Origin of the sequence: Embleya sp. NPDC020630, from assembly GCF_044334985.1 — a bacterium.
GTDB lineage: Bacteria > Actinomycetota > Actinomycetes > Streptomycetales > Streptomycetaceae > Embleya.
The window spans coordinates 1-57,671 of the sequence record NZ_JBIRUB010000024.1; the positions used below are offsets into that span (position 1 = coordinate 1).

Consider the following 57,671-nt stretch of genomic DNA (forward strand, 5'->3'; position numbering starts at 1 on the left):
CATCCTCACCGACCTCGCCCCCATCACCCCCCAACCCACCACCATCCCCCTCTACTCCACCGTCACGGCGGCACCGCTCGACGGCACCGCCTGCAACCCCGAACACTGGTACACCAACCTCCGCACCACCGTCCGCTTCCAAGAAACCATCGAAGCCCAACTACGCGACGGGTACACGCACTTCATCGAGACCAGCCCGCATTCGGTGCTGACCGCGGCCATCCTCGAGATCATCGACGAGAACACCGACGAGGACACGAACAGTGCGAACGGCGGTCCGATACCCGCCACCGTGCTGGGCACCCTGACCCGCGACGACGACACCCCCGCACGGGTGCACACCGCACTCGCCCGCGCGTTCGCCACCGGACTGCTCCCCGAGTGGCCGCCATCGGCCGCGACGCTCGCGGCGGACGTGCCGACCTATCCCTTCCGGCCCGAGACCTATTGGGTCGAAGCCGGCCACACCCGGGCCGATGCCGGCGGTATGGGACAACTCGCTTCGCCACACCCGCTGCTGGGCGCCGCCGTGGACCTGGCGGACGGGGACGGACTGGTCCTGACCGGCCGGCTGTCCCTGGCCACCCAACCCTGGCTCGCCGATCACGCCGTACACGACACCGTCCTGCTCCCCGGAGCCGCCTTCCTCGACCTCGCCCTGCACACGATCGGGCTGCTCGACGGCCGGCACGATCTGGAGGACCTGGTCCTGCACGCTCCGTTGGCGCTCTTCGAGCAGCAGGCGATACACCTGCAACTGTCCGTCGGCGCCCCGGACGAGTCCGGGCACCGCACACTGGCCATCCACTCGCGACCCGAGTCGGCAGACCCCGACACCGCGCCCGGCGCCTGGACCCGGCACGCCGGTGCCACCGTCGCCCCGGCCGGCGGCCGGGCCACGGCGGACCGGACGATGGGCGGGGCGTGGCCCCCGGTCGGGGCGAAGCCCGTGGATCTGCTCGACCGGTACGCGGACTTCGCCCGCCAGGGCTACCGGTACGGGCCGCTCTTCCAGGGACTGACCGCCCTGTGGCGCGACGGCGATGACCTCTACGCCGAGATCCGCCTGCCGGACGACGCCGACCCGACCGGCCACACCATCCACCCCGCCCTCCTCGACGCCGCGTTCCAGCCGTTGGCGGCCGTCTTCGCCGATGGCCGCGACCTGCATCTGCCGTTCGCGTTCGGCGGCGTGCGCCACACGCCGGGGGCGGGCACTGTCGTGCGGGCACGACTGAGCCGCACCGGATCGAACACGTTCAACGTGGCCGTGACCGACCCCGACGGCGCGCATTTCCTCGACGTCGAGACGCTGACGACCCGGGTGATCGGCCCGGAACAACTCGCCGCGCTCGACCATCGCCCCGCGAAGGGCCTGCACGCGGTGCGGTGGGAACTGTACGACGCCGGCAACTCCACGGCGGAGCCCACGAATCCGGTTGTACTCGCGGAACCCGGTCACTGGCTCGCGACGGCCCTGGCCGCCGCCGGACACGACGTCGTCACCCATCCACACCTCGATGCGCTGAACGCGGCGATCCGCGCCGGCGCTCCGGTGCCGACCGTCGTCCTGGTGCCGGCGGACGGGCCGGCGGTCGACCCGACCGCCGAGGAGGCGTCGGGCATGGACGTACCGCAGGCAGCGCGGTATGCCGTGGAGCGGGCACTCGCGTTGACGCGGGAGTGGCCGGCCCAGCCCGCGTACGAGCGCTCGCGCCTGGTGTTCGTCACCCGCGATGCCGTGGCCACCGGGCCGGGCGAGCGGCTGGACAACCTGGCGCACGCACCGCTGTGGGGCCTGCTCCGCTCGGCGCACAGCGAACACCCGGGCAGCTTCGGGATGGTGGACGTCGACGGCGACGGCGGCCCGCGCGCGCCGCAGGCCCTGGCGTCCGCCGTCACGGCGGCGCAACCCGAACTGGCCGTCCGGGCGGACCGCCTGCTCGCGCCGACGTTGACCGCCTACGCCCCGGCCGGCGCCGAGGAAGAGGAAAACTCGTCCCTCACGATCGACCCCGACGGGACCGTCCTGATCACCGGTGGCACCGGCACCCTCGGGTCGCTGACGGCACGTCACCTGATCACCCGCCACGGCGCCAGGCACCTGGTGCTGACCAGCCGCACCGGTGGCACCCCCGAAACCGACACGATCGTCGCCGAACTCGGGAAGCTGGGTGCCGAGGTCGCCGTAGTACGAGCGGACGCGAGCGACCCCTCGCGGATGGCGGAGCTGTTCGACGGCATCGACCCGGCCCACCCGCTCACCGCGATCTTCCACGCCGCCGGCACCCTCGCCGACGCCGCGCTCACCAACCAGACGTCGGAACACCTCGACATCGTGCTGCCCCCGAAGATCGACGCCGCCTGGCACCTGCACACCCTCGGCGCGCGGCTCACCCCCGCCCCCGCCCTGATCCTGTACTCCTCGGCGGCGGCCACGTTCGGCAGTCCCGGGCAGGCCAACTACGCGGCGGCCAACACCTTCCTGGACGCCCTCGCCCACCATCGCCACGCACGGGGCCTGCCCGGCACCAGCCTCGCGTGGGGTCCCTGGCAGCAGACCAGCAACCTCACCGCCACACTCACCGCCGTCGACCACGAACGCCACCGAGACCAGGGCGTCGTCCCCTTGGCGACGCCACACGCGCTCACCCTCCTGAGTTCCGCGCTGGCCGCACCGCGGCCCGCCCTCACCGTGATCGACCTGCGCCGACGCACCGTCGCGCAGCCCGCGCCGAGGCGCCGCGCCTATGCCGAACTCCCGGCCGAGGAACGCCGGAAGGCGCTGCTCGACCTGGTCCGGGACACGGTCGCGAGCGTGTCGGGTCGCGGGGGCGGCGGGCACGAGGAGATCGACGAGCGTCAGTTCAAGGACCTGGGATTCGATTCGATGACGGCGGTGGAGCTGCGCAACCGGCTCGGCGCCGCCACCGGGCTGCGCCTGCCGGCCACGCTCGTCTTCGACCACGCGACCCCGTTCGCGGTGGCCCGTTTCCTGGACGAGCGTCTGGCCGAGGGCCTGGACGACGACGGCGCCTCGGCCACGTCGGCACTCCTCGCCGACCTCGACCGGTTCCACGCGGCGGTGGCCGGGTTGACCGCCGAGGACCGTACGCGCGGCGAGGCCGTCGTCCGGCTGCGGGAGATTCTCCGCAGCCTGGACGACGCGCACGACGTCACCGACCCGCAGGCGCCGGACCTCGACACCGAGATCGAGACGGCGTCCGCCGAGGGCATCCTCGATCTCATCGACCGCCAGTTCGGTGCGCTGTGAAGCGCCACCCCCGCGAGCCCACGAGCCGCACGCCCGCCACCGCAGCCGCCCATCCATCGCCCGCCGGAAGGCGTCCCGTATGAACGACATCGACGAGCTGAAGCAATTCGTGGAGATCCACGCCAGGTCCCAGAACATCCCGACCGCGCGCTATCGCGAGATCGTCGCGAACGTGACCCACGACCGCGGCGACACCGAGGGCTCGTGGGTCCGGGCATGGAGCGACGCGGCGCGGGAGTTGGAGGCGCAGGGCCGTCCGCTCGACGCCTGTCGGCACTACAACATGGCCCGCTTCCCGTTCGTGGACGGGCCGGCCCGGCAGCACGCCCTCGATCGTTGTGTGGCCGCGTTCGATCTGTGGCGCCGGACCCAGGGCGACATCGAGCCGTTGCTCGTGGAATCGCCGGACGGGCCGTTGCGCTGCTGGACGGCCAATCTGTCGTCGACCGGGGCTCGTCCGATCCTGTTGGTGACGGGCGGGATCGTCAGCGTCAAGGAGCAGTGGGCCCCGGTTCTGGCCCAGGCGAAGCGGCTCGGGATGGCCGGTGTGGTCACCGAGATGCCCGGCGTGGGCGAGAACGGGCTGCGCTACGACGCGGACAGTTGGCGGATGTTCCCCGCGGTGCTGGACGCGGTGGCCCGGCACGCGCCGGTGGAGTCGGTGTACACGGTGGCGTTGAGCTTCAGCGGGCATCTCGCGTTGCGTGCCGCGACGCACGACGACCGGATCAAGGGCGTGATCACCGCCGGGGCGCCGATCGAGCACTTCTTCTCCGACGCGGAATGGCGACGACAGGTGCCCCGGGTGACCCGGGACACCCTGGCCCACCTGGCGCGGGTCGCGCCCGACGAGGTCGGTGCGCACATGAGCGAATGGGGCCTGGGCAAGGACGAGTTGGCGGCCCTGGACATTCCGGTCGCCTACATGACCAGTCTGCGTGACGAGATCATCCCGCCCGGCGACGCGGAGGCGATCCGCGAGCACGTCCGGCGGCTCACGCTGATCGGCAACGACGACGTGCACGGCTCGCCGGACCACGTGGTCGAGACGCGGTTGTGGATCCTGCTGAATCTGCTCCGGATGAGCGGTCGGCGAGGACCGCAGCGCGCCGTGCTCGGCACGCTGTGGCGCGTGGCGCGCACACGCAACCGCTTCAAGAAGCAGGGCAGGGTCGCGGAAAGGGTGAACGGCTGATGGTGGCGAACACACCGGACGAGACCAGGCTCGTCGAGTATCTCAAGCGGGTGACCGCCAAGTTGGGTCGCGCGCAGCAGCGGCTGCGCAATCTGGAGGCCCGGGCCGAGGAGCCGATCGCGATCGTGGCGATGGGCTGCCGCTACCCGGGAGGCGTGCGCGATCCGGAGGACCTGTGGCGACTGGTCGCCGACGGGCGGGACGCGATCGGGTGGTTCCCCGACAACCGGGGCTGGGACCTGGATGCGCTCTATCACCCGGACCCGGACCATCCCGGCACCGCGTACACCCGGCAGGGTGGGTTCCTGTACGACGCCGACCGCTTCGACGCGGGGTTCTTCGGGATCAGCCCGCGTGAGGCCCTGGCCACCGACCCGCAGCAGCGGCAGTTGTTGGAGGTGGCGTGGGAGACGTTCGAGCGCGCGGGGATCGACCCGACGACTTTGCGGGAAACCCCGACCGGGGTGTTCGTCGGGGTGATGTACGACGACTACGCCTCGCGGCTGCACCGGATGCCGGCGGAGTTCGAGGGGCTGGTGGGCAATGGCAGCGCCGGCAGCGTCGCGTCCGGGCGCGTGGCCTACTCCCTCGGGCTCCAGGGGCCGGCGGTGACCGTGGACACCGCCTGCTCGTCGTCGCTGGTGAGTCTGCACGTCGCGGCGCAGGCACTGCGGCACGGCGACTGCTCGCTGGCGCTGGCCGGCGGGGTGACCCTGATGGCCACGCCCGCGCTGTTCGTGGAGTTCAGCCGGCAGCGAGGGTTGTCGGCGGACGGCCGGTGCAAGTCGTTCGGGGCGGCGGACGGCACCGGATTCGCCGAGGGCGTCGGGCTCGTGTTGTTGGAGCGCCTCGGTGACGCGCGGCGCAACGGCCATCCGGTACTGGCGCTGCTGCGCGGCTCGGCGGTCAATCAGGACGGGGCGAGCAACGGTCTGTCCGCGCCCAACGGTCCGGCGCAGGAGCGGCTGATCCGGCAGGCGTTGGCCAACGCGCGGTTGTCGCCGGCCGAGGTGGACGTGGTGGAGGCGCACGGCACCGGGACGTCGTTGGGCGACCCGGTGGAGGCGCAGGCGATCATCGCCACCTACGGTCGGGACCGCCCCGAGGGGCGGCCGGTGTGGCTGGGCTCGATCAAGTCGAACATCGGACACACCCAGGCGGCGGCCGGGGTGGCCGGCGTGATCAAGATGGTGCAGGCGCTGCGGCACGGTGTGCTGCCGCGCACGTTGCACGTGGACGAGCCCTCGCCGCACATCGACTGGGACGCGGGGGCCGTGTCGCTGTTGGCGCGGGAGGTGTCGTGGCCGGCCGTGGAACGGCCGCGCCGGGCGGCGGTGTCCTCGTTCGGGATCAGCGGGACGAACGCGCACCTGGTGCTCGAACAGGCCCCGCCGGACACCCCGGCCACGCCGCCGGGCGGGGACGGGCCGCGTGCGCACGCCCCGGAGGGGCCGGCGCCGTGGCTGTTGTCGGCCCGGAGCGCGCAGGCGTTGCGGGACCAGGCGCGCCGGCTGCACGCGGCGGTCTCGACCGCGCCGGAGCCGGGCGCCGTGGACGTGGGCAGGGCGCTGGCCACCACCCGAACCGCCTTCGAGCATCGTGCGGCGGTGGTCGCGCCGGACGCGGCGGGCCGGCTGCGGGCGTTGGCCGTGCTGGCCGACGGCGGCGTGGCGCCCGGGCTGCTCGTGGGTCGGGCGGCGCGCGGGTCCACCGCGTTCATGTTCACCGGCCAGGGCAGCCAGCGACCCGGGATGGGCGCCGAACTGGGCTCGGTCTTCCCAGCCTTTCGCACGGCCCTGGACGAGGTGTGCGCGGAGTTGGACCGGCACCTGGACCGGCCGTTGGCGGGTCTTTTGGCGGCCGAGGCCGGGTCGGCCGACGCGGCGCTGTTGGATCGCACCGGCTACACCCAGGCGGCCTTGTTCGCGGTGGAGATCGCGCTGTTCCGGCTTCTGGAGCACTACGGGGTCGAGCCCGACTACCTGATCGGTCACTCCATCGGCGAGTTGGCCGCCGCACACGCGGCGGGGGTGCTGACGCTGCCCGACGCGTGCGCGCTCGTCGCCGCGCGCGGTCGGTTGATGCAGGCGCTGCCCGGTGACGGGGCGATGGCCTCGTTGCGGGCGGGCGAGCGCGATGTGTCGCCGCTGCTGGCGGGCTACGAGGAGCGGGTGGCGATCGCGGCGGTGAACGGGCCGACGTCGACGGTGATCTCGGGGGACGCGGACGCGGTCGCGGCGGTGGCCGCGCGCTGGCGTCATCTCGGGCACAAGGCGCGCACGTTGCGGGTCAGCCACGCCTTCCACTCGCCGCACATGGACGCCATGCTGGCCGACTTCCGCGAGGTGGCCCGCGGGCTCCGCTTCGCCGCGCCGAGGTTGCCGATCGTCTCGAACGAGACGGGAGTGCCGGCCACGGCACGGGAGTTGGCCTCGCCGGAGTACTGGGTCCGCCATGTGCGCGGCACGGTGCGCTTCCACGAGGGGGTGCGCTGGTTGAGTGGGCAGGGCGTCGGTACCTATCTGGAGTTGGGGCCCGACGCGACGCTCACCCCGATGGCTCAGGAATCCTTGGCCGTGGAGCGCGACGCGGCGGTGGTCGCCCCGTTGTTGCGCCGGGACCGGTCGGAGCCGGCGACGGTGGCGGGGGCGCTGGCGCAGGCGCACATCCGAGGTGTCGCGGTGGACTGGCGACGGTGGTTCGCCGACGTCGCGCCGGCGGGGGGCGGGCGCGAGGTTTCGCTGCCCACCTACGCGTTCCAGCGCAGCCGCTACTGGCTGGAGCAGGCGGCAGAGCAGACCGCGCCCGAACAGCACACCGGTGGTGCCGAGGCCCGGTTCTGGGCGGCGGTCGAGGCGGGCGACGTCGCCGTGTCCGCGGCCGAGCTGGGCCTGCGCGGCGCGCAGGAGCGGGCGTTGCGCGAGTTGTTGCCCGCGTTGTCGACGCTGCGCCGCAGCCGGCGGTGGTGGTATCGCTCGGGGTGGAAGCCGTTGCCGGGCGAGAGCGAGGAGAGCGGCGAATCGCCGTCGTCGGGGCGTTGGTTGGCGGTGGCCGAGGAGGGTGACGCGGGCGCGGTCACCGACATCGCGGCGCTGTCGTCGGCCGGACTGCGCCGGGTGTCGCGGGTGCTGCTCGCGCCCGGCGGCGATGTCGCGGACGCGGTGGCGCGGGCGGTGCCGGACGCGGCGGGCATCGACGGGGTGTTGTGGTTCGCGGCCGGGTCGGCCGAGTTGGGCGCCGCCGCGGAGCGCACCCTCGCGCTGTTGGCGGCGTTGCCCGCGGTGGGGGTCGGGGCGCCGGTGTGGGTGGCGACGCGGGGCGCGGTGTCGGTCGGCCCGGCCGATCCGCCGCGGCGGCCGGCCGACGCGGCGTTGTGGGGGCTGCGGGATCGGCTGCGCGGCGGGGGTCTGGTGGACCTGGGCGAGGTGGTGGACGAGCGGGCCGCCGGGCGGCTCGCGGCGCTGCTGGCCGAACCCGGTGCGGAGAACGAGGTCGCGGTGCGCGCCGACGGGGTCTTCGCGCGTCGCTGGTGGCACACGGCGGTCGCGGCGGGCGAGGCGTCGGCCGAGGGGGCGGCGCTGGTCGTCGGTACCGATCCGCTGGCCCTGGCCGCGGCGCGTCGGCTCGTGCGCGACGGCCGCGAGCGGGTGGTGTTGGCCGGTCCCGGCGCCCGAGGCGTGGCCCGGGATCTGCCGGACGCGGTCACGGTCGTGGACTGCGATCTCGACGACGCGGACGCGCTCGCCGCGTTAGTGGCCGCCGGGTCGGCCGACCATCCGCTCACGCTGCTCGTCTGCGTGGCCGCGACCGTGCGCGAGGCGGCTCCGGCCGTCGTGCTCGACGCCTTGACGCGCGATGGCGGGCCCGCCTCCTTCGTACTGATCTCGCCCGGCGCGGCGGCGCTGCCGGCCCCGGCTCCGGCGGCCGACACGGCCGTTCCCGCCCTGTTCGACTCCCTGGCCAGGCAGCGGCGGGCCGCCGGTCTGCCCGCGGTCGCGGCGTGCTGGGGGCCGTGGACGGAGAGCACGCACGAGTTCGGGGCGGGCGACGCGGGCCACGTGGTCGTGGCGGATCTGGTCTTCCCGGCCCTGTTCGGCGCCGCGGCCTCGACGGACGGCGACGTGTCGTTGGTGATCGCCGACGTGCCGTGGTCGGCGCTCGCCTCGCCCGGTGCGCTGGTGCGCGATCTGCCGGAGGTCGCCCGCTCCCACGCGGGCCCCGCGCCCGCGCTCGCCTCGGTGGTGGATCCGGATGCCGCCGAGCGGCTGCGCGAGCGGTTGGCGGCGCTGTCCGCGGACGAGGAGGAGAAGGTGCTGACGGATCTGATCACCGAGCATGCGGCCGCCATCCTGGGCCACGACTCGCCCGCGGCGGTGGACCCGACGGCGAGCCTGCTCGATCTGGGCATGTCCTCGTTCACCGCGCTGCAACTGCGCAACCAACTCAGCGCCGCCACCGGCCTGGACCTGCCCGCGACCGCGCCCTACGACCACCCCTCCCCGGCCGCGTTCGGACGTTATCTGCGGGCCGAACTCGCCGGCCGTACGGCCGCTTGAGCCCGGTAAACCCGGCGTTAAGGATCCTTTAAGCGCCCCCCGTGAGAGTCGTCCTCGCCCGCCCCCACCAGAGTCCGGCGGGCCCCCGGGCGAGGAGGCACGACCATCGACTCACGGATGCGATCACCTGGATTGACCGGCACGTTGCGGATGATCTGCGCGCTGACGTGTCTGTGTCTCGCCCTCTCCTCCTGCGCCGGCACGCGGGAGGAGAGCGGCGCGGTCGCGGATGCCGGCAAGATGCTGCGCTACGCGACCGCGACCGAACCCGAATGCCTGGATCCGCAGGTCGGCGGGCGCGACGTGGACGCCCTGATCGATCGCAACATCTTCGACTCCCTCGTCAGCGCGACCGAGGACGGCACCTTCCGTCCCTGGCTGGCCGAGAGTTGGACGATCTCCGAGGACCGGACCACGTACACCTTCCGACTGCGCCCGGGCGTGCGATTCCAGGACGGCACGCCGCTGGACGCGGCGGCCGTCAAGGCCACCCTCGACCACGCGGTGGATCCGAAGGCCAAGTCCTTCTACGCGGCCAGTCTGGTCGGCGCCTACGCCGGTGCCACGATCGTGGATCCGCTGGTGATCGAGGTGCGTCTGTCCCACCCCAGCAGTCCGTTCCTCCAGGCGCTGAGCACCCCCTACCTCGGCATCCAGTCGCCGAAGTCGATGCGCGAGAACGCGGGCAGGTTGTGCCAGAAGCCGGTGGGTTCCGGTCCGTTCGGCTTCGTCGAGTGGCGCAAGAACACCAGTGTCGTGCTGAAGCGGAACCCGGACTACAACTGGGGCCCACCCGATGCCAAGCACACCGGCATGGCGAAACTGAAGGGCATCACCTTCTCGTTCGTGCCGGAGAACTCGGTGCGGCTGGGTTCGCTGATGAGCGGTCAGGTGGACGCGATCGGCGAGGTGCCCACGGTGAACGCGACCACCGTGGCCAAGGCGCTGCGGCTGCTGCGTCATCCGGCGCCGGGCGCGGTGTACACCATCTTCCTGAACAGCGGCAGCGGACCGCTGGTCGACGAGCGGGTGCGGATCGCGCTGCAACGCTCCCTGAATCTGGATCAGTTGATCAAGGCCTTGCATTTCGGGCAGTACGACCGGGCCTGGAGCGTGCTCGGCCCGACCACCGTGGCCTACGACCGTACGGTCGAGGGCTCGTGGAAGTACGACCCCAAGCTGGCGAACCGGTTGCTCGACGAGGCCGGGTGGACCGGCCGGGACGCGGCGGGCTACCGCACCAAGGACGGCCGACGGCTCACCCTCGTGTGGCCATACGCCAAGCAACTCTCGCGCGACGGCCGCGAGTTCATTGGGCAGGGCATCGCGGCGGATGCCCGCAGGGTCGGCTTCGACGTGCGCTTCGAGCGGGAGGAGCCGGGCGCGCTGAACACCCAACTGGCGTCCGGCAAGGGACTGGACATGTTCGCGATGAGCTTCGTGCGATCCGAACCGGACATCCTGCGGTACTTCTTCGCCTCGGACCAGACCGTGAACAAGGGTGGCGGCAACCTGTTCCGGGTCGCCGATCCACAGCTGGACCGGTGGTTCCGGGACGCGACCACCGACAACGACACGGCCGCTCGCAGGCAGTCCTTCGAACAGGCCCAGCAATACATCCGCACGCACGCGCTGGCGATACCGGTCTACGTGCCGAAGGCGATGATCGGCACGTCGAAAAAGCTGCACGACGTGGGTTTCGCGCCGGACGCCTACCCGTTGTTCTACGACGCGTGGCTGGGGGCGGGACGATGAGCGCTCGACTGGCCTGGTTGGTACGCCGGATCGTGCTCGGCGTGATGGTGGTCCTGGGCGCGGCCACGGCGGCGTTCGCCGCGATGCACCTGATGCCCGGCGATCCGGTGCAGGCGATGCTCGGCCAGAGCGGACGCACGCCCGAACTGGTCGCGCGCGTGCGCCACGACACCGGCCTGGACCGGCCGCTGTACGAGCAGTACGGGCTGTTCCTGGGCCGATTGGCCCGCGGCGACCTGGGTACGTCGTACCAACTCCAGGAAAGGGTGACGGAGTTGATCCGCTCGCAGGTCTGGTCCACGGTGGCCCTGTCGCTCGCGGGCTTCCTCCTGGCGATCGTGATCGCGGTACCGGTGGCGGTGGCCACCGCCGCTCGCCGGCCGGCGCTGCGCCGGCTGACCTCGACGGTGGAACTGGTGCTGGCGTCGGTGCCCGGTTTTTGGATCGGGGTGTTGTTGCTGACCGTCTTCTCCTTCCACTGGCAACTCTTCCCGGCGGTCGGCGGCACCGGGGTGCGCGGACTCGTGCTCCCGGCGCTGACCCTGGCGCTGACCCTGGTCGGCGTGTTCACCCAGGTGTTGCGGGAGGAGATGGAACGCGCCCTGCGCGAGCCGTTCGTGCTGAGTTCGCGCGCCCGGGGCGCGGGCGAGACCACGGTGCGGTTGCGCCACGCCCTGCGGCACGCGCTCATCCCGCTGCTCACCCTCTCCGGCTGGACCGTGGGCACGCTGCTCACCGGTGCGGTGACCATCGAGACGGTCTTCAACCGCCCCGGGGTGGGCCGACTCCTGGTGACCGCCGTCGACAGCCGGGACTTCCCGGTGATCAGCGGCGTGGTGGTGCTCTCGGCCGCGGTCTTCGCGGTGATCAGCATCGGCACCGACTGGCTGTACACGATCGTGGACGCGCGGGTACGGGAGGTACGGACGTGAGTGACGAGCGGATCCTGACCGCCGCGCTGGTGTTGACCGGGCCGGCGGACGAGGTGATCGAGGACGGCGCGGTACGCGTGCGCGACGGCGTCTTCGCCGATGTGGGCCCGCGTCGTGAGGTCGTGGAGCGGGCCGCGCCCGGCACTCCCGTACTCGACCTGGCCGGCGCGACGCTGCTGCCCGGTCTGATCGACTGCCATGTCCACCTCGCCTTCGACGCGAGCGAGGACCCCGTCGCCGCGTTGCGCGCGGCCGACGACCGCGACCTGCTGCTGGACATGGCGGGCCGGGCCCGGCGGTTGCTCGACGCGGGGGTGACCACGGCGCGCGATCTGGGTGATCGCGGCGGGCTGGCGGCGCGGCTGCGGGACGCGATCGAGGCGGGCACGCTGCCGGGTCCGCGCCTGCTGACCGCGGGGCCGCCGATCACCGTGACCGGCGGACACTGCTGGTTCCTGGGCGGCGCGGCCGACGGCGCGGACCGCATCCGCGAGCGGGTGCGGCGCAACGTGGCCGACGGCGCCGACGTGATCAAGGTGATGAGCACGGGCGGCAGCATGACGGCGGGCGGACCGCCCGCCTGGCAGGCGCAGTTCTCGGTCGAGGAGGTGACACTGGTCGTCGCCGAGGCGGCCCGCTTCGGCCGCCGGGTGGCCGCGCACGCGCATGGCACCGCGGGTATCGAGGTGGCGCTGGCCGCGGGGGTGCACACCCTCGAACACTGCTCGTTCGTCACGGAACCGGCCCTGGGCGAGGATCACGAACGCCGGGATCGGCTGATCCGGGAGATCGCGGAGCGCGGCGTGGCGGTGTGTCCGACGTTCAGTGCCACGCTCACCGACGTGGAGCGCCGGCTCGGCCCGGACGTCCTGCGCCCGTGGCTGGATCTGGTGCACCGCCAGTACGAGGCGGGCGTACGGCTGATCGCGGGCACCGACGCGGGCATCGCCCAGGCTCCGTTCGAGGGATACGCGCAGGGTCTGGAGTGGTACGTACGGGCCGGACTGCCGCCGGGGGCGGTGCTGGAGATGGCCACCACGAACGCGGCGGAAGCGCTCGGCCTGGCCGACCGGATCGGCCGGATCGCGATCGGCCTGGACGCGGACGCGGTCGTGGTCGACGACGATCCGCGCAACGGCTTCGGCACGCTCGCCGACCCCCGGTTGGTCCTGCGCCGGGGCCGGCCGCACGTACCCGCGCCGCGCGCCTCGGCGAAAGCCGCGTGAGCGCGCCCACCCGGGCCCGCATCCCGCGCGCCCGGCACCTTTGCGGCAAGCCCGGATCCACCGTGGGACTCGAAGGGATGGACCGCCGATGAGCGGCGCAGGCATCGCGGCGATCGAAGCCGCTCCGGTTCCGCCGTCCGCCCAGCGGCGCACCGCGGCCGGGCCCGGACCCGGCCTCGTCGTGGCCGGTGTGGTCCTGGCCTTCGTCGCCCTCGCGGCGCTGTGGCCGGACCTGTTGACCACGCGGGCGCCGGACGCCATCGAGCCGGTACAGGCGCTGTCGGGCCCCAGCGCCGAGCACTGGTTCGGCACCGACCAACTGGGCCGCGACATCTACAGCCGCATCGTCGACGGCGCCCGACCGTCCCTGGAGATCGGCGTCGGGGCCACCGTCATCGCGGTCGCGGCCGGCTCGATCCTGGGGGTCGTGGCGGCGACCGCGGGCCGGGTCGCCGACGAGCTGATCATGCGGATCACCGATGTCTTCCTGGCCTTTCCCGGCCTGATCCTGGCCATGGTCCTGGTGGCCGTGCTGGGCCCTGGCACCGGCAACGCGATGTTGGCGATCAGTTGTTCGCTCACGCCGGGCTTCGTGCGGCTGGCCCGGGGCCAGGCACTGGTGGTGCGCGAGGCCGACTACGTACGCATGGCGATCGTCTTCGGCCGCAGCCGTTGGAGTGCCTACCGCACCCACCTGCTTCCGAACACGATGCCGCCGCTGCTGGTCCTGGCGACCGTCAACATCGGCACCGCGATCCTCGCGGGCTCGGCGCTCAGCTTCCTGGGCCTGGGGCCGAAGGACTCGTCCTCGGAATGGGGATCGATGCTCTCCGAGGGACGCGACTATCTCGGCTCGGCCTGGGCCACGGCGGTCTTTCCCGGGCTGGCGATCAGCGTGACCGTCGTCGCGATCAACGTGGTGGGACGCGGCCTGCGGCAACGATTCGACGGGAGGTCCACCGATGGCGACTGATCGCGGTGAACCCTTGCTCAGTGTGCGCGACCTGCGCGTCTTCTTCCCGAGCGGCCGACACGGTCGGGTCGACGCGGTCCGCGGTGTGGACTTCGACCTGCGGGCCGGCGAAGTGCTGGCGATCGTCGGGGAGTCGGGTTCGGGCAAGAGCGTGACCGCACGCTCCCTGGTCGGACTCGCCGGTCCCGGCGCGCGGGTACGCGCCGACCGGCTGCGCGTGGACGGCGAGGACCTGCGCACCGCCTCGGCACAGCGGCTGCGCCGGATCCGCGGCCTGCGCGTGGGCCTGGTCCTGCAGGACGCGCTGTCCGCGCTGGACCCGGTGCGTACCGTGGGCGCCGAGGTCGGCGAGACCCTGCGGGTGCACAACCTGGTCCGCCGGGCCGAGGCGGTACCGCGCGTGGTGGAGCTGCTGGAGCGCGCCCGCGTCCCGGAACCGGCGCTGCGGGCCCGGCAGTATCCGCACCAGCTCTCCGGCGGCCTGCGCCAACGTGCCCTGATCGCCGCCGCGATGGCCGCCGATCCGCCGATCCTGATCGCCGACGAGCCGACCACGGCCCTGGACGTGGGCGTGCAGGCGCGGATCCTCGACCTGCTCGCCGCCAAGCGCGACGCCGGCACCGGCATCCTGCTGATCAGCCACGACCTGGCCGTCGTGGCCCGACTCGCCGACCGGGTCGCGGTGATGTACGACGGGGTGTTCGTCGAGGAGGGCACCACCCGCGAACTGCTCACCGACCCGCGCCACCCGTACACCCGGCACCTGCTCGCCGCGATCCCGGCCGGGCAGGATCGGGACATCCGGTTGTCCGCCGGGCAGCACCGCACCGACGTCGCCGCTCCGGTCGCCCGGGGATGCCACTACGCGCCGCGTTGCCCCCTGGCCGAGGACGCGTGCCGGGTCGAGGAGCCGGTCCCGGTGTCGATCGGCGACACGCACACCGCGCGCTGCCGCCTCCTCGACGCGCCCTGGACACCCGCCGACCGGGTCTCGCGGGCCGAGGGGCGGCCGGTCGGGGAGACGGTCCTGGCCGCCGCGCATCTGTCGAAGTCCTTCCCGGGCCCCGACCGCAGTCGACGGCTCGCGGTGGACGACGTCTCGTTCACGCTGGGCGCGGGCGAGACGCTCGGCATCGTCGGCGAGTCGGGCTCCGGCAAGAGCACCACCGCGCAACTGGTACTGGGCCTGCTCGAACCGGACGAGGGGCAGGTCACCCTGCACGGGAGTCCGTGGTCGCACCGGCGCGAGCGTGATCGCCGTCCGCTGCGCCGGCGGATCCAGTTCGTCCCGCAGGAGCCGCTCGCCTCCTTCGACCCCCGGTACACCGTCGCGCGACTGATCGCCGAGGGCCTGGGCGGCACCGCACGCCGGGAGGTGCGCCGGCACCGCGCCCGAATCGCCGAACTGCTCACCCTGGTCGGCCTGGACCCGGCGCTCGCCGACGCCCGACCCCGACGCCTGTCCGGCGGGCAGCGCCAACGGGTCGCCATCGCACGGGCGTTGGCCTCGGAGCCGGACGTGATCGTGTGCGACGAGCCGGTCTCGGCCCTGGACGTATCGGTCCAGGCCCAGATTCTGGACCTGCTGGGCGATCTCCGGCAGGAGTTGGGGGTGGCACTGCTGTTCATCTCGCACGACCTGGGGGTGATCCGCCATCTCAGTGACCGGGTGCTGGTGATGCACGACGGGAAGGTGGTCGAGACCGGTACCGCGCGGGAGGTCTTCGACCGGCCGACGCACGAGTACACCCGATCGCTGCTCGCCGCGCTGCCCAGGGTCGGTGACGCGTTCGCCCGGGCCGAGCCGTTGGCGGACTCCGCCACGTGAAACCGGGGCGCGTGCCCCGCGCCCGTCGACGGCCGTCGCGGAAGCTTCACCGCGGCGGCCGTTTCGCCACCGCGTCCGCGGCGGGAGTCGGACGAACGACGAGTGTCCGGCCCCACGGCACGGGGAACCGTAGGGGCCGGACACTCGGGAAAGCCGTGCGGGCAGGTGTGAGTTACCGGCGCACGGCGGTCAGGAGGCCACCATTGGACCGCCCCTGCGCCTGGCGGCCGTAGGAGGCGGCCACGTCGGCCCGGTCCAGCAGTCGGGCGTCCCAGCCGTTCTCGCCCAGCCAGGGCATCGTGCCCTCACCGAGACCGCCCTTGGCCATGGCCGCGATCTCGGCGAGTCCGGGCACCGCCTTGGCCTCGGCGAGGAACGCGGACTTGTCCAGGTTGGCGTGCTCGAACGACATCCGGCTGCCGGACGCGGACAGGTCGCCGATCATGCCGAGCAGTCGGGCCGCCTCGTCCGCGGTGAGGTAGCCGAGTACGCCCTCGACCAGCCAGGCCGTCGGCGCGGTGGGGTCGAACCCGCCCGCGACCAGTCGGGCGGGCCAGTCGTCGTCGCGCAGGTCCGTCATCAACACATCGCGGGCGCAACGCGGTCGGGCGTCGGCGGCGTCCAACACCTCGTTCTTGAAGTCGAGGAGGTCGCCGAGGTCGATCTCGTACAGGTGGACGCCGGCCGGCCAGTCCAGGCGGTAGGCACGGGCGTCCAGACCCGCGCCGACCAGAACGACCTGCCGACACCCGGCCTCGGTGGCCGCCAGCAGGTATTCGTCGAAGAAGCGTGTGCGCACGATGACGTTGAAGCTGAGGATCTGCTTCCAGGTGGCTCGGGCCTCGACCTCGGCCGGGTCGCTCTCGTGTTGCTCGGACGCCGCGATGAACAGCGGCGCGAAGGGGTCGTCGAAGAGGCGGTCGGGGCGCCGACTCTCCTCCGCACGCACGTATGTGGCCTCTATCGACGTTCGTGCGATCTTGGAACGCATCCGGACTCCTTCGTCGTGTCGGTGTGACCGGTGTGACGGGTGTATCGGGCGCCGCTGAAACCGCTCTGAAACCGCTCTGAAACGACGCCGGACATCCCGCCCGGACGGGCCCCGGGCAGGGCCCGTCCGGGACTCGATCAGCTCGACGGCTTGGGCTTGGGCGGGCCCTTGATCACGAAGATCGCGATCAGCAGGGCGGCGCCCACGAAGGCGGTACCGGCCAGGAACGCGCTTTGCATGCCCTCGCTGAAGACGTGCTGCGTCCACTCGGAGGGGGAGGCGCCGTGCCGGTCGCCGTCCGCGGCGTTCTTGCTCGCCGTGCCGAACACCGTGACCAGGATGCCGAGTCCGAGCGCGCCGCCGAGTTGCATCATGGTCTGGAGCACGCCGGAGGCGGCGCCCGCGTCCCTGGGCTCGACCCCGGCCATCACCGTGACGTTCATCGGCATGAAGCTCAGCCCCATCCCGATGCCGAACAGCAGCAGCGGCCCGAACACACCGGTCCAGAAGGAACTGTCCTCGGTGAGCCGCGTGAACCAGAAGAAGGCACCGGTCATCAGCGCCGCCCCGACGATCATCAAGAGCTTGGCGCCGAACCGCTTGAGCAGCTTGGGCACCTGGGTCACGGTGGCGAACATCCCGAGCGTCATGGGCAGGAAGGCGCAGCCGGATTCGGCGGGGCTGAAGCCCAGCACGTCCTGGATGTACTGGCTCAGGAAGAAGAACATGCCGAGCATGCTCGCGGTGAGCAGCAGCACGTTGAGGTAGGCACTGGAGCGGTTGCGGTGCGCGAACAGCCGCAGCGGCAGGATCGGCGGGTCGATCTTCGTCTCGATCACCACGAACGCGGCCAGCAACACCCCGGCCAGCACGAAGGACGCGATGGTCGTCGCGTCGCCCCAGCCGTCGTCGGGGACGCGGATGAAGGCGTACACCAGGGCGACCATGCCGACGGTCGAGGTGACCGTGCCGAGGTAGTCGATCCTGCTCTTGCGGTGCTCCGGTTCACGAATGTAGCGGGGGGCGAGCAGCGCGACGGCCAGTCCGATCGGCACGTTGATGAACAACACCCAGCGCCACGACGCCCAGTCGGTGAGCACGCCGCCGAGGATCAGTCCGATCGATCCGCCGGCGCCGGCGGTGGCCGAGTAGACGCTGAGCGCCTTGTGCCGAGGGGCGCCCTCGGCGAAGTTGGTGACGATCAGGGACATGGTGCTGGGCGCGGCCAGCGCTGCGCCCACACCCTGGACGGCCCGGGCGGCGATCAGCAGCTCCGGGTTCTGGGCCAGGCCGCCGACCAGGGATGCGACGGTGAAGACCACCGTGCCCAGGACGAGCATGCGGCGCTTGCCCAGGATGTCGCCGATCCGGCCGCCGAACAGCAGCAGGCCGCCGAACGCCAGGGTGTAGGCGTTGATCACCCAGGCCAGTCCGGTGCGCGAGAAGCCGAGGTCCTGCTGGATCTTCGGCAGTGCGATGTTCACCACCGTGGCATCGACGCTGATCATCAGATAACACACCGCGATGATCGCCAGGATGATTCCGGAGTGCGGCGCCGCGGGCGCCGCCGCCGCACGTTCGGTCTCACCGGACAGCGCACGGCTGTCGGCGACGGTGTCGGTGTGGTCCTCGGGCATTTCTCTCCTACGCGGACTCTCGACGCCTGGGTCCCGATGGTCGTGGGAACTTCACACTCGCACGCGGACGGCGTCACGACGGATTATCCAGGGACTGTCCCCGATTAGCCGTTCCGACAATACAGGGATAGTCCCCGTTTTCTCAAGAGCCGTCCGCATCAGGGCTCTGAGCAGGGCGGGGACTATCATGGGCACCTGCTCGGCGGCCCAGGGCGCGCCGACGCGACGCCCTGATGTCACGCAGTAGGGACGTTCACATGACGGTCACCTCCGGAGACCCCGCGGGACCCACCGGTCCGCGACAACCGCCGACGCGAGCCGACGCCCGCCGCAACTACGAGCGGCTGCTCGTCGCGGCCGGCGAGGCATTCGCCGAGAACGGCGCGGGCACCTCGCTCGACGACATCGCCAAGCGCGCCGGAGTCGGCAACGCGACCCTCTACCGCCACTTCCCCACCCGCGAGGTGCTCCTCGAAACGGTCTACCGGGACGAGATCCAACAGTTGGGCGACCACGCGTGGGCGGCGTCACCGTCCGGCGACCCGGTCGAGGCGCTGGCCGACTGGTTGCGCCTGGCGGTGTCCCGACTGCGGGTCTACGAGGGCCTGAAGGGTCTGCTGGAGATCGCCCTGCGCGACGAGAGCGCCGAGTTGGCGTCGTGGTGTCGGGCGACCATCCGATCGGCGGCGGCCCATCTGCTCGCCAGGGCGCAGCGGGAGGGGGCCATCCGCGGCGACATCGACGAGTTGGTGCTGCTGCGGTTCGCCAACGCGATCTCGCTGACCGCCGAGATGAGCACGACCGGCACCGACCCGACGGACCAGCTCATCTCGCTGCTCTTCGACGGGCTGCGCACACGCTGAGCGGGGCTCGCGCAGGCGACGGGTGCGGCGTGCGGGGCGTCGGCGGCGGCTCGCGCGGACGCCCACGTCGCTCGCTCAGCGGGCGGTGCGCTCCGCGGCGGGCTCGCCGACCCGGACCGCGTCGGCCAACAGGCGGAAGGAATGCACCCGTTCCGGCAGACCGTGGACCAGTCCGAGCGCCATCAACTCGTCCGCGCCGGTCTCGCGAACCAGTTCGCCGACCCGACGACGGATGGTGTCCGGGCCGCCGATGAGGTGGTTGTCCAGCCGCTCCTCGATGAACCGTCGCTCCTGGGCGGTGTACGAGCGCCGCGCCGCCTGTTCCGGTGTGGGGTGCAGGCCCGGCATGCCCGTGGTGCGGTGCAGCAGGGAGGTCAGCGCCATCGGCCCGGCCAGCCAGCGCGCCCGCTCGTCGCTGTCCGCCGCGATCACCATCGCCGCGAGGATCGCGTACGGCCGGTCCAGCTCCGGCGAGGGGTGGAAGGTGGTCCGGTACACATCCAGCGCCGCCGCCGCGCCGGCCGGGGCGAGGTGGTGCGCGAACGCGAACGGCAGGCCCAGCATGCCGGCCATCCGCGCGCTGTAGCCGCTGGTGCCCAGCAGCCAGGTGGGCATCCGCGCACCCTGCGCGGGCACCGCGAGCACAGCGGCGGAGTCCGGCGAGGCGGCCGGCTCGAAGTAGCTCATCAACTCGACCAGCCGCTGCGGGAAATCGTCCTGCTCCCCCGGCGCGACCACCCGGCGCAGCGCGCGCGCCGTGCCGGGATCGGTGCCCGGCGCCCGGCCGACACCCAGATCGATCCGCCCCGGGTGCAGCGCCTCCAGGGTGCCGAACTGCTCGGCCACCACCAGCGGCGCGTGGTTGGCGAGCATCACCCCGCCCGCGCCCACCCGCATCCGGGTGGTGGCGTCGGCGATCCGGCCGATCAACACCGGCGGCGAACAGCTGGCGATGTTGCGCATCGCGTGGTGTTCGGCCACCCAGAACCGGTAGTAGCCCATCTCCTCGACCCGGCGGGCCAGTTCGATGGTCTCGCGCAGCGCGTCGGTGGCGGTCGAACCCTCGAACACCGGTGAGATGTCCAGCACGGACAAACGAACATCCGGTACGTCGCTCATCGTTGGTTCCCTTCGGCAGGCCCGGCGATCGTGCTCTCGGACCCGCCCCCGGGCACGTCGATCCGCGTGCCGGTGGATCCCTCGACGGCCCGAACATGCGCGGAGGGCAGACCACTTCGGGGGCGGGCGAGTTCACGATACGGGGACTATCCCCGTTTGACAATCCGCACGCTCTCGCAACGAGCGGACCACGGCCGTCGCCGCCGGCACGGCACGGTGCATGCCTTCGGGTCTCCCAGGAAGATGGGATTCCGCCGCGCCGATGGTTGCCGGGAGGATGCCGGTGGGCGTGCCGACGAACTCGGGACGCCGTCGAAGTGGCACTGATCCGACTACCGACAAGGATCGACTCCGCATGGGAATACGCCGATTGGCCATGTCCGCGGCAGCCGTCGCGGCAACCGTACCGCTCCTGCTGGTCGCCACCGGAACACCGGCGAACGCCGCCGCCGGCAACGAGCCGGACCAGGCGCAGACCACGAGCACGTGCCTCTGGTGGTACAACGTCAACGCCACCGTGGGTGGCGTTCCCTTCGCCCTCACCCAGCTGAAGCTCTGTCTGAACTCGGTGCATCCGAACGTGCTCCCGCCCACCGGCCCCATCGTCGTGCCCCACACGCCGATCGACGTCGATCCCCCGCTGCTGCCGGTCTTCCCCGACTGACCGACGCCGCGCCACCGCCCTGCGGGCCCCGGAAGTCTCCGCAGGGCGGTTTCGGCGCGTGCGAAGGTGCGGCGGTGGCGTTGTCTTCGACGGCGAGGGTGCTCGGGTCAGGGGGTGTCGCGGCGTAGGGCCCGGCCGGGGAGGGCGCCGGTGGGGGTGCCGTCGCGCAGTGCCGGGATGCCGTTGACCAGGACGTGGCGCATGCCTCGGGCGTAGCTCTTGGGGTTGGCGTAGGTGGCGGTGTCGGTGACGTCGGCGAGGCGGAAGACCGCGACGTCGGCGTGTGCGCCGGGGGTGAGCAGGCCGCGGTCGCGCAGCCGCAGGTTCGTGGCGGGCAGCGAGGTCATCCGGCGGATGGCCTCCTCCGGGGTGACGATGGCCTCGTCGCGGGCGTAGCGGCCGAGCACGCGGGCGAAGGTGCCGAAGGCTCGGGGGTGGACCGGGTGGTCGGCGAAACGTTCGTCGGCGGCGGGGGCGTCGGAGTCCGAGCCGACCGAGACCCAGTCGTGGGCGAACGCCAGGCGGGTGTTGTCCTCGTCGCCGATGAAGTAGGCGGCGTCGGCGTGCGGAGCGGCCAGGACGATGTCGAGGAGGGTGGCGATCGGGTCGGCGTCGCCTCGGGCCTCGGCGATGTCGGCGATGGTGGAGCCGGCGGGGACGTCGATCTCCGGGTGGTGGGACAGGACCACGACACCGGGGGCGCCGCCGCTCATCCGCCACAGGTTTTCCCAGTCGCCGCCGTCGCGGATGGCGGCGGTGATGGTCGCACGGTCGGCGGGGTTGCCCAGGCGCTCGTGTAGCCGGTCGGCGCCGCCGAGGTGGAACGGCGGGGGGATGGCGGCGGCCAGCAGGGTGCTGCCGGCGGCGTAGGGGTAGATGTCGGCGGTGACCTCGATGCCGGCCGCCCGGACGGACTCGATCCGCTCCAGGACCCGGCGCATCTTGGGTCGGTTGTCCCGGCCGGCGGTCTTGAGGTGGTAGATCTCGGCGCGCGCACCGGAGTCCCGGGCGATGTCGAGGAGTTCGTCCACGGCCTCCAGGAGACGGTCGCCCTCGTTGCGCAGGTGCGAGATGTACAGCGCGTCGTGCCGGGCCAACACCTTGGCGTAGGCGGTGAGTTCGCGGGTGTCGGCGTAGGTGCCCGGCGGGTAGATCAGGGCCGAGCCGACGCCGAGCGCGCCGTCCGCCAACTCCTCGTCGAGCAGGGCGCACGCGCGGGCGAGTTCGTCGTCGTCGAGCGGGCGGCCCTCGATGCCGGCCACGGACATCCGCAGGTTGTCGGCGCCGACGAAACTGGCGACGTTCTGGCCGACGCCGGTGGATTCGAGGTGCCCCAGGAAGTCGCGCAGGCGCGGCCAGGCGGCGCGGGCGCCCTCGGGGAGCGCGCCGATGAGTTCGATCATGGACTCGGTCATCGCCCCGGTCACCGGGCCGAGCGAGACGCCCTCGCCGAAGATCTGGGTGGTCACGCCCTGGTACAGGTCGGACAGGCCGCGGGGGTCCTGCTGGAGGGTGAGGTAGGCGTGGCTCAGCACGTTGACGAAGCCCGGACACACCACGCAGCCCTGCGCGTCGATCTCGTCACGACCCATGATGGCGCCGATGTCGCCGAGCGCGACGATCCGCCCGCCGTCGATCGCGAGGTCGCCGTCGTACGCGGGGGATCCGCTGCCGTCGACGAGGGAGCCGGCCCGGACGACGAGGTCGACGAGCCGGTCGGCGGCCGCGCCGGTGGCCGCGTCGGGCTGCGGGTCGGGACGGGTGTCGGACCGCGGGTCGGGCTGCATGTGGAACCTCTCGGGTATGGGGAACCCGCCGCCTCCCCGGGCCCCGACGTTTCCCGAGTATCGCCCGCGGTCGGGCCGGGAGCCTCGGATCCGTACACGAGTGGCGTGGCGAAGATGTGTCCGCGCGGACGAAGACCGGTCACCACCCGGCGGTGCGAAGGCCACCTCGCGGTTTCCGGGTCGGCGCCCGGGCGGTGTGTCAGTCGGTGTGTGCGGCCGGTGTCGGGAGCAGGGTGCGGAAGGCGTCCGCCCACTCGTTGATCGGGCCCGGGTCGATGCCGTCGATCACCCGACGGCGGGTCATCGCGGCGACGAGAGCGCCGAGCGCGTGGGGGCGCAGGTCCACGGCAGGGTCGACCCCGAGGCGGTCGGCGGCGGTGGTGACGATGCGGTGGGCGACCGTGTCGATCAGGGCCACGCCGTGGTCGTGGACCGAGCGCACGCCCAGGAAGCGGCGGCGCAGCGCGTGCCGGCGGGCGGTGTGTTCGGCGTGGTCTTCCAGGTTGCCCTGGCTGACCGTCATCGCGTGTTCGAGGGCGGGGATCAGGTCGAGGTCGGCGGGGGCCGCGGCGAAGGCGTCCAGGATGAGGTCGCCGAAGTCCCAGCCGAACAGCAGCGATTCCTTCGTCGGGAAGTAGCGGAAGAAGGTGCGGTGGGCCACGTCGGCGCGGCGGCAGATCATGTCGACGGTGGTCTGTTCGAAGCCCTGGTCCTCGAACAGGTCGAACGCGACCGTGGAGATCACCTGCCGGGTGCGGGCCTTCTTGCGCTCGCGCAGGCCCGTGGGTGCCTTCGGCTCCCCCGCCGGTCCGTCCATGTCGCCGCACCCCTGTCGTTCGTGGCCCGGCGCCGCCCGCCGACCCCCGGAGATGGTACGCAACCACGAGGGCGCGGGGGGCCGCGATGGGTGACGCGCAGCCGACATCGACTGTTCGGCGGCGCGTCACACTCGCCGGGCACGAGGGGGCGGGACCGCCGCGAAGCTCGGGCGGCCCGGGTCCGGGCCGCCCTCCCCCCGTGGGCGGTCACGGGCCGTATGTCAGGGGTAGTTCGGCGAGGCCGCGCAGGAAGTCCGAGGCGCGCCAGCGCAGCTTTTCCGCCGGGACCGCCAGTTCGAGGGTCGGGAAGCGGGTGACGATCTCGGTGAGGGCGACCTTGATCTCCTGGCGGGCCAGGCGTTGGCCGAGGCAAAAGTGGGGGCCGTGGCCGAAGCCCAGGTGGGCGGTGGTGGACCGGGTGATGTCGAAGGTGTGCGGGTCCTCGCGGATCTCCGGGTCGCGGTTGGCGGCGGAGAGCAGGAAGCGCACCAGGTCGCCCCGGCGCACGAGCACGCCGCCGATCTCCAGGTCGGTCAGCGCCACCCGGTTCGTGGTGGACAACAACGAGCCGCGAAAGCGCAGCGCCTCCTCGACGGTGCCCTCGACGAGCGTGGGATCGGCCCGGAGTGCGGCCAACTGGTCCTCGTGGGCGATGAGTTCGTACAGTGCGGCGGCGATCAGGTAGGCGGTGGTGACGTGCCCCGCGAAAAGCAGCACGGAGCCGAAACCGATCAGTTCGTTGGCCGACAGCCTTGATCCGTCGTCGAGTTCGGCCTGTACCAGCTCGCTCAGCAGGTCCTCGGTCGGCCCGGCGCGCTTGGCGTCGACGAGGTTGGCGCAGTAGGCGACGAACGCGTCCATCGCCGCCCGCCGTACCGCCGTCGAGGGCGAGTCCATGTTCTCCACCCGGGTGCGGAACACCTCGCGGTCCGCCATCGGCACCCCGAGCAGTTCGCAGATCACCTCCAGCGGGAAGGGGTTGGCGAACGCCTCGACGATGTCCACCGTGCCGCCCTCGGCCGGCAGCCGGTCGAGCAGTGTGCGTGCGATGTCGACGATCCGCGGTTCCAGGTTGCGCACGGCCCGCGACGCGAACGCGGCGCTGACCAGGCGGCGGTAGCGGGCGTGGTCCGGATTGTCCTGCTCGAACAGCACGGTCGGACCGTCGGCGGACTGGGCCGCGTGCGGCGCGTGCGTGTGCAGGTCGTTGGACAGCCTTGGGTCGCCGAGGAGTTGCCGGGTCAGCCCGGCGCCGAGCACGGTCCACGCCTCGATGCCGCCGACCTGTCGGGTGCGGATGATCGGGTATCGCCGGGCCAGTTGCTCCAGTTCCCGTTCGGCGTCGGGGAGGGTGGAGATCTGGACCAGTTCGAGCACGGGAATCATGGCCGACTCTCCTCCGGAACGGATGTGTCGCCGGGGCGCGGCGCCGGCAACTCGGCCAACCACAGGTGCCGGTCGGCGATCCGCCACCGACTCCCCTGTCGGGTCAGCACGTCGGCGTACACCCCGCTGCGGGTGAACTCCTGCCGGCCGTCCTGCGGATGGGCGAACGCCACCGCCATCAGCGACCGCGCCTCGGCGGTGTCGCCGTCGAGGCGGGTGATCACCGTGTTGGTCACGAAGTGCCGCTGGTGGGCGGCCCGGGTGCGCAGGTTGTGCTCGCGCAGCGCGGCCATCGCCGCGACGATCTTGTCCCGGCCGGATACCGAGGGCGGAAATCCCTCGGGGGCCGGGGTGAACGCGTATGTCGCGTCCTCGGTGAACAGGTCGCCGAGCCCGTCGTAGTCGCCCGCGTCGTAGAGCAGGCTGTACGCGGCGACGAGATCCTGGATCGCCGCCCGATGGACCAGGAACTCCGCGTCGAGATGCTCGACGGAGCCGGGTTGCGGGTATCGCGGATAGCGCGGGTCGGTCATGCCGTGCCTTCCCTCGTGTCGTTCGAAACCGTCCTGTCACCGGCCAGCCACGCGCGCACCACCGCACCGGTCTGCTCCGCGTGTTCGCCGATCATCGTGCAGTGGTCGCCCTCCACCTCGGCGGCGGTGTGCTCGTACGGCCAGGTGGAACGCCAGTCCTCGCCGGTCATCGGCTCCTCCGGCGAGCCCGGGACGCAGCGCGAGGGCCGCACCACGAGCGTCGGCGCGGAGCCGGGCTTGGGCTCCCAGCCCCGGAACATCCGGCGGTAGGTGCCGATCGCGGTCAGCCCGATGTAGTCGAGCGCGGTGAACGCCTGCCGGCGCACGATCACCTCGTAGTTCATCGCCTTGCGCATGCGCCGCGACATCGTGGCGGGCAGGTAGGTGTCGAGCAGTACGACCCCGGCGGGCGTACGGCCGGTCGCCTCCAGGCGGGTGGCCACCCCCTGGGCGAGCCAGCCGCTGGAGGAGTAGCCGAGCACGGCGAACGGGTCGTCCCCGGCGCACCGCAGCGTCGCCTCGGCCAGCAGGTCGAGCAGCACGTCCAGCGAGGCGGCCAGCGGCTCGCCGGGCCGAAAGCCCGGTACGGTCACCACGGCCGTGTCGTGCCGGCCCTCGAACGTGCCCGCCAGCCGGCCGAACTGGATGGCGCCCTCGACCGGCGCGAACGGCGGGAAGCAGATCACCCTGGGCCGGGCCGGTCCGCGCGCGAGCCGGGTGAAGCCGGGTGTCTCCGGGAGCCGATTCGGGTCCTCGAAGGTCTGCCGCAGGCCGGCCGCGCCGACCAGGAGCGATTCCGCGTCGTCCATCCGGCCGAGCAGGGCGAGTTTGCGGTAGACCGTGCCGAGCATTTCGTTCGAGTCCTCGGCGCCGCCCGGTTCCGTCGGCACGGGGCGGGTCGCGGGCGCACCCTCGCGCAGGGCGTCGGCCAGGTGTGCGGCCAGGGCCGAGGGCGTCTCGTGGTCGTAGATCAGGGTGCCGGCCAGGTGTACCCCGGTGGCCTCGGCGACGCGGTTGCGCAGTCCGACGGCGGCCAGCGAGTCGAAGCCGAGGTCGCGGAACGGCCGGTCGGCTTCGATCGCCTCGACGCCCGCGTGGCCGAGTTGCGCGGCGACCTCGGCGCGGACCAGGTCGAGCAGTTCGGCCGCGAGCCGGGCGGGCGAGCGGGTCACCACCGGGTCCCACGCCCCGCCGGGCCGGGTCGGCGCGGCGGCTTCGACCGGCGGCTCCGCGTCGATCAGGTCGGCGATCAGCGGCCGGGGACGGGCGGAGGCGTAGCCCGCCGCGAACCGCGGCCGGTCCAGGTCGGCCACGGTCACGCAGGCGAGGTCCTCGACCAGGGCCCGGCCCAGTGCGCTCAGCGCCGCTGCCGGGTCCATCGCCCGTACGCCGACCCGGGCCAGGAGCCGTTCGCCCTCGCCGTCCGCCATCCCGCCGGCCGCCCACGGACCCCACGCGATCGCCGTGGCGGGCAGGCCGCGTTGCCGACGGCGTACGGCGAGCGCGTCCAGGAAGGCGTTGGCCGCCGCGTAGGCGCCCTGGCCGGCGCCGCCCCACACCCCCGCGCCGGAGGAGTAGAGCACGAACGCGTCCAGGGCCTGGTCCGCCCCGAAGAGCGCGTCCAGGGCCAGCGCGCCGGCGACCTTGGCGGTGACGGTGTCCGCGACGGCGTCGGCGCCGGTCGCGGTGGGCGATCCGGGCACGCCCGCCGCGTGCACGACGGTACGGATCCGCGCGCCCGTCGCGGGCAGCGCGGCGCGCAGCCGGTCCGCCGCGTCGGGCGCGGTCAGGTCGCAGGCGATCGGCACCACCTCGGCGCCTGCCGCCTCCAGGTCGGCCCGCAGCGCATCGAATCCGGGTGCGTGCGCGCCGCGTCGGCCGAGCAGGATCACCCGCTCGGTGCCGTGCGCGACAAGCCAGCGGGCGGCGTGCGCGCCCAACACGCCGGTGCCGCCGGTGATCAGCGCCGCTTCGCGGGTACGCACCACCCGGTCCGAGCCCTCGGCCGGCAACGGGGTCAGCCGCCGGGTGAACACGCCCAGCGGGCGGATGGCGACCTGGTCCTCGGCCGAAGTCCCGGCCAGGATCGTGGCCAGCACCCCCAGCGCGCGGGCGTCCGCGGCGGCCGGCAGGTCGACCAGGCCGCCCCAGCACCCGGGTTGCTCCAGGCTCGCCACCAGGCCCCTGCCCCACAGGCCGGCGCCCACGGGATTGGCCAGGTCCTCGCCCAGGACCGACACGGCCGCCCGGGTCACACACCAGAGGGGGGCGGCGACCTCGAACCGGCGCAGGTCCGCGAGCAGTTCGCCCATCGCCACCACGGCGGCCACGAGGTCGGCACAGTCGTCACCCGCGCGCGAACCCGAACCGGAGCCGGAACTCGAACCAGAGCCGGAGCCCGAACCGGAACTCGAACCGGAACCGGCGCCCGAGCCCGAACCGGACCCGGAGCCCGAGTACGAGCCCGAACCGGACCCGGAGCCGGAGCCGATCAACGACACCACCCCGGCGACGGGCTCGCCACCGACGTGTGCCCCGATGCCCTCGCCCCCGACCCGCACCACCTCCGCGCCGCGCTCGGTCAACTCCCGGGCCACCGCGTCCGCCAGATCGCTCGCCGCCGGGTGCACGAGCAGCCAACGCCCGGACAACGCGGCCGTGTCGGGCGACCCACCCGCCCACGGCTCCCACCGCACCGCGTAGCGCCACGAAGCGGCCGTCGCGTCCACCCGCCGCCGGGCTCGCCAGGACGACAGCGCCGGCACCACCTCGCGCAGCGTCGCGTCCTCGGACACCGCCAGGATCGCGGCCAGTTCGTCCGCCCCGGCCCGCTCCACCGCGTCCCACAGGGGCCCGTCCACCGAATCCGGCCCGGCCGGCGTCGCCGCAGCCTTCACCGGCTCCAGCCAGTAGCGCCGCCCCTGGAACGCGTAGGTCGGCAGCTCCACCCGCCGCCCGCCCGGGCCGCCGAGAGCCCCGACCCAGTCCACCGGCAGCCCCCGCACGAACGCCGTGGCCAGCGCGCCGGCCAGCGTCGCCACGGCCGGTCGGCCCCGCCGCTGGGCCGGCACCCCCAGCACCTCGCCCGCACCCGCCGTGCACTCGGCCACCATCGCGGTCAACGCCGCGTCCGGACCCAGTTCCACGAAGGTGGCCACACCCCGCTCACGCAGCGTGCCGACCGCATCCGCGAACCGCACCGCGTCGCGCACATGCCGCACCCAGTACTCCGGATCGCCCACCTCCTCGGCCGTAACGACCCGCCCGGTGGTATCCGACACCAACCCGATCTCCGGCGCCCCGAACGACAACCGCCCCAACACGTCTCGCAGTTCGGCCAACATCGGTTCCATCAGCACCGAATGGAAGGCGTGCGAGACCCGCAGCCGCGAACTGCGCCAACTGCGCGCCGCACACCGCGCCGCCACCTCGTCCACCGCCGCCACCGCGCCCGAAACCACCACACTCGCCGGTCCGTTGACCGCCGCGATCGACACCGGCAGCCCACTCGACAGCGCGGTGACCTGCGCCTCACTCGCCCCCACCGCGAGCATCGCGCCCCCGCCCGGCAACGCGCTCATCAACCGGGCCCGCGCCGCGACGAACGCCACCGCGTCCGCGAGCGAGAACACCCCCGCCACATGCCCCGCGACGATCCCACCCAACGAGTGCCCGACCACGAAGTCCGGGACCGACCCCAGCGAACTCCACAACCGGTACAGCGCCACCTCGAACGCGAACAGCACCGGCTGGGTCGCCCCGGTGTCCTCGGCGTCGACGCCGACCGTGCCCTCCACGCCGAGCAACACATCCCGGACCGAGAACGGCACCACCGCGTCGAACGCCGCACCCACCTCGTCCAGCGCGCGGGCGAACACCGGGAACGCCGCGTACAGTTCCCGCCCGATCCCGGGCAACCGGCCCCCCTGCCCGGTGAACACCACCGCACCCCGCCCGGCGACCCGACCACCCGCACCACCCGCTCGCGGCACATTCCCGGTCACCACGACCGGAGTTCCCCCCTCCGACGGCTCGACCGCACCCGAGGACCCCGCCGCCAACGCGGCCAACCCACGCCCCAATTCGGTGGCGTCCCGGCCCAGCACCACCGCCCGGTGGTCGAGCAACGCCCGTCCCGTCACCAACGACCGACCGACGTCCGCCGGATCCGCGGCCCCCAGCTCCCGCAACCGCGCCGCCTGCGCGCGCAACGCCTCCGGTGAGCGCGCCGACACCACCCACGGGATCAACCCACCTATACCCGGCGCGGGTTCGGCCGCCTCCCACGAAACCTCCTCGACCGCCGGCGCCTCCTCCAGGATCACATGCGCGTTCGTCCCGCTGATCCCGAACGACGACACACCCGCCCGACGCACCCGAACGCCGGGAGGCCACGGCACCTCGTCGGTCAGCAGCTCGACTCGTCCCGAGGCCCAGTCCACGTGCGGCGACGGCCGGTCCACATGCAGGGTGCGCGGCAGCAGCCCGTGCCGCAGGGCCATCACCATCTTGATCACCCCGGCGACCCCGGCCGCGGACTGGGTGTGCCCGATGTTGGACTTCACCGACCCCAGCCAGAGCGGCCGATCCGTGGGCCGGTCCCGCCCGTAGGTGGCCAACAGCGCGTGCGCCTCGATCGGGTCGCCGAGCACCGTCCCGGTCCCGTGCGCCTCCACCGCGTCCACATCGGCGGCCGACAGGCCCGCCGCCGCCAACGCCTGCCGAATCACCCGCTGTTGCGACGGACCGTTCGGCGCGGTCAACCCGTTCGACGCGCCGTCCTGGTTCACCGCCGAGCCGCGCAGCACCGCCAGTACGGGACGCCCATTGCGCCGCGCGTCCGACAACCGCTCCACCAGCAGCAGCCCGACACCCTCGCCCCACCCGGTGCCGTCCGCCGCCGCCGCGAACGACCGGCAGCGGCCGTCCGACGCCAACCCGCCCTGCCGGGAGAACTCCACGAAGGCGGTCGGCCGGGCCATCACCGTGACGCCCCCGGCCAGTGCCAGGTCACACTCCCCCGAGCGCAGCGCGTGCGCCGCCAGGTGCAGCGCCACCAGCGACGACGAGCACGCCGTGTCCAGGGTGACCGCCGGGCCCTCCAGACCGAGCGTGTAGGCGATCCGCCCCGACACCACGGACATCGAGCCGCCGGTGACCCGATGGGCCTGGATCTCGGCGTTGTCCGCCCGCATCCCGCCGCCGTAGCCGAGCGCGCCGGCGCCGACGAACACGCCGGTCCGGCTGCGCCGCATCGACAGCGGATCGATGCCGGCCCGTTCGAAGGTCTCCCACGCGGTCTCCAGGAGTAGCCGCTGCTGCGGGTCCATCGCCAACGCCTCGTGCGGCGAGACGCCGAAGAATTCGGCGTCGAACTCGGCCGCGTCATAGACGAATCCGCCCTGCCGGGTGGTCGACCCGCCGGACCCGGCCGAACCACCCGCGCCGCCCTCGCCGCCCGGCAGGTCCGCGTAGACGTTCGCCGGATCCCAGCCCCGATCGGACGGGAAGCCGGCGATCGCGTCCGTCCCGGTCCGCACCAGCTCCCACAGGTCCTCGGCGGAGCGTACGCCGCCCGGCAGCCGGCACCCGATCGCCACGATCGCCACCGGCTCGCGGGCGGCCGACTCCACCTCGTGCAGCCGCTGCTTCGTGCGGCGCAGATCCGTGGCGGTCTCCCGGAGGAAGTGCCGCAGCCGTTCTTCGTTCGACATGTCCGTACGTCCGTCCTCTACCTGATCGAACCTGGCCGTGTGCCGTCGGGACCCGTGACCGGCGGTCGTCGCCGGCCCCGCTCAGGAGATGCCGAACTCCTTTCCGAGCATGTCGAACATCTCCTCGTCCTCCGCTGCCACGAAGTCGGCTCCCTCAGGCTCGGCCTTCCGGCTCGCGGCCTCGATCTCCCGCCACTTCCCGGCGAGTTCTGCCAATCTGGCACCGACCCTGCCCCGTTCGGCGAAGTCGCCGCCCAGTTCGCCGAGCGCCGCTTCCAGGCGGTCCAGTTCGGCGAAGACCGAGACCGTTCCGGCGGTCTCGCCGAAGAGTTCGCCGTCGATGTGCGCGGCCAGCGCGACGGCTGTCGGATGGTCGAAGACCAGCGTGCTGGGCAGTCGGAGACCGATGGTCTCGGTCAGTCGGTTGCGCAGGCCCACCGCCGCGAGCGAGTCGAACCCAAGGTCGCGGAAAGGCCGTTCGGGTTCGATCGCGGCCGGGTCGGCGTGGCCCAACTGCGCGGCGACCTCGGTACGGACCAGGGCGAGCAGTTCCGCCGCCCGGTCCGCCGCGCCCAGTTCGGCCAGTCGGGCCCGCCACACACTCGGACCGTCCGACTCGGCCGCCCCGCGCGCTTCGGCGGCCGGCGCCGCCGCGACCTCCGCCGCCACCAGGTCCGCGATCAGCGGTCGCTGCCGGGCCGCCGTGTACCCGGCGGCGAACCTCGGCCAGTCCACGTCGGCCACGGTGACGCAGGTCAGGTCCTCGTCAAGGGCCTGCCGCAGTGCCTCCAAGGCCCGGTCCGGGTCCATCGCCGGCACCCCGATCCGGTCGAGGTGCGCGCCGGCCGCGCCGTCGGCCATCCCGCCGCCGGCCCACTGCCCCCACGCGATCGAGACCGTACGCAGCCCGCGCGCCCGGCGCCGCTCGGCGATCGTGTCGAGGCAGGCGTTCGCCGCCGCGTACGCCCCCTGCCCCGCGCCGCCCCACACCCCGGCGGCGGAGGAGAACAGCACCACGGTGTCGGGCTCGTCGGCCCGCAACAACTCGTCCAGCAGCAGCGCGCCGCCCACCTTGGCCGCCGAGGCGTCGGCGAGATCCGCGACGGTGCTGTCCGCCAGCGGGCCGACCACCACCGCGCCGGCCGCGTGTACGAGGGTGTCGATCCGCCGGCCGCCGGCCCGTACCTCCGCCAACAGCGCGGCCACCGCGTCCCGATCGCCCAGGTCACAGGCGAGTACCGCCACCTCGGCTCCGGCCGCGGCCAGTTCCTCGCGCAGTCCGTCCGCGCCCGGCGCGTCGGGCCCGCGCCGCCCGGCCAACACCACCCGCTCGACACCCTCGCGGACCAGCCATCGCGCGACCCGCCCGCCCAGCGCACCGGTACCGCCGGTGACCAACGCCGTACCACCTGGCCGCCACCGGCTCGTCCCGTTCCCCAGCGGCCCGGCCATCCGCGCCAGCCGCCGGACGAACACCCCCAGCGGCCGAATCGCGATCTCGTCCTCGCCCGAGTCGGTGCCGCCCGTACCGGCCGCCAGGATGCCCGCCAGCGTCCGGGCCACCCTGCCGTCCATCACCTCCGGCAGGTCGATCAGCCCACCCCACCGCCCGGGATGCTCCAGCCCGACCACCCGCCCGAGCCCCTGCACGGCCGCACCCGCCAGGCCGGCCGGTTCCTCGCCCAGCACCGACACCGCGCCCCGCGTCAGTACCCACAGCGGTGCCTCGATCCCGGCGTCGCCCAGCGCCTGCACCAGCGTGAGCACCGGCGCGAGCTCGGACACGGGGTCCGCGTCGGCGGCGCAACCCACCGCCGACAACGACACCACCCCGGCCGGCACACCCTCCTCGCCGATCGCCGCGAGCCGCCGCGCCAACGTGGTCCGCTCCCCCTCCCCGGACAGCACCACCACTTCGGCGCCGCGCTCGGCCAAGGCACCCGTGAGCACGTCCGCGACCTCCCCGTCCGGAGCGACGAGCACCAGGCGCCCCATCCCGTCGGCGGAGGCGGCCGGCGCCGCCCACGGCTCCCACCGCACCCCGTACCGCCAGGACCGCACCGTCGCATCGGCCCGCCGCCGCGCCCGCCAGGACGTCAGCGCCGGCAGCACGTCGCTCAGCGGCGCGTCCGCCGCCACGTCCAACTCGGCCGCCAGGTCCTCGGCGCCCGCCGCCTCCAGCGCCTCCCACAACCTGCTGTCCTCGGTGTCGCCCACCACCGGGGCGGGTGTCGTGCGACCGGGCAGCGCCGTGCCCATGTCCGGTTCGAGCCAGAACCGGCGCCCCTGGAAGGGGTACGTCGGCAGTTGTACCCGTCGGACCCCGTCGTGGTACAGCAGTCCGGCCCAGTCGACCGGCAGGCCGCTCACGAACGCCGCCGCCAGTGCCGCGACCAGCCGTTCGGGGCCGCCCTCGCCCCGGCGCAGCGTCTCCAGGACCGTGCCGGACGTGCCGCCGAGGGCGTCGAGGGTGTCGCCGAGCGGCACGACCAGACCGGGGTGCGGGCTGCATTCGACGAACACGGTGTGCCCGTCGGCCGCAGCCGCGCCGACCGCCGTGGCCAACTGCACGGTGCGGCGCAGGTTTTCGAACCAGTACTCGCCGGCCAGGTCCGCCGGATCGGTGACCTTCAGCCCGCTCACGGTCGAGTACATCGGCACCCGCCCGATCCCCGGCTCCACCCCCGCCAGCGACTCGGCCAATACCTCGCGTACGTCGTCCATCCGCGCCGAATGCGAGGCGTAGTCCACCGGGATCCACCGCGCCCGAACCCCGTCGTGCTCGCACTCGGCCGCGATCGGGGTCAGGCCCTCCACCGGCCCGGAAAGCACCACGCTGCCGGGCCCGTTGACCGCCGCCAGGGACAATCCATCGATGCGTGCCACGAGTTCGCGGCCACGCTCGGCGGACACGCCCACCGACAACATCCCGTCACCGTCGGCCGCCAGCCCCCGCAGTGCCCGGCTGCGCAGCACCACGATCCGGACCGCGTCCTCCAGAGACAGGAAGCCCGCCACATGCGCCGCTGCGATCTCCCCCTGGGAGTGTCCGATCACCGCGCTCGGCCGCACCCCGCACGACTCCCACCAGCGGGCCAGGCCGACCATCACGGCGAACAACACGGGCTGGATCACATCCACCCGCTCCAACAGCGCGGCAGACGCGTCCCGGAGCACGTCGAGCAGTGCCCAGTCGGCCAGCAGCGGATCCATCGCCGCCGCGCACTCCGCCACCGACTCGGCGAACACCGGGCAGCAGTTCAGCAGTTCCGCCGCCATGCCGACCCACTGCGAGCCCTGACCGGGAAACACGAATACCGGCCCGACGGCCGCCTCGCCCGACACGCCGGTGCCGCCGGCCAGCACGGCACGTGCTCCCGCGTCCCGCCCGGCGGCCAGCGCGTCCAGGCCCGCCGTCAACTCCGCGCCGTCCCGGCCCCACACCACCGCGCGCCGCTCGAACACGGCCCGCCCCGACGCCAACGACCAGCCCACGTCGGCCGGATCGACCTCGGGCCGGGCCCCGGCCCAGTCCCGCAACCGGGCCGCCTGGGCCCGTACGCCCGCCTCGGTCCGGGCCGAGAGCACCCACGGCAGCACCCCGCCGATCCCGGTGCCGGCCGTGGTCCGGGTGGCGGATTCCGGCTCCTCGTCGGCCTGTTCGAGGATGACGTGCGCGTTGGTCCCGCTGATCCCGAACGAGGACACCGCCACCCGGCGGGCCCGGCCCACCTCGGGCCACGGCCGTCCCTCGGCGAGCAGTTCGACCCGCCCGGTCGACCAGTCCACATGCGGCGAGGGTTCGTCCACGTGCAGCGTCGGCGGCAACATCCCGTGCCGCATCGCCATCACCATCTTGATCACCCCGGCCACGCCGGCCGCAGCCTGGGTGTGGCCGAAGTTCGACTTGATCGAGCCGAGCCACAGCGGCCGTTCCGCCGGCCGGTCCTGACCGTAGGTGGCCAGCAGCGCCTGGGCCTCGATCGGGTCGCCGAGCACCGTCCCGGTACCGTGCGCCTCGACCGCGTCCACATCGGCCGTGGCCAGCCCGGCGTTTGCCAACGCCTGCCGAATCACCCGCTGTTGCGACGGGCCGTTGGGCGCGGTGAGGCCGTTGGAGGCGCCGTCCTGGTTGATCGCCGAACCCCGCAGCACCGCGAGGACCGGATGCCCGTTGCGGCGCGCGTCGGCCAGTCGCTCCACCAGCAACATGCCGATGCCCTCGCCCCACGCCGTGCCGTCGGCCGCAGCGGCGAACGACTTGCACCGTCCATCGGGCGCCAGGCCGCGCTGCCGGGCGAACTCCACGAAGACGCTGGGCGTGGACATCACCGTCGCCCCGCCCGCCAGCGCGAGATCGCATTCCCCGCTGCGCAGTGCGTGTGCCGCCCAGTGCAGCGCGACCAGCGAGGACGAGCAGGCCGAGTCCACCGTCACCGCCGGGCCCTCCAGGCCCAGCGTGTAGGCGACCCGGCCGGAGGCGACGCCGAACGAGTTGCCGTTGCCGATGTACGCCTCCAACTCGTCGCCCACGTCGCCCACGCGACCCGCGGCGTAGTCCGCGTACATCAGCCCCGCGAATACCGCCGTGTTGCTCCCGCGCAGCGAGGCCGGGTCGATGCCCGCGCGTTCGAACGCCTCCCAGGAGGTCTCCAGGAGCAGCCGCTGTTGCGGATCCATGGCCAGCGCCTCGCGCGGGGAGATCCCGAACAGTTCGGCGTCGAAGCGGTCGATGTCGCGCATGAACGAGCCCTCGCGCGTATAGCAGCGCCCGGAGCGGTCCGGGTCCGGGTCGTACAGCGCACCCAGGTCCCAGCCGCGGTCGGTCGGGAACGGCGAGGTCAGGTCCACTCCGCCGGCGACGCAGCGCCACAGCTCCTCGGGGGTGTCGATCCCGCCCGGGTAGCGGCAGCTCATCGCCACGATCGCGATCGGCTCGTCCGAAGTTCTGGCCTTGGCCGCAGTGTTCGCCGCCGCCTGGGTGTACTGCGGTACACGCAGCGTCTCGGCGCGCAGGAAGCGGGCCAGCGCGGCGGCGTTGGGATAGTCGAACAGCACCGTGGCGGGCAGTCGCAGGCCGGTGACCGTGTTGAGCCGGTTGCGCATCTCCAGCGCGGTGAGCGAGTCGAAGCCCAGTTCGGTGAACGCACGATCGGCGGCGACCGCGTCGGCGCCCGCGTGGCCGAGTACCACGGCGGCCTGGGCGCGGGTCAGTTCGGTGAGCAGGCGCAGTTGCTCCGGCTCGGAGCGGCCGGCGAGCCGCTGGGCCAGTCGACGGGTGTCCGCCGCGCCTGGGCGGGCGCCGTCGCGGCGCGAGGAGGGCACCAATCCGCTCAGGATGGCCGGTAGTTCGTCTTCCAGGCGGCGCAGCGCGGTCAGGTCCAAACGGACCGGGGCCAGGATCGGCTCGCCGTGCGCGAGGGCCGCGTCGAACAGCGCCAGGCCCTGTTCGTCGGACAGCGGCAATACACCGCTGCGGTTGATGCGTTGCCGGTCGGTCTCGGCGAACTCCTCACGCATCAAACCGCTTTCCTCGGCCCACAACCCCCAGGCCATGGACACCGCGGGCAGCCCGAGGGCGCGTCGCCGCTGCGCGAAGGCGTCCAGGAAGGCGTTGCCCGCCGCGTAGTTCGCCTGTCCGAGGCTGCCGATCACCCCGGCCACCGAGGAGAACAGCACGAACGCGGTCAGGTCCGCGTCCCGGGTCAACTCGTGCAGGTGCAGCGCCGCGTCGACCTTGGGCCGCAACACCCGGTCCACCCGCTCGGGCGTCAGTGCGCCGATCACCCCGTCGTCGACCACACCCGCGACGTGCACCACCGCGGACAGCGGGTGTGCGGAGGGGATCGCGGCCAACTTCTTGGCCAGGTCGGCCCGGTCCGACACGTCGCAGGCCACCACGTCGACCGTCGCGCCCAGGCCGGTGAGTTCGGCGGCGAACGCCCCGGCGCCGGGCGCGGCGATCCCGCGCCGGCTGACCAGGAGCAGCCGGCGCACCCCGTGCGCGACCACCAGGTGCCGGGCGACCAAGGCGCCAAGTGCTCCGGTGCCGCCGGTGACCAGGGTTGTGCCGTCGGGCGTGAACAGCGGTGCGCTGGGCTCGATCGCGGGTGTCCGGGTGAGCCGGGGCAGGTACGCCACCCCGGCCCGTACCGCGAGTTGCGGTTCGCCCGCGCCGATCGCGGCGAGCAGCGCCTCGGGCGAGGCCGCGTCGTCGTCCAGGTCGGCGAGGACGAGCCGGTCCGGGTGCTCGGACTGGGCCGACCGGACCAGGCCGCCCACGGCGGCGGCGGCCGGATCGTCCACCTCCTCGTCCGCGACGGCGACCGCGCCCCGGGTGACCACGACGAGGCGGGCGCCGGTGAAGCGCTCGTCCCCGAGCCAGGTCTGCACGGTGGCCAACGCCCGGTGTACGGCGGCGTGTACGTCGTCCGGGTCCGGCACGTCGCCGAGCGGTCCGGCCGGGATCGTGGGCCACGCGAGGACGACCACCTCGGGCGCCGGCAGCCCGGCGTCCACCGCGTCGCCGAGCGCGGTCAGATCGGGATGTACGGTGCCGCCGAGCCGGCCCGCGAACGGGTCCCCCGAGCCCGACTCGGCGATGATCGCCGGGGATCCGGGACCCGGCGCGGCCGACGGCCGGGGCAGCGGCGTCCAGCGCAGCGTGTACAGCGGGTCGCGGCGACCCGCCGTGGAGGTGCGCAGTTGTTCGGCCGAGATCGGCCGCACGGCCAGCGACTCGACCTCGGCGACCGGTCGGCCGTCCTCGTCGGCCAGACTCAGCGTCACCGACTCCGGCCCGGTCCGCACCACCCGCGCCCGCACCGCGGCCGCGCCGGGAGTGTGCAGCCGTACCTCACGCCACGAGAACGGCAGCGCCAAACCGCCGCCCTCGGACTCCGCCAGGTCCGCGAACGCGGCCACTCCGAGCAGGTGTTGGGTGGCGTCCATCAGCGCGGGGTGCACGCCGAACCGGTCGGCCTCGTACCCGACCTGCTCGGGGAGTGCGATCTCGCCGAAGATCTCCTCCCCGCGACGCCAGACCGCGCGCACCGCCCGGAAGCACGGCCCGTAGGCGACTCCGTTGTCGGCCAGCCAGGGATAGAAGTCGTCGATCGGCACGGGTATTGCGCCCGTCGGCGGCCAGGGGGTCGGGTCGGCGACGGCGTCGGCGGGCGCCTCGTCCTCGACCGGCGCGACCGTGCCCACCGCGTTGCGGATCCACCCCTCGTCGCCGTCGCCGTCGTCCTGCCGGGAGTGGATGGTGATCGCCCGCCGCCGATCGTCGGGGCCGGCCGCCTCGATCCATACCTGCACCTGGCAACCACCGCGCTCGCCGAACGCCAGCGGGGTCTCCAGGGACAGTTCCTCGACCCGGTCGCAGCCCACCCGGCGTCCGGTGTGCAGGGCCAGTTCCAGGAACGCGGTCCCGGGCAGCAGGACGGTGTCCAGGACGACGTGATCGGCCAGCCACGGATGGGTGTCCAGGGACAACCGCCCGGTGAACAGCGAACCGTGTCCATCGGCCAGACCGACCACCGCGCCGAGCAGCGGGTGATCCACCGTCCCCTGCCCCAGGCCGGTCGGGTCGCCCGCGCCGGTGCCGGCGTCCAGCCAAAAGCGCCGCCGGGTGAAGGCGTACGTGGGCAGCTCGACCCACCGCCCGGGCACCAGCGCCGCCCAGTCCACCGCCGCGCCGCGCACGAACACCCGGGCCAGCGCCTCGACCACACCCGTCACCGGGTCGCGGTCGCGCCGCCGGGTGGCGACCGCAACCACGTCGTCCGCGTCGGCCGTGACGTCGGCGACCATCGGGGTCAGCGCGGCGTCCGGCCCGATCTCGACGAACGTACGCACCCCGTCGGCGCGCAGCGCGTCCAGCACATCGCCGAAGCGCACCGCGCGCCGCACGTGGTCCACCCAATAGCGCGGATCGCACAACTGCTCCGCCGACCCGATCCGGCCGGTCACGTTCGACCCGATCGCCATCCGTGCCGGACGCAGCGTCAATCCGGCTACCACCTGGGCCAGTTCGTCCAGCATCGGTTCCATCAGCGCCGAATGGAACGCGTGCGACACCCGCAGCCGGGAGATGCGCAGTCCGCGCTCGGCACACACCCGGGCCACTTCCGCCACGGCCGCCGCCTCGCCGGAAAGCACCACGCCGGTCGGCCCGTTCACCGCCGCGATGCCCACTCCCGGGTGGTCGGCGAGCAACCGGGCCGCCGCGCTCTCCGACGTGCCCACCGCGACCATCGCGCCCCCGGGCGGCAGCGCGCTCATCAGCGCGGCGCGGGCCGCGACGAACGTGGTGGCGTCGGCGAGCGAGAAAACCCCGGCCACATACGCCGCGACCACCTCGCCGAGCGAATGCCCGGCCACCGCGTCCGGCTCCGCCGCCCATGAGGTCCACAACCGGTACAGCGCCACCTCGTAGGCGAACAGGGCCGGTTGCGCCACACCGGTGTCCTCGACGCCGTCACCGTCCTCACCGCTGTCCTCGCCCTCTGCCAGCAGCACGTCGCGCACCGAGAACGGCAACACCGCGTCGAACGCGGCACACACCTCGTCCAGCGCCGCCGCGAACACCGCGAACCCAGCGTGCAGTTCGCGCGCCATTGCGCGCGTACGCACCCCCTGCCCGGTGAACAGCACGGCGGTACGGCCCGATCCGCGTCGGGCCTCGCCCACGATCGCCTCGGGCTCGCCGTCCACCACGGCGGACAACCCCTCGGCCAGCTCCGCCGCGTCCCGGCCGAGCACCACGGCCCGGTGGCCGGACAGTGCCCGGCCCGAGACCAACGACCGGCCCACGTCGTCCGGATCGGCCTCCGGATGCTCGATCGCCCACTCCCGCAACCGCTCCACCTGGGCCCGCAGGGCGTCACCGGTGCGCGCCGACACCACCCACGGCGTCACCCCGCCGAGGAGCCGGACCGGATCGGCGGCATCGACCGGGCCCTCGGGCGGCGGCGCCTCCTCCACGATCACGTGCGCGTTGGTCCCGCTCACCCCGAACGAGGACACCCCCGCGCGGCGCACCCGTTCGCCCGCCGGCCACGCCAACGGCTCGGTCAGCAGCGCCACCCGCCCGGCGGACCAGTCCACGTGCGGCGTCGGCTCGTCCACGTGCAACGTGCGCGGCAGTACACCGCGCCGCAGCGCCTGCACCATCTTGATCACGCCCGCCACCCCGGCCGCCGCCTGGGCGTGTCCGATGTTCGACTTGATCGAGCCCAGCCGCAACGGCCGCTCGGCCGGCCGGTCCTGCCCATAGGTGGCCAGCAGCGCCTGGGCCTCGATCGGGTCGCCGAGTCGGGTGCCGGTGCCGTGCGCCTCCACCGCGTCCACGTCGCTCGCGGCCAGTCGGGCGTTGGCCAGCGCCTGGCGGATCACCCGCTCCTGGGCCAGGTCGTTCGGCGCGGTCAGTCCGTTCGAGGCGCCGTCCTGGTTGACCGCCGAGCCGCGCACCACCGCGAGCACCCGGTGTCCGTTGCGGCGCGCGTCGGACAGCCGCTCCATCAGCAGCAAGCCCACACCCTCGCTCCAGCCGGTGCCGTCGGCGCCGGCCGCGAAGGACTTGCAACGACCGTCGCCGGCCAGGCCCTGCTGCCGGGAGAACTCGTCGAACGCACCGGGGGTGGCCAGGACGGTGGCGCCGCCGACCAGGGCGAGGTCGCACTCGCCCGCCCGCAGCGCCTGGCCGGCCAGGTGTACCGCGACCAGCGAGGACGAGCATGCGGTGTCCACGGTGACCGCCGCGCCCTCCAGCCCGAAGTGGTAGGCGAGGCGGCCGGACGCCACGCTGACCAGGCTGCCGGTCAGCAGATGACCCTCGACCTCCTTGGGCACTCGGGCCAGGCGCGACAGGTAGTCACTGGCGATCACCCCGACGAACACGCCGGTGCGGCTGCCGCGCAGCGTGGTCGGATCGATTCCGGCGTGCTCGAAGACCGTCCAGGACGCCTCCAGGAGCACCCGCTGCTGTGGATCCATGGCCAGCGCCTCGCGCGGCGAGATGCCGAAGAAGTCGGCGTCGAAGTCGGCAGCATCGGTCAGGAAGCCGCCCCGGTACGACGTCCCGTTCGCGGCCTCGTCCACCTCCCAGCCCCGGCCCGGGGGCAGTCCGGTGATCGCGTCGGTGCCCGCGTCGACCAGGTCCCACAGGTCGTCCGGCGAGGCCACCCCGCCCGGGTAGCGGCAGTGCATGCCGACGATGGCGAGCGGTTCGTGCCACTTGTCCTCGGACTCGCGCAACCGCAGCCGGGTTTCCTGGAGTTCGGTGGTGGCCCGGCGCAGATAGTCGCGGAGCTTGTCCTCGTTCGCCATCGGTGCTTCTCCTTGCCTGTTCAGGAGGACGGGAGAGTCCCAGCCCCGCGATCGGTCGTCGGTCCTCGATCCCGCCGTCGTCGAATCAGTGCTCGATCCCGCCGTCGATGAAGTCGAACAACTCCTCGTCCGTGGCCGCGTCGAACCCATGGCCGCCGGCCGCGTCGCCATTCGCGCCGAACTCGCGGCCGGCGAGCGGGCCTTCCGGGCCGCCGATCAAATCCCGCAACCGCTCTGCCGCCCGGGCCCGGTCCGCGTCGTCGAGTTGCGCGAGCATCGCCTCGACCCGGTCGATCTCGCCGAGCACCGAGTCCCACGAGACCCCGTGCTCGCGCCGCAGCAGGCCGTGCAGGTGCCGGCCCAGGGCCGCCGCGTTGGGGTGGCTGAAGATCAGCGTGGCCGGCAGCGTCAGACCCAGCGCGGCGCGCAGTCGGTTGCGCATCTCCAGGGCGGTCAGCGAGTCGAAGCCGAGATCCTTGAACGCCGCTCCAGTCTCGATCGCGGTCGGATCGGCATGGCCGAGGATCGCGGCGGCGCAACCGCGGACCAGGTCGACCAGGGCGCTTTCCCGCTCGTCGTCCGGCAGGTCGAGCAGTCGCCCGATCAGCGCGGATGCCGTCTCGACGGCGGCGCCGACGCGGTGGTTCGGGTCGACCACCAGCGTGGTCAACAGCGCCGGTAGCGCGCCCGGTTCGGCCCGGCGCAGCGCCGAGATGTCCGGCGCGAGCGGGATCAGGGCCGGTTCGGGCAGGCCGAGGGCCCGGTCGAACAGGGCCGTGGCCTGCTCGGTGGGCAGCGGCAGCAACCCGGCGGCCGGTTCGTCCCCCGGTGCCCAGGCCAGCGCGAGCGCGGGCAGCCCGGCGGCGTGCCGGTGCCGGGCCAGGGCGTCCAGGAAGGCGTCGCCGGCCGCGTGTTCGCCGCGCCCGGGGTCGGCGAGTACGCCGTCCAGGGCGGTGCAGAGCACGAAGGCGGACAGGTCTGCGTCGCGGGTGAGTTCGTGCAGGTGTACGGCCGCGTCCACCCGGGCCCGCAGCACGTCGTCGGGGTCCGACCCGCCGAGTCCGGCGGCGTGCACCACGGCGGTCAGCGGGCTGTGCTCGGGGATCGTGGCCAGCAGCTTCGCCAGTTCGGCGCGGTCTGTCACATCGCAGGCGACCACGTCGATCTCCGCTCCCTGCGCGGCCAGTTCCCGGGCAAGCGGCGTTCCGGCGGCGGGGCCGCCGGCCAGGATCAGCCGGCGCACTCCGTGGGCGGTCACCAGGTGCCGGGCCAGCAGCGTGCCGACCGTGTCGGTGCCGTCGGTCGTGTCGGTCGCGTCAGTGACCAATACCGTGCCCTCGGTCGGGAAGCCCGCCGTGCCGGTCTCGCCCGCCGGTACCCGGGCCAGCCGCGGCAGCAGTACCGTGCCCGCGCGGATCACGAACTCGGCGCGACCGGCGGATGCTTCGGCCAGCAGCACCGGCCAGGACCCGTCCTCCCCGTCCACATCGGCGAGCACGAACCGCTCGGGGTCCACCGCCCGGGCCGCCCGGACCACGCCCCACACCGCGGCCGCGCCCGGATCGGCGACCCGGCCCTCGGGCCGCGCCGACACCGCGTCGTGGGTCACCACGACCAGGCGCGAGGCCGCCAGACGTGGTTCGGCCCGCCACTGCCGCACGGTCTCGCGCACCGCCCGGATCGTGGCCCGGATCGCCTCCGGATCGAGGCCGCCGGCCGGGTCGATCCGCACGGGCAGCGCGACCAGATCCGGAACCGGGACGCCGACCTCGACGGCCGCGATCAGTTCGGCGGCGGTCGCATAGGCCGGCACCCCGTCCCAGGCCCGCGCGCCGAGCACGGCCCAGCGACCTCCTGCCGCCGCCGTGTCGGTCGGCTCGACCCGGGCCCACTCCCAGCGGGTCAACCACGGTCGGGCCCGCCCGGCCGCCCGAACCTGCCCGGCGGTCCAGGGTCGCAGCGTCACCGACTCGATCCGGGCCAGGGATCGGCCCGTCTCGTCGGCCAGTTCGACCTCGACGCCGTCCCCGTCGACGGCCCGCAGCCGAATCCGGCCGGCGGTACCGGTATCGCCGTCCAGCGTCACCCCGCGCCAGGCGCCGGCCAGCCGCACCTCGGTCGGTGCGCCGCCGGGTTCCGCGCCGGGGGCAAGCCCGTGCAGGGCCGCGTCGAGCAGGGCCGGGTGCAGGCCGAAGCGGGCGGTGCCGCGTTCGGCGTCGGCGGTGCGCGCGACCTCGGCGAACAGGTCGTCGCCGCGCCGCCACGCGGCCCGCAGTCCGGCGAGCGTGGGGCCGTAGCCCAGGCCCAGTTCGGCCAATCGGCGATATACGTCCGCCACGTCCAGCGGCGTCGCCCCGATCGGCGGCCACGGCCCGGACTCCTGCCGCGGCCGGTGGGCACCGGGGGCCACCGTGCCCGAGGCGTGTCGGGTCCACGGCTCGGCGGCGGGCGCGTCCTCGGGCCGGGAGTGTATGGTCAGCGCCCGCGTGCCCGCGTCGTCCGGTGCCTCGACGGTGACCTGGATTCGCACCCCGTCCGCGTCCGGCAACACCAGCGGCTCGTGCAGGGCCAACTCCTCGACCACCGCACAGCCGAGGGCGCCGCCCGCGCGCAGCGCCAGGTCCACGAACACCGTACCCGGGACCAGGACTTCGCCGAGCACGAGGTGGTCGGCGAGCCAACCGTGTGTGGTGGTGTCCAGGCGCCCGGTGAACACGGTCGCCGAGCCGTCGGCCAGGTCTACCCCGGCGCCCAGGATCGGGTGCTCCACCGCGAACTGCCCCCAGCCGACACCCCCTCGGGCCGGGCCGACGGGCTCCACCCAGTGCCGCCGACGCTGGAAGGCGTACGTGGGCAGAGCGACGCGCCGCCCCGGCAGCATCCCGGCCCAGTCCACCGCGCCGCCGTGCACGAACATCGCGGAGAGCGCGGCGAGCAGCCGATCGGCGCCGCCGTCCGCGCGGCGCAGCGTCTCCAGGGTGGCGCCGTGCACGCCGAGCGAGTCCAGGGTGTCGCCGAGCGGCACCACCAGGCCGGGGTGCGAGCTGCATTCGACGAACACGGTGTGTCCGTCGGCCGCCGCCGCGCCGATCGCCTCCTCGAACCGCACCGTGCGCCGCATGTTCTCGAACCAGTAGTCGATGTCGAGCAGCGCGTCGTCGGCGAGTCGGCCGCCGGTGACCGTGGAGTACATCGGCACCCGCCCGGGGGTGGGTTCGATGCCCGCGAGCAGGCGTTCCAGGTCGCCGCGTACGGCGTCCATCTGCGGCGAGTGCGAGGAGTACGCCGCCGGGATCCAGCGCGCCCGTACACCCTCGCGCTCGCAGTCCGCCACGATCAGGGCCAAGGCGTCGGTGTCGCCGGACAGCACGGTGTTGGTCGGGCTGTTGATCCCGCCCACGTTGACCAGGTCGCCGGTGCCGGTACGGGTGATCAAGTCCTCGGCCCGCACGGCGGATACCGCGACCGCCACCATCGCGCCGCGGATCATGTCGGCGGCCTGCACCGCGCGGATCCGCAGCGCGGCGATCCGGGCGGCGTCCGGCAGGGTCAGGTGGCCGGCGATATAGGCGGCGGCGATCTCGCCCTGCGAGTGCCCGATCACCGCGGCCGGTCGCACCCCGCACGACTCCCACCAGCGGGCCAGGCCCACCATCACCGCGAACAGCACGGGTTGCACCACCTCGACCCGGCGCAGCAGTTCGGCCGTCTCCTCGTCGGTGCCGCGCAGCACGTCGAGCAGCGCCCAGCCCGGCAGCAGCGGGTCCATCACCTCGGCGCACCGCGTGACGGTCTCCGCGAAGACCGGGCAGCACGTCAGCAACTCCGCCGCCATGCCCACCCATTGCGATCCCTGGCCGGGGAAGACGAACACCGGTCCGGGGCCGATCGCCGTCGGCGTCTCGCCCGTTGCCGGCGAATCAGCCAACTCGCCCAGCGCCGCGCTTAGTTCAGCGGTGTCCCGACCCCGGACCACCGCCCGCCGCTCGAACACCGCCCGCCCGCGCACCAGCGAGGCGGCCACGTCGGCCGGGGCGAACTCCGGGTGCGCGGCGGCCCAGTCCCGCAGCCGCGCCGCCTGCGCCCGCAACCCGGCCTCGGATCGCGCGGACACCACCCACGGCACGATCCCCCCGGGCGCGGCGACCGGCGCGGCATCGGCCGGCGCGGCCTCGACCGCGACCTCCGTCGGCGCCTGCTCGATGATCACGTGCGCGTTGGTCCCGCTCACCCCGAACGAGGAGATCCCGGCCCGGCGCACCCGCTCCCCCGCCGGCCACGCCACCGGCTCGGTGAGCAGCCGCACCTGTCCCGACGCCCAGTCGACATGCGGCGTGGGCGCGTCCACGTGCAACGTCGGCGGCAACGTCCCGTGCCGCAGCGCGAGCACCATCTTGATCACCCCGGCGACCCCCGCCGCGGACTGGGTGTGCCCGATGTTGGACTTGACCGACCCCAGCCACAGCGGCCGTTCCGCCGGCCGGTCCTGACCGTAGGTCGCCAGCAGCGCCTGCGCCTCGATCGGGTCGCCGAGCGTGGTCCCGGTGCCGTGTGCCTCGACCGCGTCGACGTCCGTCGCGGCCAGGCCCGCGTTGCGCAACGCCTGCCGGATCACCCGCTGTTGCGAGGGGCCGTTGGGCGCGGTCAGCCCGTTCGAGGCGCCGTCCTGGTTGACCGCCGAGCCGCGCACCACGGCCAGTACCGGATGCCCGCGCCGGCGCGCGTCGGACAAGCGCTCGACCAGCACCAGGCCGACGCCCTCGCCCCAACCGGTGCCGTTGGCCGCCGCCGCGAACGGCTTGCAGCGCCCGTCCGCGGCCAGTCCGCGCTGCCGGCTGAACTCGATGAACGCCTGCGGCGACGTCAACACCGCCACCCCGCCCGCAAGCGCGAGATCGCACTCGCCCGCACGGAGCGCGTTCGCCGCCAGGTGCAGTGCGACCAGGGACGACGAGCACGCGGTGTCCACGGTCACCGCCGGCCCCTCCAGGCCCAGGACGTAGGAGACCCGGCCGGAGATCACGCTGGTTGCGGTCCCCGTCAGCAGGTAGCCCTCCTGGCCCTCGGCCATCGCCTGCGAAGTGCCGTGGTAGTCCTGCGCCATGGCCCCGACGAACACCCCGGTACTGCTGCCGCGCAGCGTGGTGGGGTCGATGCCGGCCTGCTCGAACGTTTCCCACGCGGTCTCCAACAGCAGCCGCTGCTGCGGGTCCATCGAGGTCGCCTCGCGGGGCGAGATCCCGAAGAACTCGGCGTCGAAGTGCACCGCGTCGGCGACGAATCCGCCCTCGCGCACATACGACTTGCCCGCCCGGTCGGGGTCCGGGTCGAAGAGTGTGTCCAACTCCCAACCCCGGTCTCGGGGGAAGGGCCCGATGGTGTCGGTGCCCTCGGCGAGCATCCGCCACATCTCGTCCTGTCCGGCCACCCCGCCCGGGTAGCGGCAGCCGACGCTCACGATCACGATCGGGTCGTCGTCGGTGTGTGCGGCGGGTCGCTCGGGCTCGGCGACCACCGGTGCGACGCCCAGGAGTTCGGCGCCGACGTGGTCGGCGAGGGCCTGCGGGGTCGGGTGGTCGAAGACCAGGGTGACGGGCAGCCGCAGGCCGGTCGCCGCGCCGATGCGGTTGCGCAGTTCGACCGAGGTGAGCGAGTCGAAGCCGAGTGCCTTGAACGGGCGCAGCGGGGCGACCGCGTCCGGGGTGGCGTGGCCCAGGACGGCGGCGGTCTCGGTGCGGACCAGGGTCAGCAGCGTCTGCCGGCGCCGTTCCTCGGGCAGCCGGGCCAGCCGCTCGGCCAGGGACGCGGCGTCGGGCGCGGTGTCGGCGGCGGCGCGGCGTCCGCGCGGGCGGACCAGGTCGCGCAGCAGCGCGGGTACGGTCGGGGCGGCGGTGCGCAGCGTGTCCGGGTCCAGGCGGGCGGGCACGATCGTGGGTCGGTCGGCCGCGCGGAGCGCGTCGTACAGGGTGAGTGCGTGGGCGGTCTCCAGCGCGGCGACGCCGGTGCGGGCGATGCGCTCCAGGTCTTCGACGCCCAGGTGTCCGGTCATCCCGCTGGCCTGCGCCCACAGGCCCCAGGCGGCCGAGGTCGCGGCCAGGCCGCGGGCCCGGCGGTGCTGGGCGAGTGCGTCCAGGAAGGCGTTCGCGGCGGCGTAGTTGGCCTGTCCGGCGCCGCCGAAGGTGCCGGCCATCGAGGAGAACAGCACGAACTCGGTCAGGTCGAGGTCGCGGGTCAACTCGTGCAGGTTCCAGGCGGCGTGCAGTTTCGGACGCAGCACCCGGTCCAGCCGCTCGGGGGTGAGCGCGGTCAGCGCCGCGTCGTCGATCACGCCGGCGGCGTGGATCACCGAGGTGAGCGGATGTTCGGCCGGGATGTCGGCGAGCAGCGCGGCGAGCGCCGCACGGTCGGCGGCGTCGCAGGCCGCGATGGTCACCCGGGCGCCGAGCGCGGTCAGTTCGGCGGACAACTCGGCCGCGCCGTCGGCGGCCGGGCCGCGCCGGCCGATCAGGAGCAGGTGTCGCACCCCGGCGGTGCGGACGAGGTGGCGGGCGAGCAGGCCGCCGAGGGTACCGGTGCCGCCGGTGATCAGGACCGTGCCCTCCGGGTCGGGGGCGGCGCCGAGGGTGGGCGGCAGGGTCAGCACGATCTTGCCGGTGTGCCGGGCCTGGCTCAGGTGCCGGAAGGCGCCGACCGCGCCGCGCACGTCCCACGTGGTCACGGGCAGCGGGTGCAGCACGCCGGTCTCGAAGAGCCGGTACAGGTCGGCCAGCATCTCCCGGATGCGCTCGGCCCCCGCGTCCATCAGGTCGAACGCCCGGTAGTCGCGGCCCGGATGGGCGGCGAGCACCTCGTCCCGGTCCCGGATGTCGGTCTTGCCCATCTCCAGGAATCGTCCGCCGGGCGCGAGCAACCGCAGTGAGGCGTCCACGAATTCGTGCGCGAGCGAGTTGAGCACCACGTCGACCTCGCCGAACCGGTGTACGAAGTCGAGATCGCGCGAGGACGCCAGATGCGCGTCGTCCACGCCCTGGCCGCGCAGGGTGGCCCACTTGCCGGGCGAGGCGGTGCCGAACACCTCCACGTCCCAGTGCCGGGCCAGTTGCACGGCCGCCATGCCCACTCCGCCGGTGGCGGCGTGGACGAGCAGCGATTCGCCGGCGCGCAGCCCGCCGAGATCGGCCAAGCCGTAGTAGGCGGTCAGGAACACCACCGGGACGGCCGCGGCCTGGGCGTAGGTCCAGCCGGTGGGGATCGGCGCGAGCAGCCGGTGATCGGCGACGGTGATCGGTCCGGTGCCGCCGCCGAACAGGCCCATCACCCGGTCGCCCGGCGCGAGTTCGGCTACGTCCGGGCCGACTTCCACGACGATCCCGGCGCCCTCGCCGCCGGGCGGGCGGGTGTCGGCGACCATGCCGAGGGCGACCACGACGTCGCGGAAGTTCAGCCCGGCGGCGCGGACGGCGATCCGGACCTGTCCGGGCGCGAGCGGGGCCGCCGCGTCGGCGTTCGGGAGCAGCGCGAGCCGGTCCAGGGTGCCGCCGCCGAGCAGGTCCAGCCGCCAGGCCGGGGTGCCGGGGGGCGGGCTCAGGCGCGGTTCGGTCCCGGTGCGGATCAGTCGGGGCACGGACACGGTGCCCGTTCGGATGGCCAGGTGCGGTTCGCCGACGTCGGCGACGGCGGCGCGCAGCGCGGCGAAGGAGTCGGCGTGGTCGTCCAGGTCGACCAGCACGATCCGGCCCGGGTGTTCGGTCTGCGCGGAGCGGACCAGGCCCACGATCGGCGCGGCGACCAGATCGGACACGTCCTCGCCGTGGTGCCCGGGTACCGCGCCCCGGGTCAGCACGACCAGGGTGCATGCGGTGAGGCGTGGGTCGGTCAGCGCACGCCGGAGCAGGTCGAGTACGCGGTGGGCGGCGGCCCGGGCGGCTTCGGGGACGTCGTCCCCGGCCCGGCCGGCGCAGGTGATCAGCAGTACGTCGGCGGGGTCGGGCTCGCCGTCCGCGTGCACCTCGGCGCCGGCGGCGCGCAGCCCGGCCACCGCCGCCAGGTCGTCCGGGCCGAGCAGCGACCAGCGGGCGGTGGTGGGTTCGGTGGGAGTGGGCAGCGGGGTCCAGTGCACGTGGTGGAGGTCGCGGTGGGCCGGGTCGGCGGCGGGCGCGAGTCGGTCGGCGGTCGCGGGGCGGCCGACCAGGGCGCCGACGGTGGCGACCAAGGCGCCGGTGTGGTCGGTGAGTTCGAGGCCGACGGTGTCCGGGCCGAGGCGTTCCAGGCGGACTCGGAGGGCGGCGGCGCCGACCGCGTGCAGGCGTACATCGGTCCAGGCGAAGGGTAGGCCGATGGCGCCGTCGCCGCCGTCGCGGCCGGCTGTACCGCCCGCCGCGTGCAGTGCGGCGTCCAGCAGGGCCGGGTGGAGCGCGAAGTCCCGTGCGCCGTGCGCCTCGTCGCCCGGCGCGACCTCGGCCAGGACCGTATCGCCCAGGCGCCACGCGGCCCGCACCGCGCGGAAGGCCGGTCCGTACCGGTAGCCCTGCCCGGCCAGCCGCTCGTACAGCCCGTCCACGTCCAGCGCGACGGCCCCGGCGGGCGGCCACGCGTCATCGGTCACCACCACGACTCCGGGCCCGTCCGCCACCGGTGCCAGTACCCCGCTCGCGTGCCGCGTCCACGCCTGCCCGGCGGGCGCGTCGTCGGGACGGGAGTGGATGGTCAGCGCCCGCCGGCCCTGCTCGTCCGGCTCGTCCAGCAAGACTTGCAGGTGTACGGCGCCGGTGTCGGTCAGCCGCAGTGGGGCCTCGACGGTCAGTTCCTCGATCAGGTCGCAGTCGGCCCGATCGCCCGCCTGGAGGGCGAGTTCGACGAACGCGGTGCCCGGGAGCAGCACCGTGTCCAGGATCGTGTGGTCGGCGAGCCAGGGGTGGGTGCGCAGCGAGATGCGGCCGGTGAGGATGTGCCGGTCGCCCTCGGCGGGTGCCACGGCCGCGCCCAACAGGGGATGTGCCGCCGGGTGCAGGCCGAGGCCGGCCGCGTCGGTGGGCGTGTTGCCCGCCTCCAGCCAGTAGCGCTCGCGTTGGAACGCGTAGGTGGGCAGCTCGACCGGCCGGGGTCGGTGTCCGGCGTGGGTCGCGGACCAGTCCACCGGGACGCCGCGCACGTGCAGGCCGGCCGCGGCGGTGAGGAAACGGGCGAGGGTGTCGGTGTCGCGCTGAAGGCTGCCCACGACTGTCACGTCCGTACCGGCACGCTGGGCACTGTCCTCGACGGCGGGCGCCAGCACCGGATGCGGGCTTGTCTCGACGAACACCGTGTGACCGTCCCGCAGGAGCGCATCGGTGGCCCGGTCGAAGGCGACGGTGGCGCGTAGGTTCCGGTACCAGTACTCGGCGTCGAGCGCGGTGCCCTCGACGGGTTCGCCGGTGACCGAGGAGTAGAAGACCGCGTCGGTGGTCGGCGTGGGCACGATCTCGACGAGGGCGGCGAGCAGTTCCTCGCGGACCTGCTCGACCTGGGCGGAGTGCGAGGCGTAGTCGACCGGGAGCACCCGGGCGCGGATCCCGTCCGCCTCGCAGCGGGCGCGCAGTTCGGCGAGCGCGTCGGCCGTGCCGGATATCACCACGGCGGCGGGGCCGTTGACGGCGGCGATGCCGAGCCGGTCCGCGAATCCGTCGAGCAATCGGGCGATCTGCTCCGGGCCGGCCGCGACGGACATCATCCCGCCGCCGCCGGACAACCCGCGCAGGGCGCGGCTGCGCAGTGCGACGATCCGGGCCGCGTCGTCGAGGGTGAGCGCGCCCGCGATGTGGGCGGCGGCGATCTCGCCCTGCGAGTGGCCGACCACCGAGGCCGGCCGTACGCCCAGCGAGCGCCACAGTTCGGCGAGCGCGACCATCACCGCGAACAACACCGGTTGCACCACGTCGACCCGGTCGAGCGGCGGCGCGTCGGACTCGCCGCGCAGCACGGCGAGCAACGACCAGTCGGTGTGCGGCGCGAGCGCCGCGTCGCAGTCGCGGATCCGGGCGGCGAAGACCGGCGACTCGGTGAGCAGTCGGGCGCCCATGCCGGGCCACTGCGAGCCCTGGCCGCCGAACACGAGGGCGATCCGGCCGGGTTCGCCGGCCACGCCCACCGGTACAGCGGCGTCGGGCCGGTCGGCGATCAGCGCGTCCAGCCCGGCCCGCAGGCCCGCCGCGTCCTCGGCGACCACCACGGCGCGGTGTTCGAACCGGGATCGGCCGCCGACGAGCGCGTGCGCGATATCGACCGGTCCGTACTCGGGGTGCGCGTCCAGGTGTGCGCGCAGCCGCTCGGCCTGCCCGCGCAAGGCCGCCGCGCTCGCCCCGGACAGCGGCCAGGCCAGCGCGGCCGGAGGCGCCGACGCGGGGGCCGGTTCGACGGACGCGGTCGGAGCGGGATCGCCCTGTTCCAGGATCACGTGCGCGTTGGTCCCGCTGATCCCGAACGACGACACCCCCGCACGGCGCGGACGCCCGGTCTCCGGCCACGGGGTCGTGGCGGTGAGCAGCGAGACTGCCCCCGCCGACCAGTCCACGTGCGGCGAGGGGGCGTCCACGTGCAGTGTCCCGGGCAGTTCGGCATGCCGCATCGCCATGATCATCTTGATCACGCCGGCCACGCCCGCCGCCGCCTGGGTGTGCCCGAGGTTGGACTTGACCGACCCCAGCCACAGCGGCCGATCCGCCGCCCGGTCCTGCCCGTAGGTAGCCAGCAGGGCGCGGGCCTCGATCGGGTCGCCCAGGGGCGTGCCGGTGCCGTGCGCCTCCACCGCGTCCACGTCGGACGGACGCAACTCGGCGTGCGCGAGCGCGTCGCGGATCACCCGCTCCTGGGCGAGACCGTTGGGCGCGGCCAGGCCGTTGCTGGCTCCGTCCTGGTTGATCGCACTGCCGCGAACCACGGCCAGCACCGGATGGCCCAGCCGGCGCGCGTCCGACAGGCGTTCCACCAGGAGCAGTCCGATGCCCTCGGACCACGAAGTACCGTCGGCGCCGGCCGCGAACGACTTGCATCGCGCGTCCGGGGCCAGGCCGCGCTGCCGGGAGAACTCGACGAAGGTGGCCGGGCTGGACATCACCGTCACCCCGCCCGCCAGCGCCAGATCACACTCACCCTGCCGCAGTGCGTTGGCCGCCAGGTGCAGTGCGACCAGGGACGACGAGCACGCGGTGTCCACGGTCACCGCGGGTCCCTCCAGGCCCAGTGTGTAGGCCACCCGCCCGGACGCGATGCTGCCCGCGCTACCGTTGCCGAGATAGCCGTCCACGCCCTCCGGGGCGCTGCTCAGCCGCGACGCGTAGTCCGCGTACATCAGGCCCGCGTACACCCCGGTACGACTGCCGCGCAGCGAGCGGGGATCCAGGCCGGCCCGCTCGATCGCCTCCCAGGACGCCTCCAGGAGCAGCCGCTGCTGCGGGTCCATGGCCAGCGCCTCGCGCGGCGAGATGCCGAAGAACTCCGGGTCGAACTCGGGTGCGTCGTAGAGGAACCCGCCCTCGCGGACATACGAGGTTCCGGGGTGTTCGGGGTCGGGATGGAACAGCTCGGCCAGGTCCCAGCCCCGGTTCTGCGGGAACTCCGAAATGGCGTCGGTGTGTTCCGACACCAGCCGCCACAGGTCCTCGGGGCTCGCGACGCCGCCGGGGAAGCGGCAGCTGATCGCCACCACCGCGACCGGCTCGTCGGACACCGACCGGGCCACACCCGCCGCCCGCCCGGGTGTCGGCGCGTCGAGCAGTCGCGCACGCAGGTGTACGCCCACGGCACGCGCGCAGGGATGGTCGAACAACATCGTGGCGGGCAGGCGCAGTCCGACCGCCGTGCTCAGCCGGGTGCGCAGTTCCAACGCCGCCAGCGAGTCCAGGCCCAGTTCGCCGAACGCGCGGTCCGGGTCGATCGTGCGCGCGTCGGCGTGGCCGAGCACACCGGCCGCGTGGGTGCGGACCAGGTCGACCAACAGCCGGTCCTGCTCGGCCTCGGGCAGCGCGGCCAATCGGCGCACCAGCGAGCGGGCGGTGTCCGAGGTGCGGGCCGGCGCGCGCCGGGCCCGGGTCGGCACCAGCCCGCGCAACACGGGCGCCACCCGCTCCTGCGGACCGCGCAGGATCGCCGGGTCGAGGCGCAGCGGCGTCAGCACCGCCTCGGGCCGCCCCGCCGCCGCGTCCAGCAGCGCGAGGCCCTGCTCGACGGACAATGCCCGTACACCCGCACCGGCCGCCCGGCGCCGGTCCGTCGCGCTCATCGTCTCGGTCAGCGCGCTGCGTTCGGCCCACAACCCCCACTGCAACGACACGGCGGGTCGGCCGAGCGCCCGGCGCCGGCGGGCCAGCGCGTCGAGGGCGACATTGGCCGCCGCGTAGTTGGCCTGTCCGGGGTTGCCGACCAGACCGGCGGCCGAGGAGAACAGGACGAACGCCGACAGGTCGGCGTCGGCGGTGAGTTCGTCCAGGTGCAGCGCCGCGTCGACCTTGGGGCGCAACACCGCCGCCAGCCGCTCGGGGGTCAACGCCCCGACCAGCCCGTCGTCGGTCACCCCGGCCAGGTGCACCACGCCGGTCAGCGGGTGGGCGGCCGGGATGGCGGCCAACACGTCGGCCAGTACGTCCCGTTCGGCCGCGTCACCGGCCGCGAAGATGACGTGCGCGCCTGCCTCGATCAGTTCGGCCCACAGCTCGGCAGCCTCGGGGGCTTCGTCGCCGCGACGGGAGAGCAGGAGGAGGCGGCGCACCCCGTGTACGCGCACCAGGTGCCGGGCCACCTGCCGGCCCAGGGCTCCGGTGCCGCCGGTGATCAGGACGGTGCCGTCGGCGGCGAAGCCGAAGTCGGCCTTCGGCGCCACGGCCGCTCGGCGCAGGCGCGGGACCAGGATCCGCCCGGCCCGCACGGCCACCTCGGGCTCGACCGCCACGGCGGCGATGGCCTCGGGCGAGAGCTCGTCGAGGTCGTCGGCGTCGACGAGCGCGAACCGCTCGGAGTGTTCGGAGCAGGCGCTACGAAGCAGGCCATGGGCCGCGGCGGCGGCCGGGTCCGGCGCGTCGCCTTGCAAGGCGGCGACCGCCCGGCGAGTGCGCACGATCAGACGGGCCGACTCGAAGCGCTCGTCGGCGAGCCAGGATCGGGCCAGGTCGAGCGCTCGGGCGGCGGCCTGGTGTACGGCTTCTACGGAGTCGGCTGGGGTGGCCAGGTCGTACAGGACCGTCTCGGGGAGCGCCGACTCGGCCAGGGCGACCAGGTCAAAGTGGTGCGCGGCGCCGAATCGGACGGCTGTCGAAGCGAGTTCGGGACCACCCACCACGGCATCGAGCGTTACCCCCGTGTCCTCCACCGACGCCGGCGTCCACTCCGGCTCGAACAACTCGCCCGCGTTCGGGTCGGGTTGCGACAGTCGGTCCCGCGAGGGTTCGCGCACCGCCAGGGCCTCGACCGAGACCACCGGTCGGCCCGTCTCGTCCGTGGCCGTCACCGCGATGGTGTCGGACCCGGTGGGACGCAGCCGAACCCGCAAGGTGCGCGCCCCGGATGTGTGCAGCGCCACCCCGCGCCAGGAGAACGGCAGCCGCAGGCGCGGCGCCTCCGCGTCGAGCAGGCTCAGGCCCAGCGGGTGCAACGCGGCGTCGAACAGCGCGGGGTGCAGCTCGAACCGGCCGTCGGCGGCCGGGTCGTCGGCCGCGAGCACGATCTCCGCGAACACCTCGTCACCATGGCGCCAGGCCGCCTGTACGCCCTGGAACGAGGGTCCGTAGTCGACGCCGGTCTCGGCGAACCAGGGATACAGCTCCGCCGTGTCCATCGCGGTCGCGTCGGCGGGCGGCCAACTCGCCGCATCCGAGGAAGTCTCCACCTCACCCGATGGAGCCAGCGTCCCGGCGGCATGCAGCGTCCAAGGCGCCTCCTCCGCCGCGTCCGGGCGGGCATGCACCGTAATCGTGCGCGTTCCGCTCTCCTCCGGTACACCGACCCGGACCTGGACTTGCACACCGCCCGTCGACGGCAGCGCCAGCGGCGCCGACAGAATCAGCTCGTCGACCCGAGCGCAGTCCACGAGACGGCCGACGTGAAGGGCCAGTTCCAGGAATGCCGTGCCCGGCAGCAATACCGAGCCCAAGACGGCGTGTTCGGCCAACCACGGATGGGTGTCCAGAGCCAACCGGCCGGTGAACAGGACGCCCTGGTCGTCCGCCAGGCCCACGACCGCACCGAGCAGCGGATGGTCCACCACGCCCTGCCCCAACCCGACCGCGTCGCCCGCGTCGACACCGGCGTGCAACCAGAAGCGCCGCCGCTCGAAGGCGTAGGTCGGCAGGTCAGCCCGTCCTCCGGGCCCGGAACCGGTCGACAGCGCGGCCCAGTCCACGTTCGCGCCGTGCACGAACACGCGGGCCAGCGCCTCGACCACGCTCGCCACGGCCGCTCGACCCCGGCGCCGGGCCGGTACGGCCGCCACGTCCTCCGCACCGGCCGTGCCCTCGACCACCATCGCGGTCAGCGCCGCCTCCGGCCCGATCTCCACGAAGGTGCGTACCCCTTCGGCGCACAGCGTGGCGATCGCATCCCCGAAACGCACCGCGCGGCGCACATGCCGCACCCAATACTCGGGATCAGCCAACTCTTCGGCGCGCGCGATCCGCCCGGTGGTGTCCGACACCACCGCGACCTCGGGTGTGCCAAAGGTCAACCCACCCAGCGCCTGCCTGAGTTCGGCCAACATCGGTTCCATCAGCGCCGAGTGGAAGGCGTGCGACACCGGCAGGCGCGAGATCCGCCACCCGCGCACCACGCAGTCCGGTTCGAGCGTGGCCACCGCCTCGGCGGGTCCGGAAACCACCACACTCGCCGGGCCGTTCACCGCCGCGATCGTCACCTCGGCCGGGCACAACGCCGCCACCTCGGCCTCGCCCGCACCGACGGCGAGCATCGCCCCTCCGCTCGGCAGCGCACTCATCAGCCGAGCCCGCGCCGCCACGAGAACCACAGCGTCCGCGAGCGAGAACACGCCCGCCACGTGCGCCGCGACGATCTCGCCGAGCGAATGCCCCACCACGAAGTCGGGCGTCTGCCCCCACGAGGCCCACAGCCGGTACAGCGCCACCTCGAACGCGAACAGCGCCGGCTGGGCCACCCCGGTGTCCTGCGCGTCGGCCTCCGACACCCCTTCGGCACCGAGCACGACGTCGCGCACCGAGAACGGCACCACACCGTCGAAGGCCGCGCACACCTCGTCCAGCGCCGCCGCGAATACCGGGAAAGCCGCGTCGAGTTCGCGGCCGATACCGAGTGTCCGCACCCCCTGGCCCGTGCACAGCACGGCCGTCTTCCCCGGCCCGCGACCCACCGCACCGACCACCGCGCCCTCGGCGCCGGCCGCCACGGCGGACAATCCCTCGGCCAGCTCGGCGAGATCGGCGCCTGAGACCACCGCCCGATGGCCGAACAGCGCCCGTTCGCACACCAACGACCGGGCCACGTGTGCCGGATCGAGATCCGGGCGGTCCCGGACCCAGTCCCGAAGTCGGGCCGCCTGTTCCCGCACCGCTGCCTCGGACCGCGCCGACACCACCCAGGTGTGCCGCCCACCGAGCCCGGACTCGACCGCCACATCGGGCACTTCGGCCACCGGTGGCGGCTCTTCCAGCACCACGTGTGCGTTCGTCCCGCTGATCCCGAAGGACGACACACCCGCCCGGCGCACCCGCTCGCCCGCCGGCCACGCCACCTCGCCCGCCAACACCTCGACCCGACCGGCCGACCAATCCACATGCGGCGTCGGCTCGTCCACATGCAACGTCCGAGGCAACACCCCATGCCGCAGCGCCAACACCATCTTGATCACCCCGGCCACACCCGCCGCCGCCTGGGTGTGCCCGATATTCGACTTCACCGACCCCAGCCACAGCGGCCGATCCGCCGATCGGCCCTGCCCATAGGTGGCCAACAACGCCTGAGCCTCGATCGGATCGCCGAGCGTCGTCCCGGTCCCGTGCGCCTCCACGGCGTCCACATCGGCGGGCGACAGCCCGGCACTGCCCAACGCCTGTCGAATCACCCGTTGTTGGGAGGGACCGTTCGGCGCGGTGAGG

The 57,671-nt window shown here is 73.6% G+C and carries 19 protein-coding genes and 1 pseudogene (1 of these 20 running past the window's edge); 10 read left to right on the forward strand and 10 right to left on the reverse strand.

Annotated elements, in window-relative coordinates; all coding sequences use genetic code 11:
- The 8 genes from ACH4XV_RS41620 to ACH4XV_RS41655 all read left to right on the forward strand — a co-directional run.
- Positions 1-3,274: SDR family NAD(P)-dependent oxidoreductase (locus tag ACH4XV_RS41620; RefSeq protein ID WP_395798675.1), on the forward strand; the 3,274-nt coding region annotated here is incomplete at its 5' end.
- 79 nt (positions 3,275-3,353) lie between these two features.
- Complete coding sequence (locus tag ACH4XV_RS41625; RefSeq protein WP_395798677.1) at positions 3,354-4,469, forward strand: alpha/beta fold hydrolase; 1,116 nt, start codon at positions 3,354-3,356, stop codon at positions 4,467-4,469.
- 2 nt (positions 4,470-4,471) lie between these two features.
- Positions 4,472-9,025, forward strand: a complete 4,554-nt coding sequence (locus ACH4XV_RS41630) for a type I polyketide synthase (protein ID WP_395798726.1) — start codon at positions 4,472-4,474, stop codon at positions 9,023-9,025.
- 117 nt (positions 9,026-9,142) lie between these two features.
- Complete coding sequence (locus tag ACH4XV_RS41635) at positions 9,143-10,780, forward strand: ABC transporter substrate-binding protein (RefSeq protein ID WP_395798679.1); 1,638 nt, start codon at positions 9,143-9,145, stop codon at positions 10,778-10,780.
- Positions 10,777-11,712 carry an ABC transporter permease gene (locus ACH4XV_RS41640; RefSeq protein ID WP_395798681.1) on the forward strand — a complete coding sequence of 312 codons (936 nt, stop codon included), beginning with the start codon at positions 10,777-10,779 and terminating at the stop codon, positions 11,710-11,712. Before ACH4XV_RS41635 ends, ACH4XV_RS41640 begins: the two co-directional genes overlap by 4 nt.
- Positions 11,709-12,938, forward strand: coding sequence for an amidohydrolase family protein (locus ACH4XV_RS41645; protein WP_395798683.1), 1,230 nt, complete (start codon positions 11,709-11,711; stop codon positions 12,936-12,938). The genes ACH4XV_RS41640 and ACH4XV_RS41645 overlap by 4 nt, the downstream gene beginning before the upstream one ends.
- An 88-nt stretch (positions 12,939-13,026) precedes the next feature.
- Positions 13,027-13,911, forward strand: coding sequence for an ABC transporter permease (locus ACH4XV_RS41650; protein ID WP_395798685.1), 885 nt, complete (start codon positions 13,027-13,029; stop codon positions 13,909-13,911).
- A complete protein-coding gene (locus tag ACH4XV_RS41655; protein ID WP_395798687.1) occupies positions 13,901-15,739 on the forward strand; it encodes a dipeptide ABC transporter ATP-binding protein in 1,839 nt (612 codons plus the stop codon). The genes ACH4XV_RS41650 and ACH4XV_RS41655 overlap by 11 nt, the downstream gene beginning before the upstream one ends.
- 172 nt (positions 15,740-15,911) lie before the next feature.
- On the opposite strand, the gene ACH4XV_RS41660 is transcribed toward ACH4XV_RS41655, so the two are convergent.
- Both ACH4XV_RS41660 and ACH4XV_RS41665 read right to left on the reverse strand, forming a co-directional pair.
- Entirely contained in the window at positions 15,912-16,730 is an 819-nt protein-coding gene (locus ACH4XV_RS41660; protein WP_395798689.1) for an SAM-dependent methyltransferase, read from the reverse strand.
- Between the two features lie 137 nt (positions 16,731-16,867).
- Positions 16,868-18,367: an MFS transporter gene (locus ACH4XV_RS41665; protein WP_380001849.1), complete on the reverse strand. Its 1,500-nt coding sequence runs from the start codon at positions 18,365-18,367 to the stop codon at positions 16,868-16,870.
- Positions 18,368-18,624: 257 nt separating this feature from the next.
- On the opposite strand from ACH4XV_RS41665, the gene ACH4XV_RS41670 reads away from it, so the two are divergent.
- Positions 18,625-19,230 (forward strand): TetR/AcrR family transcriptional regulator, encoded by a 606-nt coding sequence (locus ACH4XV_RS41670; protein WP_395798691.1) that lies wholly within the window; start codon positions 18,625-18,627, stop codon positions 19,228-19,230.
- Positions 19,231-19,305: 75 nt separating this feature from the next.
- On the opposite strand, the gene ACH4XV_RS41675 is transcribed toward ACH4XV_RS41670, so the two are convergent.
- Complete coding sequence (locus ACH4XV_RS41675) at positions 19,306-20,349, reverse strand: LLM class flavin-dependent oxidoreductase (RefSeq protein WP_395798693.1); 1,044 nt, start codon at positions 20,347-20,349, stop codon at positions 19,306-19,308.
- A gap of 355 nt (positions 20,350-20,704) precedes the next feature.
- Here ACH4XV_RS41675 and ACH4XV_RS41680 point away from each other — a divergent pair, with 355 nt between their 5' ends.
- Complete coding sequence (locus tag ACH4XV_RS41680) at positions 20,705-21,013, forward strand: hypothetical protein (RefSeq protein WP_395798695.1); 309 nt, start codon at positions 20,705-20,707, stop codon at positions 21,011-21,013.
- Between the two features lie 107 nt (positions 21,014-21,120).
- Here the strand turns inward: ACH4XV_RS41680 and ACH4XV_RS41685 are convergent, their stop codons facing one another.
- The 7 genes and pseudogenes from ACH4XV_RS41685 to ACH4XV_RS41715 form a co-directional block, all read right to left on the reverse strand.
- Positions 21,121-22,800: an amidohydrolase family protein gene (locus tag ACH4XV_RS41685; RefSeq protein WP_395798697.1), complete on the reverse strand. Its 1,680-nt coding sequence runs from the start codon at positions 22,798-22,800 to the stop codon at positions 21,121-21,123.
- Positions 22,801-22,999: 199 nt separating this feature from the next.
- Positions 23,000-23,617, reverse strand: a complete 618-nt coding sequence (locus ACH4XV_RS41690; RefSeq protein WP_395798699.1) for a TetR family transcriptional regulator — start codon at positions 23,615-23,617, stop codon at positions 23,000-23,002.
- A 208-nt stretch (positions 23,618-23,825) separates the two neighbouring features.
- Entirely contained in the window at positions 23,826-25,004 is a 1,179-nt protein-coding gene (locus ACH4XV_RS41695) for a cytochrome P450 (RefSeq protein ID WP_395798701.1), read from the reverse strand.
- Complete coding sequence (locus tag ACH4XV_RS41700; protein ID WP_395798703.1) at positions 25,001-25,537, reverse strand: nuclear transport factor 2 family protein; 537 nt, start codon at positions 25,535-25,537, stop codon at positions 25,001-25,003. Before ACH4XV_RS41700 ends, ACH4XV_RS41695 begins: the two co-directional genes overlap by 4 nt.
- Positions 25,534-31,221, reverse strand: a pseudogene (locus ACH4XV_RS41705) (type I polyketide synthase); the annotation flags it as partial. The pseudogene ACH4XV_RS41705 and the gene ACH4XV_RS41700, both read right to left, overlap by 4 nt.
- Positions 31,222-31,332: 111 nt before the next feature.
- The gene (locus tag ACH4XV_RS41710; RefSeq protein WP_395798727.1) at positions 31,333-41,604 is read right to left on the reverse strand and encodes a type I polyketide synthase; all 10,272 of its coding nucleotides are present in this window, start codon (positions 41,602-41,604) and stop codon (positions 31,333-31,335) included.
- Between the two features lie 61 nt (positions 41,605-41,665).
- Positions 41,666-57,671, reverse strand: the 3' portion of a protein-coding gene (locus ACH4XV_RS41715) for an SDR family NAD(P)-dependent oxidoreductase (protein ID WP_395798705.1). The gene runs 6,251 nt beyond the window's last position; 16,006 of the gene's 22,257 nt are visible here — the last part of the coding sequence; its start codon lies beyond the right edge, outside the window; its stop codon occupies positions 41,666-41,668.

Coding starts and splice junctions, on each gene's coding strand:
- ACH4XV_RS41660 (WP_395798689.1), bottom strand. CDS start 16,730: ATGCGTTCCAAGATCGCACGAACGTCGATAGAGGCCACATACGTGCGT.
- ACH4XV_RS41700 (WP_395798703.1), bottom strand. CDS start 25,537: ATGACCGACCCGCGCTATCCGCGATACCCGCAACCCGGCTCCGTCGAG.
- ACH4XV_RS41655 (WP_395798687.1), top strand. CDS start 13,901: ATGGCGACTGATCGCGGTGAACCCTTGCTCAGTGTGCGCGACCTGCGC.
- ACH4XV_RS41625 (WP_395798677.1), top strand. CDS start 3,354: ATGAACGACATCGACGAGCTGAAGCAATTCGTGGAGATCCACGCCAGG.
- ACH4XV_RS41690 (WP_395798699.1), bottom strand. CDS start 23,617: ATGGACGGACCGGCGGGGGAGCCGAAGGCACCCACGGGCCTGCGCGAG.
- ACH4XV_RS41650 (WP_395798685.1), top strand. CDS start 13,027: ATGAGCGGCGCAGGCATCGCGGCGATCGAAGCCGCTCCGGTTCCGCCG.
- ACH4XV_RS41640 (WP_395798681.1), top strand. CDS start 10,777: ATGAGCGCTCGACTGGCCTGGTTGGTACGCCGGATCGTGCTCGGCGTG.
- ACH4XV_RS41695 (WP_395798701.1), bottom strand. CDS start 25,004: ATGATTCCCGTGCTCGAACTGGTCCAGATCTCCACCCTCCCCGACGCC.
- ACH4XV_RS41635 (WP_395798679.1), top strand. CDS start 9,143: ATGCGATCACCTGGATTGACCGGCACGTTGCGGATGATCTGCGCGCTG.
- ACH4XV_RS41670 (WP_395798691.1), top strand. CDS start 18,625: ATGACGGTCACCTCCGGAGACCCCGCGGGACCCACCGGTCCGCGACAA.
- ACH4XV_RS41675 (WP_395798693.1), bottom strand. CDS start 20,349: ATGAGCGACGTACCGGATGTTCGTTTGTCCGTGCTGGACATCTCACCG.
- ACH4XV_RS41665 (WP_380001849.1), bottom strand. CDS start 18,367: ATGCCCGAGGACCACACCGACACCGTCGCCGACAGCCGTGCGCTGTCC.
- ACH4XV_RS41680 (WP_395798695.1), top strand. CDS start 20,705: ATGGGAATACGCCGATTGGCCATGTCCGCGGCAGCCGTCGCGGCAACC.
- ACH4XV_RS41685 (WP_395798697.1), bottom strand. CDS start 22,800: ATGCAGCCCGACCCGCGGTCCGACACCCGTCCCGACCCGCAGCCCGAC.